This is a genomic window from Altericroceibacterium xinjiangense (genome assembly GCF_003958635.1).
In the GTDB taxonomy this organism is placed as follows: domain Bacteria; phylum Pseudomonadota; class Alphaproteobacteria; order Sphingomonadales; family Sphingomonadaceae; genus Altericroceibacterium_A; species Altericroceibacterium_A xinjiangense.
The window spans coordinates 113,443-168,158 of sequence record NZ_RSEK01000003.1; the positions used below are offsets into that span (position 1 = coordinate 113,443).

Consider the following 54,716-nt stretch of genomic DNA (forward strand, 5'->3'; position numbering starts at 1 on the left):
AGCTTGCCCGGAGAGACTGCATTCAAGCTCTACGACACCTACGGCTTTCCCTATGACTTGACTGAGGACGCTTTGCGCGCCCGGGGCATCGGGGTCGACCGCGCCGGATTCGATGCCGCCATGGCCGAGCAGAAAACCGCTGCCCGGGCAGCCTGGAAAGGCTCGGGCGCTGCGGCCGACAGCGAGGTCTGGTTCGATATCGCCGAGCGGGAAGGGGCGACCGAATTCACTGGCTATGCCGCAACCGGCGGGGACGGCCGCGTCGTGGCACTGGTGGCGGACGGCAAGGAAGTTACCGAGGCGCATGCCGGGCAGGACGTGATCCTGCTGGTGAACCAGACGCCGTTCTATGGTGAAAGCGGCGGGCAGGCCGGCGATTCCGGACAAATCACCGGTGACGGTGATCTGGAGATCGCCGTCAACACTACGTCCAAGCCGCTTGGCCGCCTTCATGCACACCACGGGGCGATCGCGAGCGGCACCGTGCGTGTCGGCGACACTGTCCACCTGAAGGTAGACGCGGACCGGCGTGACCGGATCCGGGCGAACCATTCAGCCACCCACCTGCTGCACGCGGCCCTGCGCCATCGCTTGGGCGAGCATGTGACGCAGAAAGGCTCTCTTGTTGCGGAAGACCGCTTGCGGTTCGACTTCTCGCACCCGAAGCCGCTGGAACCGGACGACATCGCCGCAATCGAAGCGGAAGTGAACGCCGAGATCCGTCACAACGCGGAGGTCGCGACCCGATTGATGAGCCCGGACGAAGCGATTGCCGCGGGGGCGATGGCGCTGTTCGGGGAGAAATACGGCGAGGAAGTCCGCGTCCTGTCGATGGGGCGCCTGCACCCCGATCATGGACGCAGCTATTCGGTCGAGCTGTGCGGCGGCACCCACGTCCGCGCGACCGGCGATATCGGCGTGTTCCGTATCGTGTCGGAAAGCGCAGTTTCGTCCGGTGTTCGCCGGATCGAGGCGCTGACCGGCGAAGCGGCCCGCCAGTGGCTCGTAACCCGGGAAGAAACGCTGAAGGCGGTTGCTGGGGCGCTCAAGACCGGCCCCGAGGACGTTGAGGCGCGAGTCGCCGCGATGATCGAGGAACGCCGCAAGCTGGAACGTGAACTCTCCGACGCGAAGAAGCAGCTTGCGTTGAGCGGAGGCGGCGGAGCCGCAAAGGCGGAGGATGAAGCCGTGGCCGGAGTCCGCTTCTCCGGCCAAGTGCTCGAGGGGTTGAACCCCAAGGACCTGCGCGGTCTGCTGGACGAGGCGAAAGCGCGGATGGGATCCGGCGTTGCCGCGATTGTCGCGGTTAATGAAGGCCGCGGCACGTTCGCAGTTGCGGTGACCAACGACCTGACAAGCCGCTTCAATGCGGTCGATCTGGTGCGAGCCGGAGTCGCTGCGCTCGGCGGAAAAGGCGGCGGAGGCCGCCCGGACATGGCGCAAGGCGGCGGCCCCGACGGCGCGAACGCCGCCGAGGCCATTGCTGCGGTACGCAAGACGCTGGCGGGCGAGGCCGTCAGCGCCGCCTGAACTTACGAACGGTTGGTGGCGGCCGAGCGATCGGCCGGTTCGCTGCCGCGCGGGGTATCATCGTGGCGGGGTGAACGATCCGGGACACCCTTTGTCTTGAGAGAGCCGTGGCTCTCGCCCGTCTGGTGCTGCGGATCGCTGGGGGCGCTGTTCGCCTCCGGGTTTGCGGTGGGGTCGGGGTTCTGTTTCGGCTTGCTCATGCGAAAATCTCCTTTCCCATTAGCAACGTACGGGTCGCCGGATCGGTCCGAAAGGATCAGCCGTCCAGCGTGCTGGTACGCAGTTTCGGCCTGTATTCCAGTTCCGCCCGGTGTTTGATCTGATCGCGGTACTCGTCGCGCTTCTCATGGATTGAGGCGATCACCGGGCCCATCGGCATGCCAAGCCCGACCAGCACGGCTTCGGATAGCTGCAAGGAGCTTTCCAGCGTCTCCGGCACTGCATGGGTGGCGCCGCTCCGGTACAGCTCGGCCGCGTGCATCGCGTCGCGTGCTCGGGCGATGATCGGCAGGTTGGGGTGGTGGTCGCGAAGCTTCCGGGTGATCCGCTCGGCCAGCACGGGTTCGTCCATCGTCAGCACGACTGCCAGCGCGTCTCCCAAACCCAGGCGATCAAGCGCGTCTCCGCGCATCGCGTTGCCGAACAGCACGGTGTAGCTGTCTCGCCGTGCCGCCGAGATCAGGTCTGCATCGGCGTCGATTGCGACATAGGGCTGATTGTGGACCGTCAGCATGTCCGCGACCAACCGTCCCACGCGGCCCAAGCCGACGATCACCACGCGCGGTTCGCTGCTGTTGATCAGCTCCTCCTGATCGGGCAGCGGCTCAACGCGCCGGCCCATCATCCGCCCCAGTCCCGCAAGCAGCGGCGTGATCGTGAGGCCGATGGCGGTGACGATCTGCCAGAATTGGGCGGTCTCCTCCTGGATCAGCAGCGCCTCGGTTGCCGCAGCCAGGACGATCAGGGTGGTTTCCGAAGGGCTGGCCATCAGGATACCGGTTTCCGTCGCCGTGCTGCGCCGTGCGCCCATTGCCCTCAGCAACAAGCCGGTGACGACGGCCTTCAAGGTCAGGACCAGCACGACAGCAGTTATCACGGGCCGGAAATTGGCCCAGACGTTCGTCAGGTCGATCTGCATGCCGACCGTGAGCAGGAATATGCCAAGCGCCAATCCTTCGAACGGCTTGATGATCGTCTCGATCTCGGCGTGGTAGTCGGTCTCTGCGATCAGCAACCCGGCGACGAGCGCACCAACAATGGGCGACAGGCCGACAAGCCCCGTGGCAAGGCTCGCGCCGATTACCACCAGCAGCGTGATGGCGAGGAACAACTCCGGGCTTTTGGTCCGGGCCGCCTGGGCGAACAAGGTGGGAAGGGCGTACCGCCCAATCACCATCATCGCCCCGACAATGAGCGCGCCCAGCCACAGCGTGCGCGTCAGGCCCTCCATTCCTTCTTCCGCTGCGTAGGGCGCCAGCGCGCCGAGCAGGAAGATGATGGGGACGATCGCGATATCCTCGAACAGCAGCATCGACAGCGCGGCACGGCCCACGGGCGTGTGGTGGCCGGCAATCGGCAACACCAGTGCGGTGGAAGACAGCGCAAGCGCCAGGCCCAGCGCCAGCGCGCCGGTCCAGTACTGGCCCAGCATCCACAGGATACCGCCGACCAGCGTGCCGATGACGATCAGTTCCAGCGCACCGAGGCCGAAGACCATCCGGCGGAGCTGCCACAAGCGCTTGAACGAAAGCTCCAGCCCGATGGTGAACAGCAGCAGGATGATGCCGAATTCGGCGAACGGCTGCAGCCCCTCTGCATCGCTGATCGTGACCCACGTCAGCCACGGGTGATCATCGACCATGCGGCCGAGCCCGTACGGGCCGACCAGCAGTCCCACGAGGATGAACCCGATAATCGGCGTGATGCGAAATCGCGCGAACACAGGGATGACGATGCCCGCCGCGCCGAGAATCACCAGCGCATCGGACATCGTTGAAGAGATTGCGTGGCCGTGCATGGTTCCCGTCAGTTTCCTGCCGCGGGTATGACAGAAGCGGGACGGCGGCCGCAACTCGGGAAACGCGGAAAAATGTGGCCCCGGAGCCTTTGCGCCGGGGCCGAAAGGCTTACGCCCAGTTCGCCATTTCCTTTTCGAGGTTCTCGACGATCGCCTCGAAGAACTGCTCGGTGGTCATCCAGCTCTGGTCCGGACCGATCAGCAAGGCGAGGTCCTTGGTCATCTTGCCGCTTTCGACGGTCTGGATGCAGACCCTTTCCAGCGTTTCGGCAAAGCGGACCACGTCCGGCGTCTCGTCGAACCGGCCGCGGTAGATCAGCCCGCGAGTCCAGGCGAAGATCGACGCGATCGGGTTGGTGCTGGTCGCCTTGCCTTGCTCATGCTGGCGATAGTGACGGGTGACGGTGCCGTGCGCGGCTTCAGCCTCGATGGTCTTGCCATCGGGCGTCATCAGCACGCTGGTCATGAGACCCAGGCTGCCGAAGCCCTGCGCCACTTGGTCGGACTGCACGTCGCCGTCATAGTTCTTGCAGGCCCAGACGAACTTGCCGCTCCACTTCAGGGCGCTTGCGACCATGTCATCGATCAGGCGGTGCTGGTACTCGATCCCGGCCTTGTCGAACTTTTCCTTGAAGCTTTCGGTCTCGAACACTTCCTGGAACAAGTCCTTGAAGCGACCATCGTAGGCCTTGATGATCGTGTTCTTCGTCGAAAGGTACAGCGGCCACTTGCGGTCGAGCGCGTAGTTCATGCTCGCACGGGCGAAGTCGCGGATGGAGTCGTCGAGGTTGTACATCGACATCGCAACGCCGGGAGCCTTGAAGTCGTAGACTTCGCGGTCGATGGTCTCACCGTTTTCGCCTTCGAACACCAGGCGCAGCTTGCCGGGGCCGGGGACCTTGAAGTCGGTCGCGCGGTACTGGTCGCCAAAGGCGTGGCGGCCGACGACGATCGGATCGGTCCAGCCCGGGATCAGCCGGGGGACGTTCTGGATCACGATCGGCTCACGGAAGATCGTGCCGCCCAGGATGTTGCGGATCGTGCCGTTGGGCGAACGGTACATCGCCTTGAGATTGAATTCTTCCACCCGCGCTTCGTCCGGGGTGATCGTGGCGCACTTTACGCCGACGCCGTACTGCTTGATCGCATTGGCCGCGTCGACGGTGATCTGGTCGTCCGTCTCGTCGCGCTTCTCGATCCCAAGGTCATAGTACTTCAGCTCAAGATCGAGATAAGGCAGGATCAGCCGCTCCCGGATCCATTGCCAGATGATCCGCGTCATCTCGTCGCCGTCGATCTCGACTATCGGGTTGGTGACCTTGATCTTCGCCATAAGGGCTCCTGTCGCGTTGATGAACGTTGCCGGTGTCCTTAAGGAGCAGGAAAGGCCAGCGCAAGCGGCCCCTCAGACGATGCGGGTTCGCTGCATGACGGTCCGCAGCAGACCCGGGGCAAGGCGTGTCGCAGCAACCGCGATGCGCGACCGGGAAGGGCATTCCGCGAGGCTCCACGCCGCCGCGGCCGCCATCAGCGGGCGCCGGGCGCGGGCGGCGAAGGTTCGCTGGAATGACGGCGCGGCCGCGCTCCCGCTGCGCAGCCAGAATCCCGCGGCCAACGTCCCGCTGGCGAGTGCGATATCGATCCCTTCCCCGGCAAGCGACGGGATCACTGCGGCCTGATCGCCCAGTCGGAACACACCCGGTTCGGTGCCGCGCGCGATCCAGCCGTAAGGAACCGCGCCGATGGTGTCGATCCGCGCATCCTGCCAGTCTTCGCCCAGGCGATCGGCGAAATGGGGATGACGGCGGGCGAGGTCGGCCAGCAAGGCGGACGGATCGCGCCCGGCGTCGCTCAGCCGCGACTTGCGCAAGGCGAGGCAGACGTTCGCGCTGCCGTCTTCCTGCAGCATGATTCCGGCATAGCCGCCGCGGAACAAGTGCAGCTCGATTGTTCCGCCGACGAGACGCGACAGGCGGGAGGAGGCAGGCAGCCGGACTCGCAAGCCCAGTGCAGGGTCGCTCGACTGGCGATCCCGGCCGGCACCGCGCACGTTGTGCTTGCCCGTGGCGAGAAACAGTCCGTCGCTTTCCCACTCCCGTTCCTGCCCGATCGCGCGGGTGCTTTCCACGGTCCGCACGGTGTCGAAGGCGAACCGCACGCCGGCTTCCTGCGCCCGCTGCCGCAAGGCGCGGTCAAGCGCGTTGCGGGACAAGCCGAAGGCCGGAGCGGGAAGGACGATTTCGGCGCGAGCATACCCCGCGAACAAGACGAGCCGATCGACCTTTTCCGCACCGAGGGCCGCGCAATCCACCCCTAGCCGGGCTAGCCGATCCGCCGTTCGCCAGCTGAGAAATCCGCCGCACAAGGGGTCGCCTACGTGCCGGTCGCGATCGATCAGCAGCGGCCGCGCGCCTGCATGAGCCAGCGTGATCGCCGCGGCGCAGCCCGCCGGTCCGGCTCCCAAGACAAGAGGGGTCACGGGCCGATCTTCTCGACGCACAAGCGAAACGGAAAGTAGCGCCGCACCCGCGCACCGCGCACGTCCGCCTGCCGGAGCAGGGCGGACCACTCAGGGGCACGGAAGCTGCGGGCGATGGAGGTCGTGCCGTCCAGCCGGACAATGGGATGCCAGCCCATCGCGCGGGCGAGCAGGGGATAGCCGAAATGGGATAGCCGGTGGCGGTGAAGGTCGTTGACGAACCACCCCGCCTGCGCCTCCGCGTCCATGAACGCGAGGAAGCGCACCAGTTGGTCTTCCGTCATGTGATGAGCGACGAGGCTGGAGACGATGAAGTCGAACCGCTCCCCCGCCAGATCGGCATAATCACCGGCGAGGTACCGGATCGGTGCGCCGGGGGAGGGATGGCGCTCGGCTGCCGCAATGCTGCGAGCGTTCAGGTCGATCCCCGTCAGCTCCGCTTCCGTCCCGCGGCGCTGCGCCCAAAGCGCGATCCGGCGCAGCATGTCCCCGTCCCCGAACCCGACATCCAGCAGGCGAAAGCGAGTGCGTCCGCCGAGCGCGCGACGGAGGAAATCCAGGGTGGGCCGGTAGGCAAGGGTAATGCGGTTGACCTTGGCGAGATCCGCCAGCACCGCGTGGTAAGTCCCGGCGTCGAGGGCCGGGTCGTCCATCAGCTCATCGGCCTGCAGCCGCTCAGCCAGCATCGGTCCAGCCAAAGCGGAAACCTTCGACCGCCAGCCCCGGCCCGAAGGCAAGCGCAACGCCGCGTTCCGGCTGACGGCGGATCAGCTTTTCCAGCACGAACAGGAGCGTGCCGGAAGAAACGTTGCCGTTGGCGCTCAGCACTTCACGCGAAGGATTGAGGCATTCGGGTCCAAGCCCGAGCCCGCGCTCGACGGCGTCCAGGATCGACCGCCCCCCCGCGTGGACCGCCCACGCGTCCACGTCCTTCACCGCGGCACCCCCGGTGATCGTCTCTACCAGTTCCTCATCAGCTAGAGCCCCGGCAATGCGCGCCGGGACTTCGCCCGAAAGCTCCATGACGAAACCGGTGTCGGCGATGCGCCAGGTGATCAGATCCGCACTTTCCTCCAGGGCGACCGACAAGCCTTGGCCAAGCTCCAGCCCCGGTCCTTCGCTGGTCACCAGTGCAGCGGCTGCTCCGTCACCGAATTGCGCCATTGCGAGCAGCGGCTCGATCTCCGCATCCTGCTGCATGTGCAGGGTGCACAATTCCACGGTCACCACCAGCACGCGGGCCTCCGGCTCGGACCGTACGATGTGCCGCGCCGTGCGCAGTGCGATCGATCCGGCATAGCACCCCATGAAGCCGATCAGCACGCGCTCGACATCCGCACTCAGGCCAAGGCGGCGGGCAATCAGCTGATCGATGCCGGGAGCGACAAAGCCGGTGCAGCTGGCGACGACAAGATGCGTGATCGGCGGCAGCTCGCCCAGTCCGCGGATCGCCTGCAAGGCCAGCGCAGGTGCCGCCTCGGCATAGATCGCCATTCGCTCGGCGGTGCTTGGCGGGGCTTCGCGAGCGTAGAAGGATCCAGGTTCCAGCCGCGCATCCGCTCCGTCAAGCACGGACCAGCGATGGGCGATCCCGCCGCGCTCCTGCATCCGGCCAAACAAGCGCGCCTCGCGCGGGGGCAACTGACCGGCTGCCCAGTCTCGGTACTGGCTTTCGATGTCCTGTCCCGGAACGGCGGAGGAGATCGCGGTGATACGGGCCGTCGGCCGGGGTGTTGTCATTCCGGCAAGATAGGAATGCGCGGGGAAAAGAAAAACCCGCCAAAAGGCGGGTTTGTTCTTCTTGCCGGAATGGTGGGCGTAGCAAGGATTGAACTTGCGACCCCCGCGATGTCAACACGGTGCTCTACCACTGAGCTATACGCCCGCACCATTCGGCCCGCCGGTCTCCCGGCAGGCGCGCCAGATAGCGTCCCCGCATGCACTGTGCAAGAGGTATCGCAGAGCATCACACACGATGGCTATGGGCGGGCCCCTTTTTCACTGGCGGGCCGTTGTGCCTGACGGGATGACCGGTTTTGACATGAGCAGACTTTGACACGAACAGATGACACCGCCAGCCTGACTGGGATGGAGCGACCGCACGATTCGCAAGGCTGGAGCGCGGAGGCTCTCCACAAGGACGGGGCGCCGATTCCCGGAGGGGACAGCCGGGCCTGGTCGCTCGCTTTGCCCGATCCTTCGCCGATCCCGGTCCTGATCGCCGTGCCCCATGCCGGGCGCGATTATCCCGCCAGTCTGGTCGATCGGCTGCGGCATCCCGCGCGTTCCGCTCTGAAGCTGGAAGACCGCTACGTGGATCGGGTGGGCGAGACTATCGCGCGCGAAACGGGTGCCGCCCTGCTGGTCGCCCATGCCCCGCGCGCCATGATCGATCTGAACCGCGCCGTGGACGAAATGGATTGGGACATGGTCTGCGGCGTCCGTCCGGCCTCGGCCCCGCCGGTGCAGGGGCGCCGCGCGCGCAGCGGCCTCGGTCTGGTGCCGCGGCGCCTGTCGGGCATCGGGGAATTGTGGAAGCGCCGGCTGGAGCCGGCCGAACTCGAAGCGCGAATCGCTTGCGTGCATGAGCCGTATCACCAGGCCTTGTCGGACGCTCTTGGGGCGATCCGCAAGCGCTGGGGCGCAGCGCTGCTGATCGATCTGCATTCGATGCCCCCGCTCGGCAGTCGGCGCGGACCGCAAGCCGCACCCGAATTCGTGTTCGGGGATCGTTTCGGAGCGTCGTGCGACGGATTGCTCTGCGCTACCGCATTCGATCATCTCGGGGCGCATGGGCGGCGCGTGGCGCACAACCGGCCCTACGCCGGCGGGTACGTGCTGGAACGCCACGCCGCTCCCGGCCGCAACATCCACGCCTTCCAGATGGAAGTGTGCCGCGCAGCCTATCTGGACGATGCCCTGAGCGAGCCTGGACCCGGCTTTGCGTCGGTCGTGCGCGTGCTGGGCGGGCTGGTCCGGCGGCTGGCGGGGGAAGTGGCGGCGCTGGGGCGGGGAACCGCCCAGGCAGCCGAGTAGGTCGCACGCAGCGGGCAAGAAAAAACCACCTCGTGCTGAGCACGAGGTGGCCAAGGTTCAGGGAGGAGGTGCAAGGGGATGCACCTATCCAGCCGGGCCATGAGGGGAGCGCCGACCGGACACTTCCTAGATAATTGGCCCGCCGGAATGTTCAAGGCCATCCCGGCGGTAAAAAACTATTCGCTGGCGGGAACTTCGGTGGCGACTTCGCCCTGCGTCGCCGTTGCCGAGGGGCCCTTGCCCTGCTGGTTCTGCTTGCCGAAGATCGTGCTCATCAATTCCAGAGAGTAGAGATGCGCGAACAGCAGCGGCAGCAGGCCGTTCTGGTTCCAGCTGCGCAGCTGGTCTCCGCGCAGTTCGCGCAGCTTTTCCTGATTGACGATCTGGAACCCGCGATAGACGAACGGCTGGCCCGGGTTGGAGTTGCGCTGGATCGACACCTCGCCTTCCATGAACAGCCCGTGCTTCTTCAGTTCGTCAACGAACTGCTGGGTGCGCGCGCCGGCTTCTTCGAAGCGCTGGCAGAATTCGAGCAGCTCCTTGGTATTCTGCGTCGGCTCGGTGCCCTCGAACAGCGGGGTGCCGTCCTCGAATTCCCCGACCAGACCGCTCTTGGGATCGAAGCACAGCGACATGTCGTCGGAATCGGTCCGCAGCTTCGCCAGCAGGAAGGGATAGCGGCGGATGTAGGCCGGGACATAGAAGTCCTCCAGCGCCTTGCCTTCATCGTCGAAGAACACGTTCACGCCGTCGTTGAGGCCGAACAGCGCCAGCGGAACCGGGTTTTCGCCCGAGGAAAAGACGATCGGGAAATTGCGCTGCGCCGGGATGAACTCGTCGACGGTCAGCGGGATTGCATTCTGCTTCGCTGCCCAGGGAGCGCGATCGGTCGCGCGGGCGCGCCACGCGGCATGGTCCCGGCTGTTGAGCGGCAGCAGGTCTTGGTAGAACAGGGGCAGGCTGGCTTGCGGCGCGCTGGCCATCGGGAACTCTCCGCTTGTCTGGCGCGGATCGCCCCGCGCGGTGGAAGCGGGGGCTTTAGGTTGTCCCCGGTTCAGGCGCAAGCGGCACCAGTTTGCCCGGATTGAGCAGCCCCTGGGGATCGAGCGCGTGCTTGATGCCACGCATCATCGACAGCGCCACCGGATCGCCCAGCCGGGCCAGTTCGTCCCGCTTCATCTGCCCGATCCCGTGCTCCGCGCTGATCGATCCGCCCCACTTCGTCACCAGATCGTGCACGAAAGCGCTGATTCGCTTCCCGTCGTTCTCCTCCCATCCGCTCCGCTCCGCACCGGTGGGGGCGAGCACGTGGAAATGTACGTTCCCGTCGCCCAGGTGACCGAAGGCGACCGCCGTGGTCCCGGGGAAGGCCCGCTCCACCTCGGCCGAGGCAGCGTCGACAAAATCCGCCATCTTCGCCACCGGCACGGCAATGTCGTGCTGCATTGCCGGCCCGATCGCCCGTTCTGCCGGAGAGATCTCCTCCCGCAAGGCCCAGAACTGTTCGGCCTGCGTCTCATTCGCGGCGATCGTCGCGTCCTCCACCAGGCCGGCCTCGAAGCCGTCCTCCAGCAACTCTTGCGCAAGATCGGGCAGGGTGTCGGCCTGTGACTGGTCGGCCCCAAGCTCGATCAGCGCGTGCCAAGCATGTTTTCCCTGCAGCGGAGAGCGCGAGCCGGGCGTGTGTGCGAGCACGGCGTCGAGGCTGTGCGCGGGCAGGACCTCAAACCCCTCCAGCGCCTCGCCCGCCAATGCCTCGGCTCGTACAAGCAGCTTGCGGGCATCGGTGATCGATCCAAGCCCGGCCCACAGCACCTCGCGCCGGGCCAGCGCAGGCATTAGCCGCAACGTTGCCCCGGTCACGATCCCCAGCGTTCCTTCCGAGCCGAGGAGCACCTGCTTCAGGTCGAATCCGCGGTTGTCCTTCTTGAGCGGAGTAAGGGTGTCAAAGACGCTGCCGTCGGCAAGGACAGCCTCGATCCCCAGCACCTGCTCCCGCATCGATCCATGACGCAGCACCTGCGTGCCCCCGGCGTTGGTCGAAATCAGGCCGCCGATCGTGGCCGATCCTTTTCCGCCCAGCGTCAGCGGGAAACGAAGCCCCTGTTTTTCAGCCGCCTCGTGCAGGGTCTGGAGGATCACTCCGGCCTCGCAGGTTGCCTGCCGCGCTTCCGGATCGATCCGGCGGATTGCATTCATCCGGCGCAGCGAAAGAAGCAGGGCGGTGCCGCTTGCGTCCGGCGTCGCTCCCCCGGACATGCCGCTGTTGCCGCCCTGCGGTACGATCGGCACGCCGGCGCGGGCGCAGAGCTTGACCAGCGCGGAGACTTCCTCGGTCGACGCGGGGGAGGCGAGCGCGAGGGCCCGCCCGGTATAGCGTCCGCGCCAGTCGGTCAGCCACGGGTCCATCAGTTCGGGGTCGGTCGTCAGCCCGCGATCGCCAAGGATCGCAGCGGCGGCTTCAAGGAAGTGTTGCGTTTCCGTCATGATCGGCAGGTTTCGCACGATCCGCAGCCAAGTGCCAGCCGGCGGGAGTTGCTTCGGTAGAAGAAGGAGTTAAGCCGGTATTCAAGCGCTCAGGACAAGGAGGGTCGTCGATAGAGCCGCACCCGCGCGGCCTGGCGGACAAAAACGATCCAGATGAACACGCTTGCCACTCTGATCCTTCCGCTTGCCCTGCTGGCGCCGCAGATCGCGGGCAGCCTGCCTGTGTTCGGCGGGCTGGAGACTGGTGCCGAGGCGGGCCGCGCCGCGCCCCAGCCCAAGCCGCCCGCGCCTCTCGGCTTGCAGTCGTTCGGCCCGTCCTCTTTCCTGCAGGATGCGCATCGCACGCCCGCCCAGAATCAGGTCCGCATCGAACGCAGGGTAACCATCCGGATTTCCCCCGCGCGCCCCACCACGCAGGAGCAGATGATGGCTCAGGCCGCGCAGGCTCAAGCCCAGGCTCAGGCTCCCGTCCAGATCGTCGAGCGTGAGCTGGACGGCTGCATCCCGGTTCAGGCGATTGCAGGCGTGCAGCCGGGGCAGCAGAATCGTCTCCTGCTTTTCATGCACGATACCCGCGTTCTCAGCGCTGCGCTTGAACGGGCCTGCACACCGCGGGACTTCTATCAGGGTTTCTACATCGACCGGACCGCTGACGGCATGCTTTGCCCCCGGCGCGACCGGCTGCAATCCCGGGCGGGAGCCAGTTGCGAGGTCACCAGGTTGAGCCGGTTGACCGTGTCGCGCGATTGATCGCCGGACTCATCCGGGGCGAGATTTCTTGACTTTTGGCGTATCTGGTGCATAGGCGCCGAAGTGCGGCGGGGCGCTGCTCGCCAACGCGACAGGCGCTGCCCTTCGCTTGGTTCGCGTATGGGATATAGCCACGCCTATGAATTTCGCCGATCTCGGCCTTTCTGACGAGTTGCTGCAGGCAGTCAAAGCTGCCGGGTACGATGAGCCCACGCCGATTCAGGCGCAGGCGATCCCGCAAGTGCAAATGATGAAGGACGTGATCGCGGTCGCGCAGACCGGCACGGGCAAGACGGCCAGCTTCGTGCTGCCGATGATCGACATCCTGCATCAAGGGCGCCGCCGCGCGCGGATGCCGCGCTCCCTGATCCTTGAGCCTACGCGCGAACTGGCAATGCAGGTTGCCGAAAACTTCGAAAAGTACGGCAAGAACCACGATCTCAATCTCGCGCTGCTGATCGGCGGCGTTCAGATGGGCGATCAGCTCAAGGCTCTGGACGAAGGGGCCGACGTTCTCATCGCCACGCCGGGACGGCTGATGGACTTGTTCGAACGCGGCAAGATCCTGCTGACCGGCTGCGACCTGCTGGTGATCGACGAGGCCGACCGGATGCTCGACATGGGATTCATTCCCGACATCGAGTTCATCTGCACCAAGCTTCCGGCAAACCGGCAGACGCTGCTGTTCTCGGCAACGATGCCTGCGCCGATCAAGAAGCTTGCCGACAAGTTCCTGACCAATCCCAAATACATCGAGGTCGCCCGTCCGGCGACCGCGAACATCAACATCGCGCAGCACAAGGTCACCGTCAGCCCCCGCAAGAAGCGGGAACTGCTGGAATATCTTCTGCGGGCCGAAGATGTGCAGACGGCGATGATCTTCGCCAACCGCAAGACGACCGTCCGCGATCTGGCGAAAAGCCTGAGCCGCGACGGTTTCTCGGTAGGCGAGATTCATGGCGACATGGACCAGTCCAACCGGATGGCCGAGCTGGACCGCTTCCGTAAGGGCGAAATCAACATCCTGGTCGCTTCCGACGTCGCGGCCCGCGGGCTGGACGTCAAGGGCGTGTCCCACGTGTTCAACTACGACACGCCATGGCACCCGGACGATTACGTTCACCGGATCGGCCGCACCGGCCGCGCCGGAGCGAAGGGTCGCGCCTTTACCTTCGTCACGCCTGAAGACGAAGAGCCGATCGCCAACATCGAAAAGCTGACCGGACTTAAGATTCCGGTCTACGAAGTTGATCCAAAGCGCGAAGAAACCGCTTCCCCGGAACGCAAGCGGAGCCGGGATAAAGATCGGGATCGGGAGCCACAGGACGAAACACCTGGGCGCGCTCGCGAACCCGAGCCGCAGGACGAAACGCCCGCGCGCGCTCGTAAACCGGAGCCGCAGGACGAGAAGCGCGAGGAAAAGCGCGAATCGAAAAAAAGCCCCAGGTCCGAACCGCGCCGCAGGCGCGATCCGGAACCGGAGCCGGAAACCGGAGGAGCCTGGAATGGCCCCGTCCCGGAATTCCTCATGGTGTCAGCGCTTTAAGCTAAACTCTTAAAGGTCTTTCGCGTTGCTGCCGCCCTTGCGGCCGGTCCTGTCACGCGCATCGCTGTGGTTCGGATCGCGCGATTCTTCCTTCTGCAGCTCCATGTTGGGACTGCTGCTGCCGCGGTTTTCCTTGCGGGCCTGAGCGTTGCCGGTTTCACTGGACATATGTTCTCTCCTTTGCAGAAAGAACGGACGGGGCAGGGGAGGTTTCCGGGAAAGCCTCTCCGTCTGCCCCTGAAATCAGTCTCTTAGTCGCCGGGCGTGACGAAACTGTCGATCACGCGTTTGCGTCCTGCTTGTTCGAACTCGATTTCCAGCCGGTTGCCTTCCTGGCCCATCACGACCCCATAGCCGAACTTCTGATGGAACACGCGCGCGCCAATTGCGATGTCGGTGCGCGGCTTGGCGGCGAAGCTTGCTGCGCTGCGTCCTGATTCCGCTATCCGCTTGGGCGCCGCATCGTATCCGGTCGTCAGCGCTCGCTGCCAGCCGGGACCGCGGGTGGTCGTGCGGGAAGGCTGATTGCGGGCGACATGGGCGAACGGGTCCTCATTCTCCGACCAATTGGCGCGCCACAAAGAAGCGCCGCCCGTCATCGTGGTCTCGGCCGCGACATGGTCTTCCGGCAGTTCCCCGATGAAGCGGGAGGGCAGCGAGCTGTTCCACTGTCCATAAATCCGCCGGTTGGCTGCGTGAAGGATGGTGCAGCGCCGCCGTGCGCGAGTAATCGCCACATAGGCCAGCCGCCGCTCCTCCTCCAAGGAAGCGAGGCCGCCTTCATCCAGCGCGCGCTGGGAAGGAAACACGCCTTCCTCCCACCCCGGCAGGAAGACATGGTCGAATTCCAGCCCCTTGGCCGCGTGGATGGTCATGATCGTGACCTTCTGCTCATCATCGGCCGCGTCGTTGTCCATCACCAGACTGACGTGTTCCAGGAAGTTCCCGAGGGATTCGTATTCCTCCATCGCACGGCCGAGTTCCGACAAGTTCTCCAGCCGCCCGGCCGCTTCGGCGGACCGCTCCGCCTGCAGCATGGCGGTGTAGCCGGTTTCCTCCAGCACGGTGCGCAGCAGTTCCGACGGGGTGACGGTCGGCTCCATCTCACGCCAGCGCACGAAGCTCTCCATCAGGCGAGCGATCGTCCCGCGAGCGCGGGGCGGCAGCTCGTCCGTGTCGGCCAGCTGGAGTGCGGATGCGGCCAGCGGAATGTTCTGCTGCCGCGCATGCGAATGCATCCGCTCCAGCGCCTTCGCGCCAAGCCCGCGCTTGGGCTGGTTGTGTATCCGCTCGAACGCCAGGTCGTCGCTCGGCTGCATGATGACGCGCAAATAGGCCAGCGCGTCGCGGATCTCGGCCCGTTCATAGAAACGAAAACCGCCGATTATCTTGTAGTTGAGGCCGATTTGTATGAAGCGGTCTTCGAATTCCCGGGTCTGGTACTGCGCCCGCACGAGGATCGCCACCTGATCCAGCGCGGCGCCCTCCCGCTCCAGTCGCTCGATTTCCTCCCCCATCCGGCGCGCTTCCTCCGGGCCGTCCCAGACGCCGATCACGCGCACGCGTTCGCCGGCGTTCAGCTCGGTCCACAAGGTCTTTCCCAGCCGTTCGCTGTTGGCGGCGATGAGGCCGGACGCCGCGCCCAGGATCTGCGGAGTTGAGCGATAGTTCTGCTCAAGCCGGATTACCTTGGCGCCGGGAAAATCCTTCTCGAACCGGAGGATGTTGGCCACTTCCGCGCCGCGCCAGGAATAGATCGACTGGTCGTCATCCCCCACAACGCAGATGTTCTTGCGCTGCTGGGCCAGTAGCCGCAGCCAGAGGTACTGGACCGCGTTGGTGTCCTGATACTCGTCCACCATCACGTACTTGAAGCGCTGCTGGTACGTTTCGAGAATTTCACGGTGCTGGCGGAAAATGTTGAGCATGTGCAGCAGCAGGTCGCCGAAGTCGCAGGCATTCAGCGCCTTCAGCCGGTCCTGGTATAACCGGTACATCTGCTGGCCGCGCCCATTGGCGTAAGCCTCGTTTTCCAGCGCATCGAGATCGTCCGGGTTGATCCCGCGATTCTTCCACCGGTCGATCAGCCCGGCCAGCTGGCGTGCGGGCCAGCGCTTCTCATCCAGCCCGTTGTTGACGATCAGCTGCTTCAGCACGCGCAGCTGGTCGTCGGTGTCGATGATCGTGTAGTTCGATTGCAGGCCCACCAGTTCGGCGTGGCGGCGGAGCATCCTGGCGCAAATCGAATGGAAGGTGCCCAGCCACGGCATCCCTTCCACGGCGTCGCCGATCAAGTGGCCAACGCGCTCCCGCATCTCGCGCGCGGCCTTGTTGGTGAAGGTGACGCACAGGATCTCGCTCGGCCAGGCGCGGCGGGACCGGATCAGATAGGCAAGGCGAGCGGTCAAAGCCGCGGTCTTCCCCGTTCCCGCGCCCGCCAGCATTAGCACCGGGCCTTCCGCGGTCAGCACTGCTTCACGCTGCGGCGGGTTCAGTCGCTGCAGCCAGTCGGGGGCTGCCTGGTCGTGCGGGAGAAGGGCAGAAGGTTCGCTCACGTTCGGTGAGCTAGGGTACGGAAAGGGAACACGCAAGGCTCCCGTCCGCATCTGCGCGCGCAGGAAAACCGGAACTACCCTGTTGACTCGCCGTTGACGTGATGAGGCTCAACCAAGCGAAAGGAAGAAGCCATGAAACTCGTTTATGGAATTGTCGCCGCTGCTGGACTGGCTGCCTTGGGTATGCCGGCCGCTGCACAAGTCAACGAACCGGCTCCGCAGTACAAGGTGCAGCCGCAAGTCGAAGTTGTTAACAAGAACAACCGCGGGCGGGCAACCGCAGTTCGGATCAACGGAACCGTGTATCAGGTTTGCATGACGGACAATCAGGACAGCTGCATCCAGCCGCGCGCTGCAGGCCTTGGGTTTGGTGAGCGTCCGCTCGGCTACTACCCGAAGGCTCGCACGTAAAACGTAGCCGGTGAGGTCTGACAACTGGCCCGGCGGCCCCCGCTTCTAGGCGGGGCTCGCCGGCCAGCGCAACAGCGTGATCTTGGCTTTGCCGACGCGGCGCTCGGATTCGATTTCGAGCGCCTTTACGCGTACGTCCTCGTCCGCTGCCGTCTCCAGGGCGACCCACGTCGCCTCGCCGATCCAGCCGAGCCGTGCCAGCCGGTCGAGCGCGACCGCGCCCGCGCCCGAACCATAAGGCGGATCGAGCAGCAGAAGATCATGCGGCACCTTGGCGGGTCCTGCCGCCATGACCGACGCAGCATGCACGGTGCAGCGCCGCTGCGCCCCGAGCATCGCGATATTGGCCCGCAGGGCCTGGATCGCGCGCGGATCCTGCTCCACGAACACACAGCTGCCGGCTCCCCGGGAAAGAGCTTCGAGGCCCAGAGCGCCCGATCCGGCGAACAAGTCGGCCACGCTCAGACCGTCCAGGTCGCCGATGCGGCTCACCAGCATCGAGAACAGCGTTTCCCGCGTGCGGTCACTGGTCGGTCGGGTCTGCTCCCCCTCAGGCGTGCGGATTTGCCGCCGCTTCCATTCCCCTGCGATGATCCGCAGCATTCAGCGTCCCTTTCCAAGTTGTTTGCGGAACCGCTCCACGTCGCCTTGCGGCACTTCCTGTGCGGCCCCGCGCGGCAAGTCTGCCAGCGGGAACGGGCCATAGGCCGTGCGCAGCAGGCGCGAGACCTTGAGGCCGAGATGCTCCAGCACGCGGCGGACCTCGCGGTTCTTGCCTTCGGTCAGCGTCAGTTCGATCCACTGGTTGCGCCCGGTGCGCCGCTCCAGGTTGGCGTCGATCCGCCCGTAGTGCACCCCTTCGATCGTCACCCCCTCGATCAGGTCCTCCAGCTGCGTCTGGCTGATATCTCCGAAGGTGCGCGCCCGGTAGGTCCGCGGAATGCCGCTGGATGGCAGTTCCATCGCCCGCTTCATTTCCCCGTCGTTGGTCAGCAGCAGCAGGCCTTCCGTATTGAGGTCCAGCCTTCCGACCGGCATCAGGCGGGGCGTGCCGTGGGGCAAGGCGTTGCGCAGCGCCGTGTAGATGGTGGGGCGGTCCTTGGGATCCCGCTCGGCGGTGATCAGGCCGGACGGCTTGTGGAACCGGAACAGGCGCGGCGCTTCGGGCCGGGCGACTGGCTTTCCGTCCACGGTTACACCGGCAAGGTCGCGCAGGATCGTTGCCGGGGTGTCGATCGCCTGGCCGTTCAACGCGACACGCCTGTCGGCGATCATCCGTTCCACTTCCCGCCGGCTCGCCACCCCGGCGCGTGAGAGCAGCTTGGCGATGCGTTCGCCTTCGGGTCGGTCAGGTCGGTTCATGCCGGCGGCATAGCCGCGAACGTCCGCGGGCGAAAGCCCGGCGGCATGGCCAGTGCGCGCGCACGACGGCGGTGTGCGTCAGGCGATTTCTTTCCGGTGAGGATGCGGGGCCCGTCTTGGATCGTCGTCCCGCTCGGGCACGTACTCGCGCCAGCCGGCTGGATCGCGCACCATCGCGACTCGGCAACGATCACATGAGGTCCGGAAATCGACTTGATCGTTCCACACGCGGTGGCGATTTACCCGATGTCCCAAATAGCGACAAATCAACGACTTGAACATAGCGGCAGGCCCCCCCTACGCTGATGTATCCCGATACCATGCAAAGGTTGCGGCAGCAGCGGCCTTCCCATGGTCGCCCGCTTCGCTAAGGTCCTTATATGCAGCAAGAGAACCCGGAACAATGACGCAAGCGACAGCACCGCAGAAACCCGGCTGGCGCGGGCTGCTTCGCGCGTTGGGCCAGCGCAAGACCGGCTTCATGCTGATCTTCGGGTTCGCTTCCGGCCTGCCGTATTCGCTGCTGCTGGGGACGCTCTATGCCTGGCTGACCGAAGCGGAAGTCGATCTGGAAACGATGGGCGTGTTCTCGCTGATCGGGCTCGCCTACGCGTTCAAGTTCCTGTGGTCGCCCGCCCTTGACCGGGTGGACCTGCCCTTCCTGCGGCGGCTCGGGAAACGCAAGCAGTGGATCGTCCCGGCGCAGGTCCTGCTCGGCGCGATCCTGCTGCTGCTGTCGCTCCTGAACCCGGCGACATCGCTGGGCCTGTTCTCGCTGCTTGCCGGAATTGGCGCGTTCGCCAGCGCCACGCAGGACGTGGTGATCGACGCCTGGCGCGTCGACGTCGCGGATGAGAAAGCAACGATCGACATCCTGTCGACGGTTTACCAGATGGGTTTCCGCATTGCCGCGCTAGCCGGCGGGGCGCTCGCGCTGATCATGGCCGCGCGAATCGGCTGGCCGCAAGTCTTCATGCTGATGGGCGCGCTTCTGCTGGCTGTGGGATTTGCCGGGATGTTCGCCCCCGACGCGAAAACGGCGGCGCCTACCGCCGAACAGAAGGATGAGCTGCTGGAACTGCGCCGCCCCGGCCAAATCAGCCCTCAAATTCGTAAGTGGGCGCTGATCGCGGTCGGAGTGCTGTGGGGCTGGTCCCTTGCGGTGGTGGGCGTGTTCATGGTCCGCTCCCTCTCCAACGATCCGGGCATGCGGCCCGATTCCACGACCTTCATTGCAACGTACGGGCCGCTGATCGTGCTGGCGACGGTGATCCTTCCCGCGTTCATCGCCGCCTGGCTGGTCCAGCTGAAGCGCAAGGGCCAGCATGTCCTGACCGAACATGCCCCGGCAGAGGGGCTGGGCGCCCATGCGATGGATCACCTCTACCGCGCGCTGATCCTGCCGCTGACCGAGTTCGTCGGCCGCATCGGCTGGGCGCTGGTGCTCGTGTTCGCGCTCGTGCTGACGTACCGCATCACGGACTCGATCTGGGGCACGTTCGCCTATCCGTTCTACCTCGGGGAACTGAACTACACCAACGACGAGGTGGCGGTTGCCTCCAAGTTCTTCGGCGTCGGCGCGATCGTACTCGGGCTGGCTCTGGGCGGATACCTGCTCACCACCATCGGCCGGATGGCAACCCTGACGCTGGGCGCGGTGCTCGCTGCGGCGACCAACCTGCTGTACGCGGATCTCGCACTCGGCGGGGAGAACATGGCGATGGTGAGCGACCTCATCGGGTTCACCTGGCTGATCGAGCAATTCGGCGGAGACCAGCGCCTGGCCAAGCTGATGGTCACGATCGCCGCGGAGAACCTGTCCACCGGCATCGCGGGCGCGGCCTACATCGCGTGGCTGTCGTCCATCGTCAGCAAGGGATACAGCGCGGTGCAGTACGCGCTGCTGTCCTCGCTCACGCTGCTGGTCGGCACGCTCGGCCGTGGTGCGCTGGGCGAGATGATCGAGCAGCAGGGCTACTTCTACGTCTTCCTGCTGACGACGGCGATGGGCGCGGTCGCGGTGGTGCTGTGCCTGGCCGAATGGTACCGCGTCAGCCGGGTCGCGCCGGCAACCGACCTGAGGCAAAGCTCCGCGGTGGGTTAGCCCGGCGGGCTAATCCGGTACTTCCCCGTTCGCGATCAGCACGTTCCCGGCAAGGTACAGCGATCCGGCAATCAGGATCCTGCGCCCGTCCGAGGGCACCATCCGCAGCGCTTCGGCCACGCTGGCCGCGCTCGCTGCATCGGGCCCAAAGGCGCTGGGCAGGTGATGCTCGCTGCCTTCGACGGGCACGGCGGTAACGCTGGCGAGACGATCTTTCAGCGGACCGATGAGCGCCGCAGGGTCCTTGTTCGCCAGCATCCCGATGATCAGGTGCACCGCCTCGTCCTGGAAATGCCGAGCGATAGCCTGCCCCGCATCCGGGTTGTGTCCCCCATCCAGCCACACTTCGCGCCCTGGCGCCAGGCTCGTCAGCGGACCATCGCCAAGCTGTTGCAGCCGCGCGGGCCAGCGGGCGCTGCGGATGCCTTCCGCCATCGACGCGGCCGAAACGGTGACGAAGTCCTGGTGCCGCAGCATCGCGATGGCCAGCGCCGCGTTGTCGCCCTGGTGCGCGCCGGGAAGCGCGGGGAGGGGCAGGGTCAGCCGCCCGTGACGGTCACGGTACTCGATCGTCGACCCGACCTCGGCCCACCAGTCCTGATCGCGCATGTGCAGCGGAGCGCCGGCGAGCCCGGCCATCCGCTCGATCTCCAGCACGGCTTCCTGCGGATACGTCTGCGTGATCAGCGGGCGTCCGGGCCGGACAATCCCTGCCTTCTCGAACGCGATCCGCGCCAGCGGGCGTTCCGGTGTGCCTTCCTCCGGCCGCAGCAGGAAAGCCTCATGGTCGATGCCAAGGGTAGCGATCCCGCAAGCGGCGGGCTGCTCCAGCACATTGGTGGCATCGAAGCGCCCGCCAAGCCCGACCTCGATCACGCAGACATCCGCCGGGACCCGCGCAAAAGCCAGGAACATGGCGGCCGACGTGACTTCGAAGAAACTCGGCCCCAGATCCTCGCTGACGTCGAGAACCTCCTTCAGCAAGTCCCCGAGCATCTGATCCGAGATCAGGCGTCCGGCCAGCCGGATTCGTTCGTTGTAGCGGACAAGGTGCGGCTTGGTCGCGGTGTGAACGCGCAAGCCCTCGACTTCAAGGATTGCGCGCAGGTACGCGCAGGTCGATCCCTTGCCGTTGGTCCCAGCGACGTGGAACACGGGCGGAATGGCCCGCTGCGGGTTGCCGAGCCGGTCCAGTATGGCGCGGATCGTCTCCAGCCCCAGCCGCCCTTGCGGCAGCGACAGCGCAGCCAGCCGGTCCAGCTGCGCCTGGACCGCCGGATCATCGGAACTGGCGAAGTCTTTCACCGGGCCCGGCTTGCCTAGGCGGCCTTCGCCGGCTGCATGTAGCCGAGCAGGGTGGAAAGGGTCGTGCGCAAGTCCCGGCGCGGGACGACCATGTCGACCATTCCGTGCGCGTGCAGGTACTCGGCGCGCTGGAAACCATCAGGCAATTGCTCGCGAATCGTTTCCTGGATGACGCGCTGCCCGGCAAACCCGATCAGCGCCCCCGGCTCCGCGATGTGGACATCGCCCAGCATGGCGTAGCTCGCGGTCACGCCGCCAGTGGTCGGATCGGTCAGCACGACGATGTAGGGCAAGCCCGCCTCGCGCAGCCGCCGGGTCATCACCGTCGCCCTGGGCATCTGCATCAGGCTGAGAATGCCTTCCTGCATCCGGGCACCGCCAGCCGCGGTCACCACGATGAAGCCGCACTTCTCCTCAAGCGCGCGCTCCGCCCCGGCGACGAATGCCGCGCCGACCGCCATGCCCATCGATCCGCCCATGAACATGAAGTCCTGCACGCCAACGACGGCCTTCTGGCCCACGATGGTGCCGACCGCAGCAGTGAACGCATCGGGATGCGGGTTCTTGGCCCGCGCCTGCTTCAGCCGCTCGGTATAGCGCTTGGAGTCCCGGAACTTGAGCGGGTCTTCCTGCACTTCCGGCGCGGGAAGCAGTTCATACCCTTCGTCCATCAGCTGGTTCAGGCGCGCATCGGCGCCGATCCGCCCGTGGTAGTTGCAGCGCGGACAAACCGAGAGATTGTCCTCATACTCCTTGGTGAAGAGCATTTCGTTGCAGCTGGGGCACTTGACCCAGAGATTGTCCGGGGTTTCGCGCCGGGGTGCGAAGGGAAGGGAGTTGCGGACCCGGGTGAGCCAGCTCATGCGGCGACCTTTCGTGAAGTGTGAACGGCTTCGGCCAGTTGGCGCGTCAGATCCTGCAAGTGGCGCGGCGCGGCGTCTCCGTGCTGCCCGACCAGTTCAACCAGCGCGGAGCCGACGACGACGCCATCGGCCACCCGCGCGATCGTGGCGGCTTGTTCCGGAGTGCGCACGCCGAACCCGACCGCGACGGGCAAGTCGGTGGCCGCCTTCAGCCGATCGACGGCTTGCTGGATCGAACCAAGCGCCGCCTGCTGCTTGCCGGTGATCCCGGCGACGGACACGTAATAAAGGAACCCTCCGGATCCTTCCAGAACTGCCGGCAGACGCGCCGCATCGCTGGTCGGGGTGGCCAGCCGAATCAGCGCCACGCCGTTGTCGCGCAGCGCCGGGCCCAGCTCCGGATCTTCCTCGGGCGGAATGTCGACGCAGATTACCCCGTCCACCCCCGCTCCGGCGGCTTCGGCTGCAAACCATTCCGGCCCGCGCCGCACCATTGGGTTGGCATAGCCCATCAGCACCAGCGGCACCTCGGGATGGCGCGCGCGAAATTCGCGGGCGATCAGCAGCACGTCGCGGGTGGTGGTGCCTTTCCCAAGGCTGCGCAGGTTTGCCGCCTGGATCGCGGGACCGTCCGCCATCGGATCGGTGAACGGCATCCCCAGTTCGATCACGTCCGCGCCGCCGGCAACCAGCGCGTCGAGGTTGGACGCGGTGTCCCCGTCGCCGGCGGTCAGGAAACACACGAGGGCGGGGCGGTCTGTCGAGAAGGCCGTGTCGAAGCGGCTCACAGCTGCACTCCCAGCGCTTCCGCCACGGTGAAGATGTCCTTGTCCCCCCGGCCGCACAGATTGGCGAGGATGATGGAATCGCGCGGCATTTCGCGCGCGCGCTCGACGATGGCGGCGATGGCGTGGCTCGGCTCCAGCGCGGGGATGATCCCTTCCGTCTGGCACAGCAGCTGGAACGCTTTCAGCGCGTCTTCATCGGTGGCGGAGGTGTATTCCACCCGGCCGATTTCCTTCAGCCAGGCATGCTCCGGCCCGATGCCGGGATAGTCCAGGCCCGCGCTGATCGAATGCGCTTCGGCGATCTGGCCGTCCTCGTCCTGCAAAAGGTAGGTCTTGTTGCCGTGGAGAATGCCGGGCGATCCGCCCGCAAGGCTCGCCGCGTGCTGCTTGTCCAGCCCGTGCCCGGCCGCTTCGACCCCCAGCATCTTCACGTCGGGATCGTCGAGGAACGGATGGAACAGGCCGATGGCGTTGGACCCGCCGCCGATCGCCGCAACCAGCAGGTCCGGCAGGCGGTCGATCCGGTCGAGCATCTGGGCCCGCGCTTCCTTGCCGATCACGCTCTGGAAATCGCGAACCAGCTCGGGATAGGGATGGGGCCCGGCGGCCGTGCCGATGATGTAGAACGTGTCGTGGACGTTGGCGACCCAGTCGCGCAGCCCTTCGTTCATCGCGTCCTTGAGGGTCGCGGCGCCGCTGGTGACGGGGATCACTTCCGCGCCGAGCAGCTTCATGCGGAACACGTTCGGCTGCTGACGGGCGACGTCGGTCGCGCCCATGTAGATCACGCAGGGCAGGCCGAAACGGGCGCAGACGGTGGCGGTGGCCACGCCGTGCTGGCCGGCGCCGGTTTCCGCGATGATCCGCGTCTTGCCCATGCGCATCGCCAGCAGGATCTGCCCGACGCAGTTGTTGATCTTGTGCGCGCCGGTGTGGTTCAGTTCATCGCGCTTGAACCAGATCTGCGCGCCCATCCCGTCGTCCGCGTTCTCGCGCAGCGCGTCGGTCAGCCGCTCTGCGTAATAGAGCGGGCTGGGGCGGCCGACGTAATGTTCCAGCAAGTCGTCGAACTGCGCCTGGAACGCCGGGTCGTTCTTGGCGCGGCGGTATTCGCGCTCAAGCTCAAGGATCAGCGGCATCAGTGTTTCAGCGACGTAGCGTCCGCCAAACTGGCCAAAATGGCCCCGCTCGTCCGGGCCGGTGCGATAGGAATTGGGCTGCTGGTTCATGACCGCGCCGCTTGGCAGAAGGCGGCAATCTTGTCGATATCCTTGCGCCCCGGCTCGCTTTCCACGCCCGAGGAACAATCGACCAGCAGGGCGCGCGTCCGCCGCACGGCCTCGGCAACGTTCTCCGGGTTGAGCCCCCCCGCAAGACCCCACGGCAGCGCGCCGCGATACGCGGAGAGCAGGGTCCAATCGAACACCAGCCCCATGCCGCCCGGCAGCGTGCCCTTGGGCGTCTTGGCGTCGAACAGGACCATGTCCGCCGCGCCGCGGTACATCTCTGCCCGCTCGACGTCGGCAGCCGTCGCAACCGACAGCGCTTTCCACACCGGAAGGCCGAACTGCGCCTTCACGTGCGCAGCGCGCTGCGGAGTTTCGGTCCCGTGCAGCTGGATCGCGTCGAGCTGCCCCGCCGCCACGCCATCGGCAATCGCGGCATCGTCCGCATCGACGAACAGGCCCACCTTGCCGATCCGTCCCGCTGCTCGCTGCGCCAGCCGGGCTGCATCCTGGATGGAGACGTTGCGGGGCGACCGTTCGAAAAACACGAAGCCGACGTGCTCGGCGCGTGCGGCAATCGCTGCGTCGAGCGCGTCGGGGGCGGCGATGCCGCAGATCTTGATGGCAGTGGAAGACATGGGGGCGCCTTACCGCGATTCGCCGCCCTGTCGAGCAGGCGTTACGGCGCCAGCTCGTACAGCACGGTCACGCTTGCCCGCATGTCGAGCTCACCCGCCTGTACCGGAGCAGGCGGCGGGGGCGGCGCGGCCATTTCGGCCATGCGGAAAGCGGGCTGCGGACTGGAATAGCCGCCGCCTTCGCCGATGGACAGCGTGCGCACGATGTTCAGCCCCGCGGCCCGGGCATACAACTCCGCCTGACGGCGCGCGTTGCGCATCGCGTCGATCCGCGCTTCGTCCAGCGCGGTCTGCTCGTTGTCCAGCTGGAACACCGGCCCGTTCACCTGATTGGCCCCGGCGGAAACCAGCGTGTCGATGATCCTGCCGTAATCCTCAAGCTGGCGCTGGCGCACGGAAACCGTGTTGGTCGCCTGATAGCCGATGATCCGGGGCACTTGCTGTTCCGTCGGAATGGGCATGGACGTGCGATCGCCGGAACGCGCCGCAATCATCGCATCGCGGTTCGGGTCGGAATAGACCGGGTTCAGCGACAGGTTGCTGGTCTGGATGTCCCGGTCGGCAATGCCGGCGCGCTTCAGGGCAGCGATCACCTGGGCCATAGACCGGGAGTTCTCAGCCAGCGCGGCAGCGGCGGTCTGGCCCTGCGTCGTCACTCCCGCCGTGAACAGCGCAAGGTCGGGCCGGCGCATGCTGCTGCCTTCCGCGTTGACGGACAGCACCGTGTTGCCCGGCTGGACCGTCAGTTCCGGCTGCACGACTTGGGCCGAGGCGGGTGTCAGCGGCAGCAGGGCGGCAACAGCGGCGGCGGCGATAAGGCGCGACGTTTTCATCTTCATGCAAGTCTCCCTCGTGAACCGGACGCAGGGGACCCCAGTCCGGCTTTCCACGCGATGAACTGACGAAGAAAGATTACAGCGTCGCTTCGATCCCGCGAGCCGCAGCGACAGGATCTTCCGCCCGGCTGATCGGACGCCCGATCACCAGAACGCTGGCCCCGTCATCGCGCGCCTGGCGCGGGGTGACGACACGCTTCTGGTCGCCCACCTGGTTTCCGGCGGGCCGCAGCCCGGGCACGACGAAGAACCCGTCCTTCCACTGGGCATGGACCGCTGCAACCTCGTGGCCAGAACACACCACGCCGTCCAGTCCGGCCGTATGCGCCAGATCCGCCAGCCGCAGCACCTGGTCGTGCGGAGAGCCATTTACCCCGGTGCGCATCAGGTCCCGCTCATCAAGGCTGGTCAGCAGGGTCACGGCGACGACCCTGGTCCCGCTTCCGGCCGCCGCCTTGGCGTCTTCCATCATCGCCCGGCCGCCGCTCGCGTGAACCGTGACGATCGCCGGCTCCAGCATGTGGATAGCCTGCATCGCGCCCGCGACCGTGTTGGGAATGTCGTGCAGCTTGAGGTCGAGGAAAATCGGCAGCCCGATCCGGGCGATCTCGTGCACCCCGTGATGCCCGTGCGCGCAGAAGAATTCGAGCCCCAGCTTGATCCCCCCGATGTGCGGAGCGACTCGCCGCGCCAGTTCCTTCGCCGCATCGAGCTGCGGCACATCGAGCGCAAGGTAGACAGGGTTGCTCATGGGTTCAGGGGCTCTCGTAACTCGGCAGGATCAGACGCGGGTTCGGGTTCGGCAACCGGAACGGGAGGTAGCGGCTCAACCGGCACGGCAGCGGTGCGGGCAGCGTTTTCCAGCGCCGCGATCCGCCGCTTCATCCGCCATTTCGCGGCAAGATGCGCCAGCCACATCGGCACCAGCCCGGCCAGGAACGGAATGATCACCAGCACCGGGATCTTCGTTTCCCAGACCAGCCCTTCCCAGATGCGGACTTCGACCGGCAACCAGTTGTAGTAGGAGAACACCGCCAACGCGACGAGCAGCAGCACCAGAAGGATCGTGCGGACGATTTTCACGCGGGCTTTTCTCTGTCGGTTCGGCCCGGGCGTTCTTCACCCGGGTGTCTTTTGCGGCGAATGCTAGGACGATTGGGCCGTGAAGGGAAGGGGAGGCAACGTCCCCCTCCCGCACGGCGGGCGGGGCGGCCTCAGCCGAACACCCGCTGGAAGATCGTGTCCACTTGCCGGTAATGGTAAGCGAGGTCGAACTTCTCCTCCAGCTCCTGATCGGAAAGCGCCGCGCTCACTTCCGGGTCGGCCTTCAGCAGGTCGAGCAGCGACAGCGCCCCGTCACTTTCCCACACCTTCATCGCGTTGCGCTGGACCAGGCGATAGGAATCGTCCCGCGTAAGCCCGGCCTGCGTCAGCGCCAGCAGCACGCGCTGCGAATGGACGAGCCCGCCCATTCGGTCGAGATTCTTCTGCATCCGCTCCGGATAGACCAGCAGCTTGTCCACCACCCCGGTGAGCCGCGCCAGCGCGAAGTCGAGCGTGATGCACGCATCCGGCCCGATGAACCGCTCGACGGAGGAATGGGAGATGTCCCGCTCATGCCACAGCGCAACGTTCTCCATCGCGGGCAGGGCGAAGGACCGGACCATCCGCGCCAGCCCGGTCAGGTTCTCGGTCAGCACGGGATTGCGCTTGTGCGGCATCGCGCTCGATCCCTTCTGGCCGGGGGAGAAATACTCCTCCGCTTCCAGAACTTCGGTCCGCTGCAAGTGCCGCACCTCAATCGCCAGCCGCTCGATGGAGCTGGCGATGACGCCCAGCGTGGCGAAGAACATCGCGTGCCGGTCGCGCGGGATCACCTGGGTGCTGACCGGCTCCGGCTGAAGGCCCAACGCTTCGGCCACATGCTCCTCAACCTCAGGGGAGATGTTGGCGAAGGTGCCGACCGCGCCGGAAATCGCGCAGGTGGCGATTTCTTCCCGGGCGGCGACCAGCCGTTTGCGGCAGCGGGCGAACTCGGCATAAGCCTGCGCCAGCTTCAGCCCGAAGGTCACCGGCTCGGCATGGATGCCGTGGCTGCGGCCGATGGTCGGGGTGTACTTGTGTTCCTCGGCCCGGCGCTTCAGCGCGGCGAGCAGCGCGTCGATATCCTCCAGCAGCAAGTCGGCCGAACGGGCAAGCTGGACCGCCAGCGTGGTGTCGAGCACGTCGGAACTGGTCATCCCCTGGTGCATGAAGCGCGCCTCGGGCCCGACCTGCTGCGCAACCCAGTCGAGGAATGCGATGACGTCGTGCTTGGTCACGGCCTCGATCGCGTCGATTGCGGCCACATCGATCTTCGGATCGGTCTTCCACCAGTCCCACAGCGCCTTGGCGGCGGATTCCGGCACAACGCCCAGCTCACCAAGCTTCTCGGTCGCGTGGGCCTCGATCACGAACCAGATGCGGTACCGGGCTTCGGCCTCCCAGATCGCGGTCATGGCGGGGCGGGAATAGCGGGGGACCATACGAACTCCGATCTTTGAACGTGGCCGGGCGGCTAGGCCGCGCATCGGGAATTGGCAAGCCCGGGCGGGGCTGGCCGGCAGTGGGTCACTCGGTCCGAAGCTGCCTTGCGAGCACGACGTCGTCATACTCCCGCTCTCCGACCCGGAATTTTCGGTCGGCGATCTGGATAAAATCCTGCCTGGCGTAGAAAGCCCGCGCACGAGCGTTGCCAGCATACACGCCCAGGAGAATCCTTCGATATCCCCGCTGCTCGGCATGTAGGATCGCTTGCTTCATGAGCTCTGCTCCCATCCCCGTCCCGTGGAACCGCGAAAGCGTGTAGATGCGCTTCAGCTCGATATCGCTCCCGTCGGGCGTGCATCCCGGAAGGTGTGTCTCTCCGACGAGTGAAAAGCCGACAGGTGCGCTCCCATGACATGTCTCGGCCAGCCACGCTTGCCCACCTGCGCCCAGATAGGCTTCGTATGCGGCGTGGCTGTGCTCCCTCCGGCAGTGATCGACTATGGCGCGCCCATCAAGAACTCCGGCGAATGTCTCGAGAAAGGTTGCGCCGCCGACGAGCGCAAGGCGTTCGGCGTCCACCGCGCTTGCTGGTCTTACGGTCCAGTCCATCCTGCGCTCCTGCCCTGCTGCGCGCCGCTCGCGCTAGATCAAACCCTTGGCCCGCATCGACACGTGGCCTTCGCGCCCGACGATCACATGGTCGTGTACGGTCAGGCCAAGCAGCCGCCCGGCTTCGGCGATCCGGTTGGTGATCTGGATGTCGGCCCGGCTCGGCTCGGGATTGCCGCTCGGGTGGTTGTGGACCAGGATCAGGGCGGCGGCACCGATGTCCAGTCCGCGGCGGATTACCTCGCGCGGATGGATCGTCGCCTCGTCGATCGAACCGTCGCCGACATGGTGATCCTGGATCAGCCGGTTACGGCTGTCGAGGTAAAGCACGCGCACCCGCTCCACGGTCAGGTGCGCCATGTCGATGGACAGGTAGTCGATCAGCGTCTGCCAGCTGCCCAGCACCGGTTTGGAATGCACTTCGCTGCGGGCCATGCGGCGCGCGGCGACCGCCACGATCTTCAGGTTGGCCGCGCTGACTTCACCCATGCCTTCAACTTGCGCCAGCGATCCCGCATCGGCGTTGAGCACGCCGGAAAGCGTCCCGAACCGGGCAAGCAGCGCCTTCGCGATCGGCTTGGTGTCGCCCCGCGGGCGGCTGGCGAACAGCAGGTATTCCAGCACTTCGTAATCGGCCAGGGCATCGATCCCGCCTTCCAGCAGGCGTTTTCTCAGCCGGGCGCGATGCCCTGCGGTGTCCGATCCGCCGCGCGGTCCCGTGTAATCTTCTGTCTTCACTCGCCAATCCCCTTGGCGCAGGGATGCCCCGGCGCGCGGGTGGGCGCAAGTGCCGCATGTGGTTGACTTGCCGATACCCCCCGCCTAAGGGGGCGGCGCCCTCGGCGGGCACCTCGTATGCCCATGTAGTTGCCCAGCAAGGGAGTGTTGCATGAGCGATGAGAAGTCCGCACGGGAACCCATCGGTGAGGACGCGCGGATCGACGCGCTTGACGAGCGGCTGAAGGCTGCGCGCGAGCGGGAAGAAGAGCGCAACCGTCCGCGGGGCCAAGCTGCCGATGCAAATTATCGCATGGGCAACAAGGTACTTGCGGAGCTGCTCGGTGGGCTTCTTGGCGGCGCGGTGCTTGGTCTGGTAATTGATTACTTTGCCGGCACATCGCCCTGGGGTCTGTTGGTGATGCTGTTCCTCGGAATAGGTGTCGCCTTCAGGAACATTATCCGGATTTCGAACCGGCGTCAGGACTGACCTTTTTTCAGGGCGGCTGGCGCCGCTCATTTACGCGTTGGGGACGCAGACAGTGGCAGCCGAAGCAGGCAAAGTCGATCCGATGCACCAGTTCACGATTGAGCCGTTGTTCGGCTCAAACAACTGGGAAATCGCCGGATTCAACATCGCATTCACGAACAGTGCGCTGTGGATGGCCATCGCCGCCGCGGCGTTGTGGCTGTTCATGATCGGCGGCATGAAGCGCCAGCTGGTGCCCAACCGCTGGCAGATGGCGGTGGAAACCTTCACCGGCTTCATCGACGACACGCTGCAGGCGAACATTGGCAAGGAAGGGCGCAAGTACGTGCCCTACATCTTCTCGCTGTTCATGTTCATCCTGTTCGCGAACCTGATGGGCCTGCTGCCGCTGCCGCTGGCAATTGTCGGCGTCCACCCGTTCACCTTCACCAGCCACTTCACGGTTACCGGCATCCTCGCGCTGCTGACGTTCCTGATCGTACTGGTGGTCGGCTTCTGGAAGCACGGTCTCCATTTCTTCTCGCTGTTCGTGCCGCACGGCACGCCGATGCTGATGATTCCGCTGATCTTCGTGGTGGAGCTGTTCTCGTTCCTCGTGCGTCCGTTCAGTCTCGCCCTGCGGCTCTTCGTCGCCATGATGGCGGGGCACGTGCTGCTTGAGATCCTCGCCAGCTTCATCGTCGACAGCGCCAACGCTGGCGCCGGCTGGGGCCTGGTGATCGGCATCCCGATCATGGTCCTGATGCTGGCGATTTCCGCGCTGGAAATCCTCGTCGCAGGCATCCAGGCCTACGTTTTTGCGCTGCTCAGCACGTTGTATATCAACGACGCAGAGAATCTTCACTAATCCAACCACTTATTCAGGTTTATCAAAGGAGTTTTTGAAATGGACATGGAAGCTGCCAAGCTGCTCGGTGCCGGTCTTGCTGCGATCGGTGCGGGCCTCGCGTCGCTCGGCGTGGGCAACGTCTTCAGTTCCTTCCTCGAAGGCGCGCTGCGCAATCCGGGTGCGGCCGACGGTCAGCAGGGCCGCCTGTTCATCGGCTTCGCCGCCGCAGAACTTCTCGGCCTGCTCGCGTTCCTCGTGGCCGTGATCCTGATCTTCGTCGCCTGAAGCCTGTAGGATTTGTTGGATTGGCGGGCCCGTCCTCCGGGCCCGCCAGCATGCACTTCCTCAACTTACCGGACCGGACCAATGCCCCAGCTATCCCAGCTAGCCGAAACCTACGCCAGTCAGATCTTCTGGCTGCTGGCAATCTTCGGACTGGTCTTCTTCGTCATTGGCCGCGGCATGGTGCCCAAGGTCATGGACACCGTCACCACGCGTGATCAGCAGATCCAGCAGGACCTCACCGCCGCCGAAGCTGCTCGCACAAAAGCAGACGAAGAGGAGGAGGCCTGGCGCAAGCGCGAAAACGACAACCGGGCACAGTCCCAGGCGCTGATCAATCAAGCCCGGGTCGCAGCGGCCGAACAGGTCGCAGCAAGGCTCGAGGTTGCCCAAGCCGGCTTCGACGAGAAAATTGCCGATGCCGAAGCTCAAATCGCTGCAGCGCGCTTGGCTGCGACTGCGGAAATCGAAGCCGTGGCGAGCGATGCGGCGCAAGATATCGTCGAGCGTGTCGCCGGAATGCACATCGCTCCGCAAACCGCTTCTGCTGCCGTCAAGGAGGTGATGATCCATGGCTAATTCTTCCCATGTGGTCACCACGACGAACGACCCTGCGGTTCCGGCAGATGTTGCCGCAATCGACCCGGCGGGCCCTGCACATGTAGTGCTGACCGACGCTCCGGCGCATGCGGTACTGGTAGAAGAAGCAGAGCACCACGGTGCCACTTTCCTGGGCATGGGTCCGGAAGGCTGGGTTGGCGTGGCAATGCTGCTCTTCCTCCTCATTTTGATCTGGAAGGGTGTGTTTCGGTCCATAACCAGCCTTCTCGATGCGAAGATTGCGGCCATCCGTAGCCAGTTGGAAGAGGCGCGAAATCTGCGCGCCGAAGCGGAGACGCTGCGGGAAGAATACAGCGCGAAGATTGCCAACGCCGAAAAGGATGCGGCGGCCATGTTGGCGCAGGCCCGCACTGAGGCGGACACGATCGTTGCGAACGCCGAGGTCGAAAGCGCGGCGATTATCGCTCGTCGTCAGAAAATGGCCGAGGAAAAGATTGCCGCTGCCGAGCGGTCTGCCGTGGAGGAAATCAGAGCCAAGGCGGCCACGACTGCTGCCGCTGCTGCTCGCCGCCTGATCGTTGAGAAGTTTGAGGTGCAAGCTGATCGGCAACTGGTCGATCAGGCGATCGCCGGGTTGTAAGGTCCCGCCGCTTGTGTCGCGGCGGAACACCCCGTCAGGCTGAGCGCTTATCCTAAGTTAGGAGAAGCGCATGCCCATTACCGCTATTGCGATCAACTGCACTCTCAAGAGCAGTGAAGGTCCGAAAAGCTCAACGTCCCGGATGATCCGTGTTCTTGCGGACCAGTTTGACCAGCGGGGCGTGGCGACGGCAGAAACACTGCGGATGGCGGATTACAACATCCTGCCTGGCGTCACCTCCGATGAAGGTGAGGGCGATGACTGGCCCATGCTGCGCGAGAAGTTGCTGGCTCACGACATTCTAATCTTCGGTGGCCCAATTTGGATGGGGCAGATAAGCTCCGTTGCCAAGCGAGTGCTCGAGCGAATGGATGCCTTCCTTTCCGAAACCGATCAACAGGGCCGGATGCCCAGCTACGGGAAGGTCGCCGTAGCAGCGATTGTCGGGAACGAGGACGGGGCGCACTACAGTTCTGCGCAGCTTTATCAGGCGCTCAACGACGTTGGCTGGACAATCCCAGCCAATGCCGTCTGCTACTGGAATGGCGCGGCGATGGGGTCCACGGATTTCAAGCAGCTCGATACCATCCCGGACAAGGTTACGGAAACAGCAAAGCTGGTGGCTGGCAACGCTGCTCATGTTGCGCGCGTGCTGAAGGAGGATCCGTATCCTGGATCCTGAAGCTACCGGAATGTATCTTTCGCAGCTCTGAGTGCCGCGAACGTTTCTGAAGCCGAGTCTCCGCCCCAGCCTTTTCGCATCTCTGGACTATCCGCTCGCAGAAACGGGTTCGTGTCCAGCTCGCGGCCGAGTGTCGTGGGCACCGTTGGCTTGCCGGTGGAACGCTTCCGGGCGATCTCCTGCACGTAGTCCTTGAGTTGCAGGTTGCCGGGATCGGCGTGCACTGCGAAGCGCCCGTTCGCTTCGGTGTATTCGTGCGCACTGTAGAGCGTGGTCTGCGGTGGCAGGTCCTTCAGGCGCGACAAGCTTGTCCAGAACTGCTGCGGCGTTCCTTCGAACATACGCCCACAGCCGAGCGGGAACAGTGCATCCCCAACGAACGCAATCTCCAATTCCTTCAGGTGGTAGGCAATGTGCCCAAGGGTGTGACCGCCAACATCGAGCACGTGTGCGGGGTGGCGGCCGATGCACGTTGTATCCCCGTGAACGACGGTACGATCCACTGCCTTGATCTTCGGGGCGTCAACTTCTGGAGCGACGACAGTGCAGCCGGTGGCCTGCTTTATCGCCTCGTTTCCACCGGCGTGGTCAGGGTGCCAGTGCGTGTTCCAGATTTGCGTGATGCGCCAGCCCTTCGCTTTCGCTTCCCGCAGGTACACGTCGGCGTCGGGGGTATCGATGCAAGCCGTCTCGCCGCTTTCCGTGTCGTGTAGCAGGAACCCGTAGTTGTCGGACAGACATGGGAACTGGTGGACTTGCAGCATCAGTTGTCCCTTCCTTTCAGGTGGCGAGGGATGGGTTCGTGCGAGTGAGGCCAGGCATCGCAGGTTCGTTCAGGGGTAACGACGGATCCGCACAGGCCTCTCGCTTCAGGCCGGCCAGTCTAGCAGCGCTGTTCTTATAGGAAAGGCCCGCCTGCTCGGGTGAGCGGACGGGCCTTTCGCGGTGACCTGTTGGAAGGCCTCGGTTACGCGAGGCCTTCCATGCTTGAGCGGATTACTCTTCGTTCTTCTTCAGCGCTTCGCCGAGGATGTCGCCGAGCGAGGCACCCGAGTCGGACGAACCGTACTGGGCAACCGCCTGCTTTTCTTCGGCGATCTGGCGTGCCTTGACGGAGAAGTTCGGCTTCTTGGACCGGTCGAACCCGGTGACCATCGCGTCGAGCTTCTGACCGGTCTGGAAGCGGTCCGGACGCTGTTCGTCACGGTCACGACCAAGGTCGGAGCGCTTGATGAAGCCGGTCGCGCCATCGTCGCCCGCCTGAACTTCCAGTCCGCCATCGCGAACTTCGAGCACGGTCACGGTGGTGACGTCGCCGCGCTTGAGGCTGCCCGTCGCGCCGCCGGCGGCCGGGGCACCCTTTTCGAGCTGCTTCATGCCGAGGCTGATGCGTTCCTTTTCGACGTCGACATCGAGTACGACCGCGTCGACTTCTTCACCCTTGCGGTGCAGCGCCAGCGCGTCTTCGCCCGAGATGCCCCAAGCGATGTCCGACATGTGAACCATGCCGTCCACGTCGCCCGGAAGGCCGATGAACAAGCCGAATTCGGTCGCGTTCTTGACTTCGCCGGCGACGGTCGAGCCGACCGGGTGCTGTTCGGCGAACTCTTCCCACGGGTTGCGCTGGGCCTGCTTGAGGCCGAGGCTGATGCGGCGCTTATCGGAATCGACTTCCAGCACGACCACTTCGACTTCCTGCGAGGTCGAGACGATCTTGCCCGGGTGGACGTTCTTCTTGGTCCAGCTCATCTCGGAGACGTGGACCAGACCTTCGATGCCGGCTTCCAGTTCCACGAACGCGCCGTATTCGGTGATGTTGGTGACGGTTCCGTTCACCTTCATGCCCATCGGGTACTTGGCGGCGACGCCTTCCCACGGATCGCTTTCCAGCTGCTTCATGCCGAGGCTGATGCGCTGGGTTTCCGGGTTGATCCGGATGATCTGCACGGTGACGGTGTCGCCGATGTTGATCACTTCGCTCGGGTGGTTGATCCGCTTGTAGCTCATGTCCGTGACGTGGAGCAGGCCGTCAATACCGCCGAGATCAACGAACGCACCGTAATCGGTGATGTTCTTGACCACACCGTCGATTACCTGGCCTTCGGACAGCTTGTCGATCAGTTCGCTGCGCTGTTCGGCGCGGGTTTCTTCGAGAACCGCGCGGCGCGAGACGACGATGTTGCCGCGGCGGCGATCCATCTTCAGGATCTGGAACGGCTGCGGCATGTCCATCAGCGGAGCGACATCGCGCACGGGGCGGATATCGACCTGGCTGCCGGGCAGGAAGGCCACGGCGCCATCGAGATCGACGGTGAAGCCGCCCTTCACGCGGCCGAAGATGCGGCCTTCGACGCGCTTGCCTTCGCCAAATTCGTTTTCAAGCTTGTCCCAGGCGGCTTCGCGGCGGGCGCGGTCGCGGCTGAGCATCGCTTCGCCGTCGGCGTTTTCAACGCGGTCGACATAGACTTCGACTTCATCGCCGACCGACAGGCCGTGATCGTCTTCGTTACGGGCGAATTCACGCAGGGAGATGCGGCCTTCGCTCTTCAGGCCAACGTCGATGACGGCCATGCCGTTTTCGATCGCGGTGACGGTGCCCTTGACGACGCGGCCTTCAAAGCCGCCATCGTCGGCATTGCCGAGCTGTTCATCGAGGAGTTTCGCGAAATCGTCGCGAGAGGGAAGTGCCGCAGTGGCCATAGTGTTTCCTGACTGACATTTTTCCGGCCACCGGGTTGGTTCCCGGGGTCTTGTGGCCGAAGTGTCCGCGCGGCCGGATGCCGTCGCGGACGTCCGTATGGCAATGATGCCGCCGAACGGGCGGGCCGATAGTGTAAACCCTTGGAAAAAGCAAGCGAAACCCGGTCGGCGGCGACTGGCCGGGACGCGTCCCGTTCGATCCGCGCGGCCCGGATCGAGGTTGACACAAGTGACATGTCCTACACTTCGTGTCGCGCAGCGAAGGCCGCGGAAATCCGCCGTTCTTTGGCCCTTTGGCGACACATTGGCGCCTGCAGGAAAATAAAATTTTCTTTTCGCGACGAGACACAATGTTGCGCAGGAAGCAGGCGAGTAAAGGGCGAGCACAACCATGGTTCAGGTCTGCGGGGACGCAGACTGAGTAGGAAACCGGTTTTCTCCCGCCGCGCCCGCGAACGAAGATCGCTGGAGGCGGCAAGCACGCGGTGCGAATGTCCGCTTTCGACCCATTGCGGACATTCAAGGGCTACTGCATTCTACCGAAATGCAGATCCACGTTACAGCATTGATGAGGTTGTCCCTCTGGTTCCTCTTGGGGGCAGCGTCGCTTGTTGCGATCTTCTGGCTGGCGCTTGTAGTGGTGTCTGGCTTTGAAATCTGGCTGACTGAATCAAACACAGCAGGGTTAATCCTTCAGAGTGCGCTCATTCTTTTCCCTGTCAGCGTTTTCTTCGGAATCAAGCAATCCAAGGGCAATTTCAGCCGAACCAGCGCAGTCTTTGCTCTCGCGTGGACTATCGCTGCTGTCGCAATGGTTTTCTTTCAAGTTTGGTAACGAACGTCCTCTCTCCACCCGTTGCAGACATTCAGGACTACTCCTCGTAGTAGTCTATCTGGGCTCGTGATTTGGCCGCGTCGGCTACAAGGAGCACCTGTCCGCCGTGAGGAAACGCTGGCGGGTTGAGGATTGAGAACTGAGTGGCGACTGGAAACTCCGGGCCGACTTTCAGCCCGGTGCTAAAGTGGTAGCTGCCGCCCTCAGCGGCAGTCCGGGTGAATGACCAGCCAGTCAACAGCGCCGGGAAGTCGGCAGGGTCAATCTCGAACGCGCATGTAGTGAGAACGTCAGTGAATCCCCAAGACTCGCATTCGGCATTTCGCAGCGAAGCCGGAACACTTTCAAGGCGTAGCAGGGAGCCGATGATCTGCCTTGGACGCGTCTGATAAAGAACGTTCGCGCAACAGGCCGCAGCAAGAATGAGGATCAGAGCAAGGAAGCCCCGGACAACATTTTTGCGGCTGATTGGCATCCGAGAGTTGTGACACCGCCAGCGTCCGCTTTCCACCCAATTGCAGACATTTTCACGCCAGTGGCAGTAGCGAGGATGACTGCTCTGATGGTGGTCTTGTTATGCCGGAGGGGCCGTTCGGGATCGCCATCGTGAACGCGGCGAGCCGTCCGTTTGGTCGCGCATCCAATTCCCGGCCCCGGTTCGGCAGGTGCGCCTCAATGGCGGGCGACAAGTAGGTCATTCCGTTACGCGCACCTGCTGGTTGACGAGCTCTGCCGAGCCGAAGATCGTCATGAAGGAAATATCGGTCGCGTCGCGGCCGACGGCGATGCGGACGAGCCCTTCCACAGGGGCCAGGCCGCTCGCGTCCACCAAGCGCCATTGTCCGTCGAGCCAGACCTCCACGACCGCGTGGAAGTCCGGCGGATCGAGCTTCCATGCGTAGGCGGAAACCAGCCGGGCCGGAATGCCTGCGGCCCGGCTGAATGCTGCCATCACGTGAGCATAGTCGCGGCACACCCCCGCCCGGGCGACGAAGGTGTCGACCGCGCCGGTCTTCTCGTTGCTTGCGCCGGACTGATAGGCGATGTTCTTTCTGATCCAGCGCGCCATCGCCTCTACGCACGCTCCTCCCTCCAGATGCCCGAATTCGCGCGTCACGAACGAGGCGAACCTGTCGGACTCGCAGAACCGGCTTGGCCACAAGTAGGGTATGACCTCGGCGGGAAGGGCGCGGCGGGGCGTGACAGGCAGCTCAACCAGCGGCTCGCACATTCTCTCCACGATGAAGGTGCCGTGATATTCGGCGTAAAACTGCCCTTCGGCGTGAACCCATGTGCGGCGCCCAATTCCATCATCTCCGGGCACCGTGCGCAGCGGCTCGCCGCCGCTCACCGTCAGCTTGTCGACCACCAGCCGCTGCTCCTGCGTCGGAGCTGCCTCGATTGCCAGCAAGATGTCGGCGGGCGAAGGCAGGGAGTAATGCAGCAGTGCTTCTATCTTGAGACGCATCCGGAAATCCTGAAGAGGTTTTTGCAACGTGCAGGGCGGCACCTACGGCAACCGCAATGCGGGAAACCGGCCTGTCGGGCTTGCTCGGGATCGAACGGCCCAGCGACAGAACGGCGGATACTTGGGGCACAGAGTGCCGGTGCGGGAAACGAGCCTTTGATCGCAGCCTGTCAGTTCGAGAACGGCGTGCCCGATTCGCCTTCCTCGCACGAGCCTGATGAACGCAGCAGAAGGACCTCCAGCCACCCGTCGCGTGCGGCGGCGCTTTGCTAACTCTGGAGCTTCTTTTCCGCCGCGGCAACGGCGGCGGCGATGGCCGCATCCTTGCCCAGATCCGAGGTGTCCAGCATCACCGCATCGTCCGCCGGGCGTAGCGGGGATTCCGCCCGCGTGCGGTCACGCTCATCCCGGCGGCGCAGGTCGTCCTCGATTTCGGCGAGCGTGCGCGTGTCGCCTCGCTCCTGCATTTCTTTCCACCGGCGCCGGGCGCGTGCCTCTACGCTGGCGATGACGAACAGCTTCACCTCCGCCTCCGGCGCGATCACTGTGCCGATATCGCGCCCGTCCAGCACCGCGCCGCCGGGTTGCAGAGCGAAGCCGCGCTGGCGTTCGAACAGCGCCTCGCGAACCGCGTGATGGACCGAGACGCGGCTGGCGAGCCCGCCGGTTCCCTCGCTGCGCAGTATGGGATCGAGCAGCAGGCTGTCCGGGAATGCCGTGCAGGACAGGGCATCGTTCGGATCGTCCGGATTCTTGCCGTCGAGCGACACCTGCCAGCCCACGGCCCGGTACAGCAGCCCGGTATCGAGGTGCGGCAGGCCGAAGTGGCGGGCCAGCGCGAGAGATATCGTGCCTTTGCCGCTGGCGGTCGGTCCATCGACGGCGATGATCATGACGCGCTCCTTCGCTTCTGCCGCCCGGCCTTGGCCAGTCCCCACGCGGCGACGCTGGCCCAGACGGCCTCCAGCACGAGCGACGGCAGGTTGGTGTTCACCATCAGCGACACGGCGAGCAAGCTGGCGCCTGCGAGATTGGTGCCGTGGAGCAGGAAGGGATTCGGCTCCTTGCTGGCGGTGACGTAAATGTACGCCGCGACGACCAGTCCCATGCCGATGAAGCCGACGACGTTGGCGGTCTCCGGGCTCATTGGGCGGAAAGCCCATCAAGCAACGGCTGGAAATTGGGAAAGCTGGTGGCGATCGGGCGCGTGTCGTCCACTTCGACGCCGGATCGGCTGGCAAGCCCTGCCACGGCCATGCTCATCGCGATGCGGTGGTCGAGGTGGGTGGCGATCGGGCCGCCGCCGGGGAGCAAGTTCCCTCCGGTGCCGTCGATCGTGAGCCCGTCTTCGGTTTCGGAGACGTGCGCACCGGCCGTGCGCAGCGCCTGCGCCATCACCGCGAGACGATCCGACTCCTTCACCCGGAGCTCTTCGAGCCCGCGCGTGACCGTGCGTCCTTCGGCCATTGCGGCGGCGACGAACAGTACCGGGAATTCATCGATCATACTGGGGGCAAGGGCGGGGTCGACCTCTATTCCCTTGAGCGGCGAGTGGGCGATCCGCAGATCGGCCACCGGCTCCCCGCCGACTTCGCGGAGATTTCCCTCAACGATGGTGCCGCCCATCTGGCGCAGGACGGTGAACAGTCCGGCGCGAGTCGGGTTCAGGCCGACGTTCTCGATCACGATCTCGCTGCCCGGCACGATCAGGGCGGCGACGGCGAAGAACGCGGCGGATGAGGGATCGCCGGGTACTTCGATGGTCTGTGGGCGCAACTCCGCTTCTCCGCGGAGGCGGATCACGCGCTCCCCATTTTCTTCCTCAACCCACAAGTCGGCGCCGAAGCCTTTCAGCATGCGTTCGGTGTGGTCGCGCGTCGGCACCGGCTCAATGACGCTGGTGATGCCGGCGGTGTTCAGGCCGGCGAGCAGGACTGCGCTTTTGACCTGCGCGGAGGCGACCGGCAGCCGGTAGGCGATTGGGACGGCGGGGCTGAGGCCGCGCAGCGTGGCGGGGAGCGTGTCGCCGGGGCTAGCGGTGAAGCTTGCGCCCATTTGCGACAACGGCTCCATCACCCGCTTCATCGGACGTTTCGACAAGCTGCCGTCGCCGACGAAGGTTGCGGTGATCGGGTGGCTCGCCACCAGGCCCATCAGGAGGCGGGTGGAGGTGCCGCTGTTGCCCATGTCGAGCGCGGTTTCGGGCTGAAGCAGGGCGCCAACTCCGACGCCGCGGACCGTCCATTCGCCTTGTCCCTGCCGATCTATCGTCGCGCCCATTGCGCGCAGGGCGGCGGCGGTGGCGAGCACGTCCTCCCCTTCAAGCAGGCCGGTGATGCGGGTTTCGCCCACGGCCAGCGCGCCGAACATCAGGGCGCGGTGGCTGATCGACTTGTCGCCGGGTACGCGCATCCGGCCGCGCAAGGGGCCGGATGCCGCGAAACGGCGGGGCTGTATCTGCGTGGGATCGCTGGGAGAAGACATAAGGATGGACTGGCGGCCTCGGTCGAGCTGCGGGCGGGATACGCGCGGGCTTTTGACAGCGGGAGTACCCTATGGCAAGGCGCGCGGCGCGCTTGATTCCGGCGGCAGCAGCCCCCATCAAGCTGAACAGTTCTGATCCGCCAGATTGGCGGCACGCAAGGAAATACGAATGGTCAAGCCTGAATGGGGCACCAAGCGCAGCTGCCCGAAATGCGGCACGCGCTTCTACGATCTGGGATCTGACGATCCGGTCACCTGCATCGAGTGCGGGAACGAGTGGATGCCCGAGCCGGTGCTGAAGTCCAAGCAGCCGATTCCCTTCGAGGAAGAGAAGAAGAAGGAAGAAGAGCCGGATAGCGATCTGGCTGACGACGATCTCGAGGATATCGACGAGGACGAGGATTCGCCCGACAACGACGTCGACCTTGGCGGTGACGACGATCTCGGCGTGGCCGGTTCTTCCGACGAGGACGAAGACGAAAGTTGATTTCCTGCTTGCCAAGGCCGGAGCGTCGCAATAAAGGCGGCGTCCCGGCCAGATGGCGGGGCAGCGGGTTCCCAGACCCGCGACGAATGGATCGGGGCCGTAGCTCAGCTGGGAGAGCGCTACAATGGCATTGTAGAGGTCAGGGGTTCGATCCCCCTCGGCTCCACCATTCGAACATATGATGGTCATTTGACCACGCTGGCCGACGAGTTTTCGTCCGCCGGCGTTTTTGGCGTTTAGGGCGGTTTCCGGCTGGATGGCATTATCCGGCAATGCGGAGGTCGCGGCAAAACAGGAACCGGGGCGGTCGATCGAACGATCGGCATGAAAACGTCGCGGCGCCGGACAGGAGTAACGGATCGCCATGTTCGAGAGTCTTTCCGATCGTCTGGCCGGTGTGTTCGACGGCCTGCGCGGCCGCGGTGCGCTGAACGAAGCCGATGTGCGCACGGCTATGCGCGAAGTGCGCGTCGCGCTGCTCGAAGCCGACGTCGCGCTGCCGGTTGCGCGCCGGTTCATCGATGCGGTGACCGAAAAGGCCATCGGCCAGCAGGTGCTGAAGTCGGTCACGCCGGGTCAGCAAGTCGTCAAGATCGTCCATGACGAACTGGTCGCGATGCTGGGCGGGGAGCAGGTTTCCGGACTCGATCTCGAAGCCAAGCCGCCGGTCGTGATCATGATGGTCGGCCTCCAGGGATCGGGCAAGACCACCACGACCGCCAAGCTGGGCAAGGTCATCCGCGAGAAGTACGGGAAGAAGGCCGTCATGGCCTCGCTCGACGTCAATCGCCCGGCGGCACAGGAACAGCTCAAGGTCCTGGGTGAGCAAGTCGACGTCGCCACCCTGCCGATCATTCCCGGCCAACGCCCGACGGAGATCGCCACGCGCGCGATGCAGGCGGCGCGGCTCCAGGCAGCCGATGTGCTGCTGCTCGATACCGCGGGCCGGCTCCACGTCGATCAGGCGCTGATGGACGAGATGAAGGCCATCGCCTCCATCGCCAATCCGCACGAAGTCCTGCTGGTGGTCGATTCGCTGACCGGCCAAGACGCGGTCAACGTCGCGCAGAGCTTTTCGGGCGAAGTCGATCTGACCGGCGTGATCCTGACCCGGATGGACGGCGATGCGCGCGGCGGCGCGGCGCTTTCCATGCGTGCGGTGACGGGCAAGCCGATCAAGTATGCCGGCACGGGCGAAAAGCTCGACGCACTGGAGGCGTTCCGGCCTGGCAGCGTGGCCGACCGGATCCTGGGCATGGGCGATATCGTCAGCCTGGTGGAACGGGCATCGCAAGTCGTCCAGAAGGAAGACGCCGATCGGATGGCCGAGCGAATGCTCAAGGGCCAGTTCGATCTCAACGATCTTCGCGCTCAGCTGCGCCAGATGCAGAACATGGGCGGGCTCGGCATGCTGGCAGGGATGCTGCCGGGCATGAAGAAGGCCAAGCAGGCGATGCAGCAGTCCGGGATGGATGACCGGGTCCTGCTGCGGATGGACGCGATTATCGGATCGATGACCCCAAAAGAGCGGGAGCGGCCCGAACTGCTCAACGCCAAGCGCAAGAAGCGGATTGCCGCCGGGTCCGGAACCGAGGTGCAGGACGTCAACAAGCTGTTGAAGATGCACCAGGAAATGGGCCGGGCGATGAAGCAGATCAAGAAGATGGGCGGCATCAAGGGCCTGGGCGCCCTGTTCGGCAAGGGCGGGCTGGGCGCGGCCATGCCGGGGCTGGGTGGTCCCGGGGGCGGCGACATGCCGGACCTCGGCAAGCTGGGCAAGGCCGCAGGCCTTCCGCCGGAGCTTCAGGATCTTCTCAAGAAGAAATAACTCAAAGCATTATATCAGATAGTTAGATTGGAAAGGTAACACGCTATGGCAATTTCACTTCGGCTTTCTCGGGGTGGCGCGAAGAAGCGCCCGTACTACCGCATCGTGGTCGCGGATTCGCGTTCGCCGCGCGACGGCAAGTATCTGGAGCAGATCGGCACCTACAATCCGCTGCTCGCCAAGGACAACCCGGACCGGGTGAAGCTGGACGAAGACCGGGCTCGTTACTGGGTCGGCGTGGGCGGTCAGCCGACCGATCGCGTCGCTCGCTTCCTCGACGCCGCCGGGATCAAGGAGCGCCCTGCGCGCAACAACCCGAACAAGGCCGAACCGGGCGAGAAGGCCAAGGAACGCGCTGAGGAGCGCGCCACCAAGGCTGCCGAGGCCGAGGAAGCCGCTCGCGCCGCCACGGAAGCGCCGGCCGAAGCAGGTAGCGCGGACGTGAACGTTGCGACCCCGGAAGGCCGTGCGGGCGACGAAGCCCCGATCCCGGGCGCCAGCACGCAGGAACCTGCGGAAGGCAGCGAGGAAACGGCTGAGGGCTAAGCGCCTTGGTCCAGGATAAGCCCGTTACGCTGGCCGCCGTGATCGGCGCGCACGGAGTGACGGGCGAAGTCCGCCTGAAGCTTTTCGGCGAAAGCGTGGCCGCGTTGAAGCGTTACAAGACGTTCAACGATGGCGCGCTGACGCTGAAAGCCTTGCGGGACGACAACAAGGGCGGGGCGATCGTTCGCTTTGCCGAAGTGCCCGACCGCACCGCGGCCGAGCGCTTGCGCGGGACCTTGCTGACCGTGCCCCGTGCCGCCATGCCTCCGCTGGAGGATGGCGAGTACTACTATGCCGACCTGATCGGCCTTCCAGCGATTTCCGACGCGGGGGAAGCGGCCGGGACTGTCGTGAACGTCGAGAATTACGGCGCGGGCGATGTCTTGGAAATCGAGCGCCCCGACGGCAAGCGCTTCATGGTGCCGATGCGCGCCGATGCCGTGCCCGAATGGGACGAACGGCGCCTGGTGGTGAGCGCCGACTACGTCGAGGCCTGATCAGCGCCGCAGGTCAGCGCCACAGCGGCTTCTTGGTAGCGAGGTAATTGCGGATCGTGGTCGCGGCCACGCCGGCCTCTCCCATGGCGTGGCTGATCTGGTCCAGCCCCTTCGCCACGTCTCCGGCCGCGAACAAGCCTTCCACGCTGGTCCGCTGGTGATCGTCGACCTCCAACGCTCCGTCCTCGCCCACGCGCGCCCCGGCAGCCGTGGCCAGACCGGACCGGACGTCCGAACCCATCGCGGAATAGATGCTGTCGAAGATCAGCGGACCGACGCCGGTTTCCACCGCGATCCGCTTGTTCGACAAGGTGTAGGACGTACAGGGGCCTTCAACGATTTCGATCCCGGCATCGTCCAGCCTTTGCCGCCATTTGGCGTCAAGCTCGTGCTCGCCGTCCGGGGCGATCAAGGTGAGGTCGGCGGTGAACGCCCGCAGGAACATGGTTTCGGCGGCGCCGTGGCGGCCGGTGCCGATCACGCCGACACGCTTGTCGGTCACCTCGAACCCGTCGCAGATCGGACAGTAGCGCAACAATCCGCGCATGAGTGCGGCGTCGTGCAGTTCGTCCTCCATCCGTGGCGGATGCAGGTTGAACACGCCGGTTGCGATCAGGACAGTGCGCGCGGTGAACTGGCCGTCCTCGGTGAAGACTTCGAATCCTTCGTCTTGCCGGACGATGCGGGTGACTTTCGCTTCTTCCCGCTCCACGCCGTATTCGGCGCCTTGTTCCAGCATCCGCTCCAGCAGGTCTGTACCCGAGATACCGCCGGGGAAACCGGGCAGGTTGTGCGTCCGGGGGATCAGTTCCGCCCGGCTGGTGCCGCAGTCGAACAAGCGGATGGAAAGGTGATAGCGGGTGAGGTAGAGGGCGGCTGTCAGCCCTGCGGGTCCTGCGCCCACGATGATGCAGTCATCCATTGGCTTGTGTTTATCCCTTGTCCTGCCGCATGGGGCGTTTTGTGACTTTCGCTGCGACAATCCTAACGCTGTACCCCCAGATGTTTCCCGGGCCGCTTGGCATTTCGCTGGCCGGGCGGGCCTTGCAGGAGGGTATCTGGACGCTCGAGACCGTGCAGATCCGGGATTTTGCAACCGACAAGCACCGGACGGTGGACGATACGCCCGCAGGCGGCGGGGCGGGCATGGTTCTGAAGCCCGACATCCTTGCCTCTGCCATCGACCATGCGCGCGAACGGCACCCCGACTGCCCGGTGCTGGCGATGACCCCGCGCGGGCGCCCGATCACGCAGGCCCGTATCCGGGAGCTGTCCGGCGGCCCCGGCGTGACGATCCTGTGCGGCCGGTTCGAAGGGTTTGACGAGCGGGTTCTGGAAGCCCGCAACGTCGAGCAGGTGAGCTTGGCCGACATCGTGCTTTCGGGCGGGGAACCGGCGGCGCTGGCGATACTGGACGCTTGCATTCGCCTGCTTCCCGGCGTAATGGGCGCGCCTCAAAGCGGGGCAGAGGAATCCTTCGAGGAAGGCTTGCTCGAACACCCGCATTACACCCGACCTGTTATGTGGGAAGGGCGCACGATCCCTGAAGTGCTGCGATCGGGGGATCATGCGAAGATCGCCGCATGGCGTAAAGCCCGTGCGGACGAGGACACACGGTCACGCAGGCCGGACCTTTGGGAGCGCCACCGGGGCGTTCGGGCCCAGTCTGCCTCTGGCGTGCAGCACGATGATAGGGACCAAGGTCAATGAACCTTATCCAGACGCTCGAAGCCGAGGCGATCGAGCAACTTTCCGGGAACAAGGACATTCCCGAATTCCGTGCCGGTGATACGGTGCGGGTGGGTGTGCGCGTCGTCGAAGGCGAGCGGACCCGCGTGCAGAATTACGAAGGCGTGGTGATTGCCCGCTCCAATCGGGGCATGGGCAGCAACTTCACCGTCCGCAAGATGAGCTTCGGCGAAGGCGTCGAGCGCGTCTTCCCGCTCTATTCGCCCAGCATCGACAGCATCACCGTGGTCCGCCGCGGCATCGTGCGTCGGGCCAAGCTGTACTACCTGCGCGGCCGCACCGGCAAACGCGCACGTATCGCAGAGCGGCGCGAGACCCCGGGCGCCGGCAAGGAGGGCTAAGGCTCACCCGACGGAAAAAGTCTTCCAAGGGGGCGTCCTGGCCAGACCGGCCGGGGCGCCCCCTTCGATTCGGCCCCGATGATCTTACGAAGCCCGATGGTCTTACGGAGAACGAGTTTCCGATGAAGCGGTCCCGACATCTGGCGCTGGCAACCGCCCTGGCGCTCGTCCCCCTTGCCACCCCCGTTTCCGCCCAAAGCTCTGGCCAGTCCCAGATGGAGAGTGCCGTGAACCAGCAGACCGTGGACCTGAGCCTTGAGCGGGTATTCGCCAGCCCCGGGCTCGACGGGCCGAGTCCGCGCGCGCTCAAGCTGTCGCCGGACGGGCGATGGGTGACGTTGCTGCGCAACCGCACGGATGAGCGGGAGCGCTACGACTTGTGGGGTTATGACCGGACGAGCGGCGAATGGCGCATGCTGGTCGATAGCACAGCGCTGGGGCAGGGCCGCGAGCTGAGCGAAGCCGAGAAGATGCAGCGCGAGCGGCTGCGGATCGGGGACCTTAAGGGGGTCGTTGCCTATGACTGGTCGGCGGACGGGCAGTCCATCCTCGTCCCGCTGGAGGGCGATCTCTACCTTGCCCGGCTCAATGGGGCGGTGCAGCGGCTGACCGATACCGAGGAAGCCGAGCTCAACCCCAAGCTCAGCCAGACCGGTGGGTTCATCTCCTTTGTACAGGACGGGCGCTTGTGGACCGGGCTACTCGGCGAAGATGCGCGTCCGATCACGCCAGAAGAGACGGCCGACACGGTCCACTGGGGCGAGGCCGAGTTCGTGGCGCAGGAGGAACTGGACCGGCAGACAGGCTTCTGGGGGTCCCCGCAGGATCACCGGATCGCCGTCGAGCGGTTCGACGAAGCGCCGGTCGGCATCGTCACCCGGGCCGCCATCGGGGCGGAAGGGACCAGCACGTATCAGCAGCGCTATCCGGCGGCGGGCACGCCGAATGCGGACGTGCGCTTGTTCGTCATGGACCCGGACGGGGGCAATCGGGTCGAAGTCGATCTGGGGGCAGAGCGCGACATCTATCTTGGCCGGGTGGACTGGGCACCGGACGGAAGCCGCCTCTACGTTCAGCGGCTGAACCGCGCGCAGACAGTGCTCGACATGCTGTCGGTCGATCCGGCAACGGGCAAGGCCACGGTCCTGTTTTCGGAAGAAGCTGCACCGGGGCACTGGATCAACCTGACGAGCAACTACAAGTTTCTCGAGGACGGCAGCCTGATCTGGTGGTCGGAAAGGGACGGCTATGGCCATCTCTACCGGTTTGCGGATGGGCAGTGGCGGCAGCTTACCAGCGGGCCGTGGGTCGTCACCGGGCTTGCCGGAGTGGACGAGGACGCAGGCCGGGTGTTCTTCACCGGAACGAAGGACGATCCGCTGGCGGTGCAGGTCTATGCACTCGACCTCTCGAGCCCCGAAGCGGCCGTGCGCTTGAGCGATCCCGCGTTTGCCAACTCGGCCAGGATGGATGAAGCCGGCAAGACGCTGGTCGTCAGCCGGTCCTCCGATGCGCAGCCGGGGCAAGTCTATCTCGCCGACGGGCAGGGGCAGCGGCTCGCCTGGATCGAGGAGAACCGGGTCGACGCGGATCACGCTTACGTCCCGTACCTCGCGAGCCATCAGGTCGCGCAGTATGGGACGATTGCGGGCGCCGACGGGATGCCGCTCCACACCATGATGATCACACCGCCGCTGGAGCCGGGGAAGCGCTATCCCGTGTTCTTCCAGCACTATGGCGGTCCGCACGCGCAGACGGTGACCAAGGGCTGGCACGGAGCACTGGCGCAGGCCATCGTGGACAAGGGCTATATCTTCTTCGCGCTCGACAACCGGGGCAGCGCGAACCGGGGCGTCGCGTTCGAAAAGCCGATCAACCGGGCGATGGGCTCGGTCGAGGTCGAGGATCAGAAGCGGGGGGCGGAGTTCCTCAAGACGCTCGACTTCGTCGATCCCGACAAGATCGCGACGTATGGCTGGTCCTACGGCGGATACATGACCTTGAAGATGCTCCAGGCCGATCCGGGGCTTTATGCCGCCGGGGTCGCAGGGGCGCCGGTCACCAAGTGGGAACTGTACGACACGGCTTATACGGAACGCTACATGGGCACGCCGCAGGCCGATGCGGAGGCCTACGCGCGGTCGGATGCGCTGGCGGAGGCGGGGCAAATCCGGGATTCGCTGCTGCTGATCCACGGCATGGCCGACGATAACGTCGTGTTCGAGAATTCATCGGCGCTGATCGCCCGCCTGCAGGCGGAGGCCGTGCCGTTCGACATGATGCTGTATCCGGGGCAGACGCACCGCGTGTCCGGGCCGAAGATCAGCGTGCACTTGTGGGAGACGATCTTCCGCTTTCTGGAACAGAACGGCGTTGCGCCGACTGAGTAGGCTACATCGCAGGAGTTTTGAGAAAATGGGTTACCGGGTGGTTGTTGTCGGAGCGACGGGGAATGTCGGGCGCGAAATGCTCGCCATTCTGGCGGAGCGCGAATTTCCCTGTGACGAGGTGGCGGCGGTCGCCAGCTCCCGCTCCACTGGAATGGAGGTCGAGTTCGGCGACACGGGCAAGATGCTGAAGTGCCGCAATATCGAGCATTTCGATTTCACCGGCTGGGACATTGCCCTGTTCGCCGCCGGATCCGGCCCGGCGAAGGAATACGCGCCCAAAGCTGCGGCCGCGGGCTGTGTGGTGATCGACAATTCGTCGCTCTATCGCATGGACCCGGACGTGCCGCTGATCGTGCCGGAAGTGAACCCGGACGCGATCGACGATTACAAGAAGCGCAACATCATCGCCAATCCCAACTGCTCGACCGCGCAGATGGTCGTGGCGCTGAAGCCGCTGCATGACGCGGCAAAGATCAAGCGGGTGGTGGTGTCCACCTACCAGTCCGTGTCCGGCGCCGGAAAAGTCGGGATGGACGAGTTGTTCGGGCAGTCCCGCGCAATCTTCGTCGGCGATCAGGTCGAAGTGACGAAGTTCACCAAGCAGATTGCCTTCAACGTGATTCCGCACATCGACGTGTTCCTTGAGGACGGATCGACCAAGGAAGAGTGGAAGATGGTGGTCGAGACCAAGAAGATCCTCGACCCGAAGATCAAGGTCACCGCTACCTGCGTGCGCGTGCCTGTGTTCGTCGGCCATTCCGAGGCAATCAACCTCGAGTTCGAGAACGAGATCACCGCTGAGCAGGCGCAGGACATCCTGCGCGAAGCGCCCGGCGTGATGCTGGTGGATAAGCGGGAAGACGGCGGTTACGTCACCCCCGTCGAATGCGTGGGCGACGGCGCGACGTACATCAGCCGCGTGCGCGAGGATTCGACGGTCGACAACGGGCTGACGCTGTGGTGCGTGTCCGACAACCTGCGCAAGGGTGCCGCGCTCAACGCGGTGCAGATCGCCGAGTTGCTCGGCCGCCGGCACCTGAAGAAGGGCTGAGCGCAAGAAGCCGCCGCTTCGCCGAGGCGGGGCGGCGGCTGCTGCCGGCCATGACCGTCAGCCGTTGGCGGCGCGGACGGTTTCCCGATGTGCGGTGAGATTGCTGCCGATCGTGTTCAGCAGCCGGGCAAACTCCGCCCGTTCCTCTGCCGACAATCCGGCGAGCATATCCTCCAGCAGGGAGTCGATTCGATCCTGGAGCTGCTCCAGGATCGTGTGGGCCTTGGCGGTCAGGTGGAGTTGCCAGGCGCGGCGGTCGGCCGGATCGCGGCGGCGTTCAATCAGTCCTGCTTCCTCCAGCCGGTCTGCCATGCGGCACAAGGTGATCGGTTCGACTTCGAGCTGTTCGGCGTAGAAGCCCTGATTTTCACCCGGCGCGCGGTTGAGCGTCAGCAGCATCCGTGCTTGCGGTCCGGTAACGCCGATCTCCCGCACGCGCTGATCGAAGGCCCAGCGGGCCAGGCGCGAATTGTCTGCAAGAAGGAAACCGACATGGGTCATGAAAGCGACCTATATGGCCCGGGCTTAATGGCGCAAGAACCGTGTCGTGTGGCGCGCAGCCTCGATCACGTCGACACGAGCCGCAAAAAGGGAAGAGCATGACGAACGAAGTGCGGGACGAAACGGTAATCGGGTTCAACGGTGCCGAGCTGGCGGTGCACCGGATGGGGTCGGGAAAACCGGTGCTGCTGCTCCATGGCTTGTTCTCCAGCGCGCAGATGAACTGGATCCGTTTCGGCCATGCGCAGAAGCTTGCGGACGCCGGGTTCGAAGCGATCATGCCGGACCTGCGCGCTCATGGAAACAGCGCCAAGCCGCACGACCCCATGGGTTATGCACCGGATGTGCTGGTGAAGGACGCACAGGCCGTGGCGGAGCAACTGGGGCTCGAGGACTATGACCTTGTCGGCTTCTCGCTCGGTGCCCGGACGGCGGTGCGCTGCGTGCTCGCGGGCATGGCGCCCCGCCGCGTGGTGCTCGCCGGAATGGGATTGGAAGGGCTGACCGGCTGGGATCGGCGGGCTGCCTTTTTCATCGACGCGATCGACCGGTTCGATGAGGTGCGCCACGGCGACCCGGCGTTCATGGCGGTCCAGTTCATGAAGACGATGAAGGTGGATCGTCTGGCCGCACGGCAGTTGCTGCAAAGCGTGGAGGACACGGCGCCGGACAAGCTGGGCGAGGTTACCATGCCGGTGCTGCTGGTCTGCGGCAATCAGGACACGGACAACGGCTCTCCCGAGGCACTGGTGGCCGCGTTGCCGGATGCCGCGCTGGAGCCGGTGCCGGGCACGCACATGAGCTCCGTGACGGAACCGGCGCTGGGGGACGCCATCGTTCGTTTCCTTGCTGCTTGATTTGGACGGGGAAGAGCGCCAGATTGGTTACAACTACAACCACTTGAAAGCCCCTTGATGAAAGCTCTTGCTTCGGTCGCGCTGTCCGCGATCGCCTTGTCGCTTGGTGCATCCCTCGCTGCGCCAGCCGCGGCGCAGCAGGCCGCCCCCGTCGCGCCCGCAGCCGCCGTGACGTATCCGATGACGCCCGCGGGCGCTGCCCAGTTCGTGGCGGCGGCCGAGAAGGACTTGTTCGATTATTCGGTCGATGCGAGCCGGGTAAACTGGGTCAACTCCACCTACATTACGCCGGATACCGACGCCCTGGCCGCGCAGATCAACGCGGTCGGGACCGAAAAGTCGGTGGCCTATGCGTTGCAGGCGGCGAAGTTCGCGCAGGTTCAGGGACTCGATGCCGATGTGCGGCGCAAGCTCGATATCCTGCGCAATGGGATCGTGCTGCCCGCGCCGACCACGCCCGGGGCCGCGACCGAGCTGAACGAGATCGCGACCCGGCTCAATTCGATGTACGGCAAGGGCAAGGGCACGCTCAACGGCCAGCCGATTTCCGGATCCGACATCGAGGCGGAAATGGGCAACCTTGAGCGGACGCCCGCCGAACTGGCGGAGATGTGGGCAAGCTGGCATGACAACGTCGGTGCCCCGATGGGGGGCGATTACGCGCAGATGGTCGGCATTGCCAACCAGGGCGCGAACGAGCTTGGCTTCAGCGACGTCGGCGCGATGTGGCGGTCTGGTTACGACATGACGCCGGACCAGTTCGCTGCGGAAACCGAGCGGCTGTGGCAGGAAGTGAAGCCGCTTTACGATTCCCTCCACACCTACGTCCGGACGAAGCTGAACGCCAGGTACGGCGATGCGGTCCAGCCGCAGACCGGGGCGATCCGCGCCGATTTGCTGGGCAATATGTGGGCGCAGGAGTGGGGCAACATCTACCCGCTGGTCGCGCCCGAGGGTTCCGGGGATCTTGGTTACGACATCGGCGAACTGCTGATTGCGCAGGGCAAGACCCCGCTCGACATGGTGCGCCATGGAGAGAACTTCTATTCCTCGCTGGGCCTGGAGCCGCTGCCGGAGACGTTCTGGGAACGCAGCATGTTCACCAAGCCGGAGGACCGGGAGGTCGTCTGCCACGCCAGCGCCTGGGACATCGACAACAAGGACGATATCCGCATCAAGATGTGCACCAAGGTGAATTCGGATGACTTCGTCACCATTCACCACGAACTGGGACACAATTACTACCAGCGCGCCTACAAGGAGCAGCCGTACCTCTATCTGAACGGCGCGAACGACGGGTTCCACGAGGCCATCGGGGATTTCGTCGCGCTGTCGATTACCCCGCAGTACCTGGTCGACATCGGTCTGCTCGATCCCAAGAACGTGCCGAGCGCGGACAAGGACATCGGCCTGCTGCTGCGCCAGGCAATGGACAAGGTGGCGTTCCTGCCGTTCGGCCTGCTGGTGGACCGCTGGCGCTGGGGCGTGTTCGACGGATCGATCAGCAAGGCGGAATACAATACTGCGTGGACGGACTTGCGCCGCGAGTACCAAGGCATCACTCCCCCGGTGGAGCGGCCGGCGAACGCGTTCGATCCCGGCGCGAAGTACCACATTCCGGGCAACACCCCGTACACCCGGTACTTCCTGGCGCGAATCCTGCAGTTCCAGTTCTACAAGGCTGCGTGCGAGCAGGCCGGGTGGACCGGGCCGCTGCACCGCTGCAGCTTCTACGGCAACAAGGAAGTCGGCGAGAAGCTGAACGCGATGCTGGAAATGGGAGCGAGCGAACCCTGGCCGGAAGCGCTGGAAGTGTTCACCGGCAGCCGCGAAATGAGCGCCAAGCCGATGCTCGAATACTTCGCTCCGCTGAAGGAGTGGCTGGACGAGCAGAACAAGGGCCAGTCGACCGGCTGGTAATCGGTTCCCGTCGGCCGCCGGATTATCCGGCGGCCGTTCGGCGGGACAACAGGACAAGAAGAAGGGCGCGGAACCATCGGTCCCGCGCCCTTTCTTTATTCCCGTTGAGGGGAAGCTCAGGCTTCTTCGTCGCCCTGGAGCAGGTCCTCGGGGATTTCGCCGGCTTCGAGAGTCGGATCGCGCTTCTCGGTGAAGCCTTCGGACTCGTTCCGATCTTCCTCGAACATCTGGGCCATGACGTCGACGCCCTGGCTCTGCAGTTCGGCTTCGTCTTCGGACCGGGCCACGTTGACCTTGACGCCAACGCGCACTTCCGGGTGCATCGCCACGTAGACGTCGAACAGGCCGAGCGTCTTGATCGGGCGTTCGAGCACGATCTGCGACTTGTTCACCTCGTGCCCCTTTGCGTTCAGACCTTCAGCGATGTCACGCACGCTGACCGAGCCGTAGAGCTGGCCGGAGTTGGACGAAGCGCGGATCAGGGTCACCTCGGCGCCTTCGATCTTTTCGCCCGCCTTTTCGGCGTCCGAACGACGTTCAGCGTTTTCCTGTTCCAACCGGTCCCGGTTGGCTTCGAAAACCTTGCGGTTGGCTTCGTTGGCGCGCAGCGCCTTCTTGTTCGGCAGCAGGAAGTTGCGGGCGTAACCGTCTTTGACGGACACGACATCGCCAATGCTGCCGAGCTTCTCGATACGTTCGAGCAGGATGATATCCATGGGGCTCGTTCCTTACTTCACGACGTAGGGCAGCAGGCCCAGATGACGCGCGCGCTTGATCGCCCGGGCGAGTTCACGCTGCTTCTTGCCGGAAACCGCGGTGATCCGCGACGGCACGATCTTGCCGCGTTCGGACATGAAGCCCTGCAGCAGGCGGACGTCCTTGTAATCGATCTTCGGCGCATCCTTGGCCGAGAACGGGCAGGACTTGCGGCGACGGAAAAACGGACGAGCCATCAGCCTTCTCCTCCGCGACGCTTACGTTCGCGTTCGTTCTTGCGCATCATCGCGGAAGGACCACCTTCGTGTTCCTCGACGCTGATGGTGATCCAGCGGATGATGTCTTCGTTGATCCGGTTCTGCCGTTCAAGTTCGGCAACGACGCTTCCGGGCCCTTCGATGTTCAGCAGAACGAAGTGCGCCTTGCGGTTGCGGTCGATCTTGTAGGCGAGGTTCTTGAGGCCCCAGGTTTCGGTCTTAGTGACCTTGCCTTCGTTGCCCTCGACGATTTCGGTCGCCTGGGTGGCGAGCGCATCGACCTGAGCCTGGCTCAGATCCTGGCGCGCCAGGAAGACATGCTCATAAAGCGGCATGTTCGCTATCCTTTCACTTCATAGGCCGATCGCTGGCTTGTCCGCGCGGATCGCGGGGCCCCTCCGGCTTTCTTCGACGGAATTTCCGCTGCCCTGAGGCCATGCGGAAGCCGCGCACATACAGGCCTGACGCTAAATTGCAACGCTTCAGTCGAGCCGGGCGAGGATGCCCTTGGCGAATTGCGTCAGCGTATCGTCCCGCGCGCCCATCACCACGATCCGGTCTCCCGACCGGGCCAGCGCCACGATCCGGTTGCCGCACTCCTCGCGCGAGGGAACGTGTTCGGCCTTGCCCCCGCTTTGCTCGATCAGCCGCACGATCCGCTCGCTTCCTTCGGACCGGTCCACCGTGCCGCCGAAATAGACCGGATCGCACAGGATCGTGATGTCTTCGGGGCCGAGCAGGTCGGCGAACACTTCGGCCAGTTCATGCCCCATCTGGCGCAAAGGGCCGTAGCCGTGGGGCTGGAAGAACGCGATC

At 64.9% G+C, this 54,716-nt stretch carries 59 protein-coding genes and 2 tRNA genes (2 of these 61 only partly in view); 24 read left to right on the forward strand and 37 right to left on the reverse strand.

All coding sequences use genetic code 11. The features are described from left to right. On the forward strand, nt 1–1,530 hold the 3' portion of the coding sequence (gene alaS / locus ELY13_RS04475) for an alanine--tRNA ligase (RefSeq protein WP_126172697.1). Its footprint begins 1,143 nt before the window's first position; 1,530 of the gene's 2,673 nt are visible here — the last part of the coding sequence; its start codon lies off the left edge, out of view; it ends in the stop codon at nt 1,528–1,530. Nucleotides 1,531–1,532: 2 nt separating this feature from the next. On the opposite strand, the gene ELY13_RS04480 is transcribed toward alaS, so the two are convergent. The 7 genes from ELY13_RS04480 to ELY13_RS04510 all read right to left on the reverse strand — a co-directional run bounded on the left by ELY13_RS04480 (nt 1,533) and on the right by ELY13_RS04510 (nt 7,911). Continuing rightward, nucleotides 1,533–1,730 carry a hypothetical protein gene (locus ELY13_RS04480; RefSeq protein WP_126172698.1) on the reverse strand — a complete coding sequence of 66 codons (198 nt, stop codon included), beginning with the start codon at nt 1,728–1,730 and terminating at the stop codon, nt 1,533–1,535. Between the two features lie 56 nt (nt 1,731–1,786). After that, nucleotides 1,787–3,547 carry a cation:proton antiporter domain-containing protein gene (locus ELY13_RS04485; RefSeq protein ID WP_126172699.1) on the reverse strand — a complete coding sequence of 587 codons (1,761 nt, stop codon included), beginning with the start codon at nt 3,545–3,547 and terminating at the stop codon, nt 1,787–1,789. Nucleotides 3,548–3,656: 109 nt separating this feature from the next. Then, a complete protein-coding gene (locus ELY13_RS04490; RefSeq protein ID WP_126172700.1) occupies nt 3,657–4,880 on the reverse strand; it encodes an NADP-dependent isocitrate dehydrogenase in 1,224 nt (407 codons plus the stop codon). Nucleotides 4,881–4,952: 72 nt separating this feature from the next. After that, complete coding sequence (locus ELY13_RS04495) at nt 4,953–6,026, reverse strand: NAD(P)/FAD-dependent oxidoreductase (protein ID WP_126172701.1); 1,074 nt, start codon at nt 6,024–6,026, stop codon at nt 4,953–4,955. Continuing rightward, a complete protein-coding gene (locus tag ELY13_RS04500; protein ID WP_126172888.1) occupies nt 6,023–6,712 on the reverse strand; it encodes a methyltransferase domain-containing protein in 690 nt (229 codons plus the stop codon). The genes ELY13_RS04495 and ELY13_RS04500 overlap by 4 nt, the downstream gene beginning before the upstream one ends. Further along, nucleotides 6,702–7,766 (reverse strand): type III polyketide synthase, encoded by a 1,065-nt coding sequence (locus ELY13_RS04505; RefSeq protein WP_126172702.1) that lies wholly within the window; start codon nt 7,764–7,766, stop codon nt 6,702–6,704. Before ELY13_RS04505 ends, ELY13_RS04500 begins: the two co-directional genes overlap by 11 nt. A 70-nt stretch (nt 7,767–7,836) precedes the next feature. Next, nucleotides 7,837–7,911 (reverse strand) — tRNA-Val (locus tag ELY13_RS04510). Nucleotides 7,912–8,114: 203 nt separating this feature from the next. On the opposite strand from ELY13_RS04510, the gene ELY13_RS04515 reads away from it, so the two are divergent. Next, nucleotides 8,115–9,062 carry an N-formylglutamate amidohydrolase gene (locus ELY13_RS04515; protein ID WP_126172703.1) on the forward strand — a complete coding sequence of 316 codons (948 nt, stop codon included), beginning with the start codon at nt 8,115–8,117 and terminating at the stop codon, nt 9,060–9,062. Nucleotides 9,063–9,238: 176 nt separating this feature from the next. Here ELY13_RS04515 and ELY13_RS04520 read toward each other — a convergent pair whose 3' ends face one another. Together ELY13_RS04520 and ELY13_RS04525 are read right to left on the reverse strand one after the other, a co-directional pair. Continuing rightward, complete coding sequence (locus ELY13_RS04520) at nt 9,239–10,045, reverse strand: SapC family protein (RefSeq protein ID WP_126172704.1); 807 nt, start codon at nt 10,043–10,045, stop codon at nt 9,239–9,241. 55 nt (nt 10,046–10,100) lie between these two features. After that, on the reverse strand, nt 10,101–11,549 hold the full coding sequence (locus ELY13_RS04525; protein ID WP_126172705.1) for an FAD-binding oxidoreductase: 1,449 nt from the start codon (nt 11,547–11,549) through the stop codon (nt 10,101–10,103). Nucleotides 11,550–11,702: 153 nt separating this feature from the next. Between ELY13_RS04525 and ELY13_RS04530 the strand changes: the two genes are divergently transcribed. After that, a complete protein-coding gene (locus ELY13_RS04530) occupies nt 11,703–12,299 on the forward strand; it encodes a hypothetical protein (RefSeq protein WP_126172706.1) in 597 nt (198 codons plus the stop codon). 139 nt (nt 12,300–12,438) lie between these two features. Next, on the forward strand, nt 12,439–13,845 hold the full coding sequence (locus ELY13_RS04535) for a DEAD/DEAH box helicase (RefSeq protein ID WP_126172707.1): 1,407 nt from the start codon (nt 12,439–12,441) through the stop codon (nt 13,843–13,845). Nucleotides 13,846–13,854: 9 nt separating this feature from the next. Here ELY13_RS04535 and ELY13_RS14945 read toward each other — a convergent pair whose 3' ends face one another. Together ELY13_RS14945 and ELY13_RS04540 are read right to left on the reverse strand one after the other, a co-directional pair. Further along, on the reverse strand, nt 13,855–14,013 hold the full coding sequence (locus ELY13_RS14945; RefSeq protein ID WP_164549696.1) for a hypothetical protein: 159 nt from the start codon (nt 14,011–14,013) through the stop codon (nt 13,855–13,857). Nucleotides 14,014–14,096: 83 nt separating this feature from the next. Continuing rightward, on the reverse strand, nt 14,097–16,451 hold the full coding sequence (locus ELY13_RS04540; RefSeq protein WP_126172708.1) for an ATP-dependent helicase: 2,355 nt from the start codon (nt 16,449–16,451) through the stop codon (nt 14,097–14,099). An 81-nt stretch (nt 16,452–16,532) separates the two neighbouring features. Between ELY13_RS04540 and ELY13_RS04545 the strand changes: the two genes are divergently transcribed. Then, complete coding sequence (locus tag ELY13_RS04545; protein WP_126172709.1) at nt 16,533–16,811, forward strand: hypothetical protein; 279 nt, start codon at nt 16,533–16,535, stop codon at nt 16,809–16,811. Between the two features lie 45 nt (nt 16,812–16,856). On the opposite strand, the gene rsmD is transcribed toward ELY13_RS04545, so the two are convergent. Both rsmD and ELY13_RS04555 read right to left on the reverse strand, forming a co-directional pair. Next, a complete protein-coding gene (gene rsmD, locus ELY13_RS04550) occupies nt 16,857–17,411 on the reverse strand; it encodes a 16S rRNA (guanine(966)-N(2))-methyltransferase RsmD (RefSeq protein WP_126172889.1) in 555 nt (184 codons plus the stop codon). A gap of 3 nt (nt 17,412–17,414) precedes the next feature. Continuing rightward, a complete protein-coding gene (locus ELY13_RS04555; protein ID WP_126172710.1) occupies nt 17,415–18,173 on the reverse strand; it encodes a pseudouridine synthase in 759 nt (252 codons plus the stop codon). A 403-nt stretch (nt 18,174–18,576) separates the two neighbouring features. On the opposite strand from ELY13_RS04555, the gene ELY13_RS04560 reads away from it, so the two are divergent. After that, the gene (locus ELY13_RS04560; RefSeq protein WP_126172711.1) at nt 18,577–20,277 is read left to right on the forward strand and encodes an AmpG family muropeptide MFS transporter; all 1,701 of its coding nucleotides are present in this window, start codon (nt 18,577–18,579) and stop codon (nt 20,275–20,277) included. A gap of 9 nt (nt 20,278–20,286) precedes the next feature. Here the strand turns inward: ELY13_RS04560 and ELY13_RS04565 are convergent, their stop codons facing one another. The 11 genes from ELY13_RS04565 to radC all read right to left on the reverse strand — a co-directional run bounded on the left by ELY13_RS04565 (nt 20,287) and on the right by radC (nt 29,809). Next, complete coding sequence (locus ELY13_RS04565; RefSeq protein WP_126172712.1) at nt 20,287–21,582, reverse strand: bifunctional folylpolyglutamate synthase/dihydrofolate synthase; 1,296 nt, start codon at nt 21,580–21,582, stop codon at nt 20,287–20,289. A gap of 14 nt (nt 21,583–21,596) precedes the next feature. Continuing rightward, the gene (gene accD / locus ELY13_RS04570; protein WP_126172713.1) at nt 21,597–22,445 is read right to left on the reverse strand and encodes an acetyl-CoA carboxylase, carboxyltransferase subunit beta; all 849 of its coding nucleotides are present in this window, start codon (nt 22,443–22,445) and stop codon (nt 21,597–21,599) included. Beyond that, nucleotides 22,442–23,233 carry a tryptophan synthase subunit alpha gene (gene trpA / locus ELY13_RS04575; protein ID WP_126172714.1) on the reverse strand — a complete coding sequence of 264 codons (792 nt, stop codon included), beginning with the start codon at nt 23,231–23,233 and terminating at the stop codon, nt 22,442–22,444. The genes accD and trpA overlap by 4 nt, the downstream gene beginning before the upstream one ends. Next, nucleotides 23,230–24,462, reverse strand: a complete 1,233-nt coding sequence (gene trpB / locus ELY13_RS04580) for a tryptophan synthase subunit beta (RefSeq protein ID WP_126172715.1) — start codon at nt 24,460–24,462, stop codon at nt 23,230–23,232. Before trpB ends, trpA begins: the two co-directional genes overlap by 4 nt. Beyond that, complete coding sequence (locus ELY13_RS04585; RefSeq protein WP_126172716.1) at nt 24,459–25,097, reverse strand: phosphoribosylanthranilate isomerase; 639 nt, start codon at nt 25,095–25,097, stop codon at nt 24,459–24,461. Before ELY13_RS04585 ends, trpB begins: the two co-directional genes overlap by 4 nt. Before the next feature lie 41 nt (nt 25,098–25,138). Further along, the gene (locus ELY13_RS04590; RefSeq protein ID WP_241233542.1) at nt 25,139–25,936 is read right to left on the reverse strand and encodes an SIMPL domain-containing protein; all 798 of its coding nucleotides are present in this window, start codon (nt 25,934–25,936) and stop codon (nt 25,139–25,141) included. 73 nt (nt 25,937–26,009) lie between these two features. Beyond that, nucleotides 26,010–26,684: an orotidine-5'-phosphate decarboxylase gene (gene pyrF / locus ELY13_RS04595; RefSeq protein ID WP_126172717.1), complete on the reverse strand. Its 675-nt coding sequence runs from the start codon at nt 26,682–26,684 to the stop codon at nt 26,010–26,012. Next, nucleotides 26,681–27,016, reverse strand: a complete 336-nt coding sequence (locus ELY13_RS04600) for a LapA family protein (protein WP_126172718.1) — start codon at nt 27,014–27,016, stop codon at nt 26,681–26,683. The genes pyrF and ELY13_RS04600 overlap by 4 nt, the downstream gene beginning before the upstream one ends. A 131-nt stretch (nt 27,017–27,147) precedes the next feature. Continuing rightward, complete coding sequence (purB, locus tag ELY13_RS04605; protein WP_126172719.1) at nt 27,148–28,458, reverse strand: adenylosuccinate lyase; 1,311 nt, start codon at nt 28,456–28,458, stop codon at nt 27,148–27,150. An 85-nt stretch (nt 28,459–28,543) separates the two neighbouring features. Beyond that, nucleotides 28,544–29,071 (reverse strand): GNAT family N-acetyltransferase, encoded by a 528-nt coding sequence (locus tag ELY13_RS04610; protein ID WP_126172720.1) that lies wholly within the window; start codon nt 29,069–29,071, stop codon nt 28,544–28,546. A 33-nt stretch (nt 29,072–29,104) separates the two neighbouring features. After that, entirely contained in the window at nt 29,105–29,809 is a 705-nt protein-coding gene (gene radC / locus ELY13_RS04615) for a RadC family protein (protein ID WP_126172721.1), read from the reverse strand. Nucleotides 29,810–29,960: 151 nt separating this feature from the next. On the opposite strand from radC, the gene ELY13_RS04620 reads away from it, so the two are divergent. The 6 genes from ELY13_RS04620 to ELY13_RS04645 all read left to right on the forward strand — a co-directional run bounded on the left by ELY13_RS04620 (nt 29,961) and on the right by ELY13_RS04645 (nt 33,272). Continuing rightward, the gene (locus ELY13_RS04620; RefSeq protein WP_126172722.1) at nt 29,961–30,278 is read left to right on the forward strand and encodes an AtpZ/AtpI family protein; all 318 of its coding nucleotides are present in this window, start codon (nt 29,961–29,963) and stop codon (nt 30,276–30,278) included. 82 nt (nt 30,279–30,360) lie between these two features. Next, nucleotides 30,361–31,125, forward strand: coding sequence for a F0F1 ATP synthase subunit A (locus ELY13_RS04625; protein ID WP_126172891.1), 765 nt, complete (start codon nt 30,361–30,363; stop codon nt 31,123–31,125). Nucleotides 31,126–31,164: 39 nt separating this feature from the next. Further along, complete coding sequence (locus ELY13_RS04630) at nt 31,165–31,392, forward strand: F0F1 ATP synthase subunit C (protein WP_126172723.1); 228 nt, start codon at nt 31,165–31,167, stop codon at nt 31,390–31,392. A gap of 81 nt (nt 31,393–31,473) precedes the next feature. Next, nucleotides 31,474–31,968, forward strand: a complete 495-nt coding sequence (locus ELY13_RS04635; protein WP_126172892.1) for a F0F1 ATP synthase subunit B family protein — start codon at nt 31,474–31,476, stop codon at nt 31,966–31,968. 10 nt (nt 31,969–31,978) lie between these two features. Further along, the gene (locus ELY13_RS04640) at nt 31,979–32,590 is read left to right on the forward strand and encodes a F0F1 ATP synthase subunit B family protein (RefSeq protein WP_241233543.1); all 612 of its coding nucleotides are present in this window, start codon (nt 31,979–31,981) and stop codon (nt 32,588–32,590) included. A 70-nt stretch (nt 32,591–32,660) separates the two neighbouring features. Continuing rightward, entirely contained in the window at nt 32,661–33,272 is a 612-nt protein-coding gene (locus tag ELY13_RS04645; RefSeq protein WP_126172725.1) for a flavodoxin family protein, read from the forward strand. Nucleotides 33,273–33,274: 2 nt separating this feature from the next. On the opposite strand, the gene gloB is transcribed toward ELY13_RS04645, so the two are convergent. Both gloB and rpsA read right to left on the reverse strand, forming a co-directional pair. Further along, a complete protein-coding gene (gloB, locus tag ELY13_RS04650; protein WP_126172726.1) occupies nt 33,275–34,036 on the reverse strand; it encodes a hydroxyacylglutathione hydrolase in 762 nt (253 codons plus the stop codon). Between the two features lie 232 nt (nt 34,037–34,268). Continuing rightward, the gene (gene rpsA / locus ELY13_RS04655; RefSeq protein WP_126172727.1) at nt 34,269–35,972 is read right to left on the reverse strand and encodes a 30S ribosomal protein S1; all 1,704 of its coding nucleotides are present in this window, start codon (nt 35,970–35,972) and stop codon (nt 34,269–34,271) included. A 544-nt stretch (nt 35,973–36,516) separates the two neighbouring features. Here rpsA and ELY13_RS04660 point away from each other — a divergent pair. Further along, nucleotides 36,517–36,807, forward strand: coding sequence for a hypothetical protein (locus tag ELY13_RS04660; RefSeq protein ID WP_126172728.1), 291 nt, complete (start codon nt 36,517–36,519; stop codon nt 36,805–36,807). Between the two features lie 37 nt (nt 36,808–36,844). On the opposite strand, the gene ELY13_RS04665 is transcribed toward ELY13_RS04660, so the two are convergent. The 5 genes from ELY13_RS04665 to aroA all read right to left on the reverse strand — a co-directional run bounded on the left by ELY13_RS04665 (nt 36,845) and on the right by aroA (nt 40,759). Further along, a complete protein-coding gene (locus ELY13_RS04665; protein WP_126172729.1) occupies nt 36,845–37,282 on the reverse strand; it encodes a hypothetical protein in 438 nt (145 codons plus the stop codon). Between the two features lie 219 nt (nt 37,283–37,501). Beyond that, nucleotides 37,502–38,275, reverse strand: a complete 774-nt coding sequence (locus tag ELY13_RS04670; protein WP_126172730.1) for a transglutaminase-like domain-containing protein — start codon at nt 38,273–38,275, stop codon at nt 37,502–37,504. Between the two features lie 269 nt (nt 38,276–38,544). Then, nucleotides 38,545–39,168 carry a (d)CMP kinase gene (locus ELY13_RS04675; RefSeq protein WP_126172731.1) on the reverse strand — a complete coding sequence of 208 codons (624 nt, stop codon included), beginning with the start codon at nt 39,166–39,168 and terminating at the stop codon, nt 38,545–38,547. Further along, a complete protein-coding gene (locus tag ELY13_RS04680; protein WP_126172732.1) occupies nt 39,165–39,422 on the reverse strand; it encodes a CBU_0592 family membrane protein in 258 nt (85 codons plus the stop codon). The genes ELY13_RS04675 and ELY13_RS04680 overlap by 4 nt, the downstream gene beginning before the upstream one ends. After that, nucleotides 39,419–40,759 carry a 3-phosphoshikimate 1-carboxyvinyltransferase gene (gene aroA / locus ELY13_RS04685; RefSeq protein ID WP_126172733.1) on the reverse strand — a complete coding sequence of 447 codons (1,341 nt, stop codon included), beginning with the start codon at nt 40,757–40,759 and terminating at the stop codon, nt 39,419–39,421. The genes ELY13_RS04680 and aroA overlap by 4 nt, the downstream gene beginning before the upstream one ends. Before the next feature lie 169 nt (nt 40,760–40,928). Between aroA and ELY13_RS04690 the strand changes: the two genes are divergently transcribed. The 5 genes from ELY13_RS04690 to rimM all read left to right on the forward strand — a co-directional run bounded on the left by ELY13_RS04690 (nt 40,929) and on the right by rimM (nt 44,117). Next, nucleotides 40,929–41,246, forward strand: coding sequence for a TIGR02300 family protein (locus tag ELY13_RS04690; RefSeq protein ID WP_126172734.1), 318 nt, complete (start codon nt 40,929–40,931; stop codon nt 41,244–41,246). A gap of 93 nt (nt 41,247–41,339) precedes the next feature. Further along, nucleotides 41,340–41,415: transfer RNA gene (locus tag ELY13_RS04695), tRNA-Ala, on the forward strand. 195 nt (nt 41,416–41,610) lie between these two features. Further along, complete coding sequence (gene ffh, locus ELY13_RS04700) at nt 41,611–43,074, forward strand: signal recognition particle protein (protein ID WP_126172735.1); 1,464 nt, start codon at nt 41,611–41,613, stop codon at nt 43,072–43,074. 45 nt (nt 43,075–43,119) lie between these two features. Next, nucleotides 43,120–43,620 carry a 30S ribosomal protein S16 gene (gene rpsP / locus ELY13_RS04705; RefSeq protein ID WP_126172736.1) on the forward strand — a complete coding sequence of 167 codons (501 nt, stop codon included), beginning with the start codon at nt 43,120–43,122 and terminating at the stop codon, nt 43,618–43,620. A 5-nt stretch (nt 43,621–43,625) separates the two neighbouring features. Then, nucleotides 43,626–44,117, forward strand: a complete 492-nt coding sequence (rimM, locus tag ELY13_RS04710) for a ribosome maturation factor RimM (protein ID WP_126172737.1) — start codon at nt 43,626–43,628, stop codon at nt 44,115–44,117. Nucleotides 44,118–44,130: 13 nt separating this feature from the next. Here rimM and ELY13_RS04715 read toward each other — a convergent pair whose 3' ends face one another. Then, complete coding sequence (locus tag ELY13_RS04715) at nt 44,131–45,039, reverse strand: NAD(P)/FAD-dependent oxidoreductase (protein WP_126172738.1); 909 nt, start codon at nt 45,037–45,039, stop codon at nt 44,131–44,133. Between the two features lie 41 nt (nt 45,040–45,080). Between ELY13_RS04715 and trmD the strand changes: the two genes are divergently transcribed. From trmD to ELY13_RS04735, 4 genes are all read left to right on the forward strand, one after another. Beyond that, nucleotides 45,081–45,827, forward strand: a complete 747-nt coding sequence (trmD, locus tag ELY13_RS04720; RefSeq protein ID WP_126172739.1) for a tRNA (guanosine(37)-N1)-methyltransferase TrmD — start codon at nt 45,081–45,083, stop codon at nt 45,825–45,827. Then, nucleotides 45,824–46,207: a 50S ribosomal protein L19 gene (rplS, locus tag ELY13_RS04725; protein ID WP_126172740.1), complete on the forward strand. Its 384-nt coding sequence runs from the start codon at nt 45,824–45,826 to the stop codon at nt 46,205–46,207. The genes trmD and rplS overlap by 4 nt, the downstream gene beginning before the upstream one ends. 122 nt (nt 46,208–46,329) lie before the next feature. Then, nucleotides 46,330–48,597, forward strand: coding sequence for a S9 family peptidase (locus ELY13_RS04730; protein WP_126172741.1), 2,268 nt, complete (start codon nt 46,330–46,332; stop codon nt 48,595–48,597). Between the two features lie 25 nt (nt 48,598–48,622). Further along, nucleotides 48,623–49,648, forward strand: coding sequence for an aspartate-semialdehyde dehydrogenase (locus ELY13_RS04735; RefSeq protein ID WP_126172742.1), 1,026 nt, complete (start codon nt 48,623–48,625; stop codon nt 49,646–49,648). A gap of 57 nt (nt 49,649–49,705) precedes the next feature. On the opposite strand, the gene ELY13_RS04740 is transcribed toward ELY13_RS04735, so the two are convergent. Next, nucleotides 49,706–50,149, reverse strand: coding sequence for a MarR family winged helix-turn-helix transcriptional regulator (locus tag ELY13_RS04740; RefSeq protein ID WP_126172743.1), 444 nt, complete (start codon nt 50,147–50,149; stop codon nt 49,706–49,708). 98 nt (nt 50,150–50,247) lie between these two features. Between ELY13_RS04740 and ELY13_RS04745 the strand changes: the two genes are divergently transcribed. Continuing rightward, the gene (locus ELY13_RS04745; protein WP_126172744.1) at nt 50,248–51,006 is read left to right on the forward strand and encodes an alpha/beta fold hydrolase; all 759 of its coding nucleotides are present in this window, start codon (nt 50,248–50,250) and stop codon (nt 51,004–51,006) included. 57 nt (nt 51,007–51,063) lie between these two features. Further along, nucleotides 51,064–52,926 (forward strand): M2 family metallopeptidase, encoded by a 1,863-nt coding sequence (locus ELY13_RS04750; RefSeq protein ID WP_126172745.1) that lies wholly within the window; start codon nt 51,064–51,066, stop codon nt 52,924–52,926. A gap of 116 nt (nt 52,927–53,042) precedes the next feature. Here ELY13_RS04750 and rplI read toward each other — a convergent pair whose 3' ends face one another. The 4 genes from rplI to ELY13_RS04770 form a co-directional block, all read right to left on the reverse strand. Continuing rightward, entirely contained in the window at nt 53,043–53,642 is a 600-nt protein-coding gene (rplI, locus tag ELY13_RS04755) for a 50S ribosomal protein L9 (protein WP_126172746.1), read from the reverse strand. 12 nt (nt 53,643–53,654) lie between these two features. Then, the gene (rpsR, locus tag ELY13_RS04760; protein WP_126172747.1) at nt 53,655–53,879 is read right to left on the reverse strand and encodes a 30S ribosomal protein S18; all 225 of its coding nucleotides are present in this window, start codon (nt 53,877–53,879) and stop codon (nt 53,655–53,657) included. Next, nucleotides 53,879–54,235: a 30S ribosomal protein S6 gene (rpsF, locus tag ELY13_RS04765; RefSeq protein ID WP_126172748.1), complete on the reverse strand. Its 357-nt coding sequence runs from the start codon at nt 54,233–54,235 to the stop codon at nt 53,879–53,881. The genes rpsR and rpsF overlap by 1 nt, the downstream gene beginning before the upstream one ends. A gap of 147 nt (nt 54,236–54,382) precedes the next feature. Continuing rightward, nucleotides 54,383–54,716 carry the 3' portion of a glutamate ligase domain-containing protein gene (locus ELY13_RS04770; protein ID WP_126172893.1) on the reverse strand. Its footprint extends 1,094 nt past the window's final position, so the window shows 334 of its 1,428 coding nt (coding positions 1,095–1,428); the start codon falls outside the window, past its right edge; the stop codon is at nt 54,383–54,385.

Coding starts and splice junctions, on each gene's coding strand:
- rplI (WP_126172746.1), bottom strand. CDS start 53,642: ATGGATATCATCCTGCTCGAACGTATCGAGAAGCTCGGCAGCATTGGC.
- aroA (WP_126172733.1), bottom strand. CDS start 40,759: ATGTCTTCTCCCAGCGATCCCACGCAGATACAGCCCCGCCGTTTCGCG.
- rpsA (WP_126172727.1), bottom strand. CDS start 35,972: ATGGCCACTGCGGCACTTCCCTCTCGCGACGATTTCGCGAAACTCCTC.
- ELY13_RS04750 (WP_126172745.1), top strand. CDS start 51,064: ATGAAAGCTCTTGCTTCGGTCGCGCTGTCCGCGATCGCCTTGTCGCTT.
- ELY13_RS04745 (WP_126172744.1), top strand. CDS start 50,248: ATGACGAACGAAGTGCGGGACGAAACGGTAATCGGGTTCAACGGTGCC.
- ELY13_RS04625 (WP_126172891.1), top strand. CDS start 30,361: ATGCACCAGTTCACGATTGAGCCGTTGTTCGGCTCAAACAACTGGGAA.
- purB (WP_126172719.1), bottom strand. CDS start 28,458: ATGGTCCCCCGCTATTCCCGCCCCGCCATGACCGCGATCTGGGAGGCC.
- ffh (WP_126172735.1), top strand. CDS start 41,611: ATGTTCGAGAGTCTTTCCGATCGTCTGGCCGGTGTGTTCGACGGCCTG.
- ELY13_RS04690 (WP_126172734.1), top strand. CDS start 40,929: ATGGTCAAGCCTGAATGGGGCACCAAGCGCAGCTGCCCGAAATGCGGC.
- ELY13_RS04610 (WP_126172720.1), bottom strand. CDS start 29,071: ATGGACTGGACCGTAAGACCAGCAAGCGCGGTGGACGCCGAACGCCTT.
- ELY13_RS04585 (WP_126172716.1), bottom strand. CDS start 25,097: ATGTCTTCCACTGCCATCAAGATCTGCGGCATCGCCGCCCCCGACGCG.
- ELY13_RS04480 (WP_126172698.1), bottom strand. CDS start 1,730: ATGAGCAAGCCGAAACAGAACCCCGACCCCACCGCAAACCCGGAGGCG.
- ELY13_RS04735 (WP_126172742.1), top strand. CDS start 48,623: ATGGGTTACCGGGTGGTTGTTGTCGGAGCGACGGGGAATGTCGGGCGC.
- ELY13_RS04560 (WP_126172711.1), top strand. CDS start 18,577: ATGACGCAAGCGACAGCACCGCAGAAACCCGGCTGGCGCGGGCTGCTT.
- ELY13_RS04530 (WP_126172706.1), top strand. CDS start 11,703: ATGAACACGCTTGCCACTCTGATCCTTCCGCTTGCCCTGCTGGCGCCG.
- rpsR (WP_126172747.1), bottom strand. CDS start 53,879: ATGGCTCGTCCGTTTTTCCGTCGCCGCAAGTCCTGCCCGTTCTCGGCC.
- ELY13_RS04555 (WP_126172710.1), bottom strand. CDS start 18,173: ATGAACCGACCTGACCGACCCGAAGGCGAACGCATCGCCAAGCTGCTC.
- rpsP (WP_126172736.1), top strand. CDS start 43,120: ATGGCAATTTCACTTCGGCTTTCTCGGGGTGGCGCGAAGAAGCGCCCG.
- rplS (WP_126172740.1), top strand. CDS start 45,824: ATGAACCTTATCCAGACGCTCGAAGCCGAGGCGATCGAGCAACTTTCC.
- ELY13_RS04540 (WP_126172708.1), bottom strand. CDS start 16,451: ATGCGGACGGGAGCCTTGCGTGTTCCCTTTCCGTACCCTAGCTCACCG.
- ELY13_RS04645 (WP_126172725.1), top strand. CDS start 32,661: ATGCCCATTACCGCTATTGCGATCAACTGCACTCTCAAGAGCAGTGAA.
- ELY13_RS04520 (WP_126172704.1), bottom strand. CDS start 10,045: ATGGCCAGCGCGCCGCAAGCCAGCCTGCCCCTGTTCTACCAAGACCTG.
- trpB (WP_126172715.1), bottom strand. CDS start 24,462: ATGAACCAGCAGCCCAATTCCTATCGCACCGGCCCGGACGAGCGGGGC.
- ELY13_RS04535 (WP_126172707.1), top strand. CDS start 12,439: ATGAATTTCGCCGATCTCGGCCTTTCTGACGAGTTGCTGCAGGCAGTC.
- accD (WP_126172713.1), bottom strand. CDS start 22,445: ATGAGCTGGCTCACCCGGGTCCGCAACTCCCTTCCCTTCGCACCCCGG.
- ELY13_RS04500 (WP_126172888.1), bottom strand. CDS start 6,712: ATGCTGGCTGAGCGGCTGCAGGCCGATGAGCTGATGGACGACCCGGCC.
- gloB (WP_126172726.1), bottom strand. CDS start 34,036: ATGCTGCAAGTCCACCAGTTCCCATGTCTGTCCGACAACTACGGGTTC.
- ELY13_RS04635 (WP_126172892.1), top strand. CDS start 31,474: ATGCCCCAGCTATCCCAGCTAGCCGAAACCTACGCCAGTCAGATCTTC.
- ELY13_RS04740 (WP_126172743.1), bottom strand. CDS start 50,149: ATGACCCATGTCGGTTTCCTTCTTGCAGACAATTCGCGCCTGGCCCGC.
- pyrF (WP_126172717.1), bottom strand. CDS start 26,684: ATGAGCAACCCTGTCTACCTTGCGCTCGATGTGCCGCAGCTCGATGCG.
- ELY13_RS14945 (WP_164549696.1), bottom strand. CDS start 14,013: ATGTCCAGTGAAACCGGCAACGCTCAGGCCCGCAAGGAAAACCGCGGC.
- ELY13_RS04590 (WP_241233542.1), bottom strand. CDS start 25,936: ATGAAGATGAAAACGTCGCGCCTTATCGCCGCCGCCGCTGTTGCCGCC.
- ELY13_RS04660 (WP_126172728.1), top strand. CDS start 36,517: ATGCAGATCCACGTTACAGCATTGATGAGGTTGTCCCTCTGGTTCCTC.
- ELY13_RS04630 (WP_126172723.1), top strand. CDS start 31,165: ATGGACATGGAAGCTGCCAAGCTGCTCGGTGCCGGTCTTGCTGCGATC.
- ELY13_RS04515 (WP_126172703.1), top strand. CDS start 8,115: ATGGAGCGACCGCACGATTCGCAAGGCTGGAGCGCGGAGGCTCTCCAC.
- rpsF (WP_126172748.1), bottom strand. CDS start 54,235: ATGCCGCTTTATGAGCATGTCTTCCTGGCGCGCCAGGATCTGAGCCAG.
- ELY13_RS04665 (WP_126172729.1), bottom strand. CDS start 37,282: ATGCCAATCAGCCGCAAAAATGTTGTCCGGGGCTTCCTTGCTCTGATC.
- ELY13_RS04670 (WP_126172730.1), bottom strand. CDS start 38,275: ATGCGTCTCAAGATAGAAGCACTGCTGCATTACTCCCTGCCTTCGCCC.
- ELY13_RS04715 (WP_126172738.1), bottom strand. CDS start 45,039: ATGGATGACTGCATCATCGTGGGCGCAGGACCCGCAGGGCTGACAGCC.
- ELY13_RS04730 (WP_126172741.1), top strand. CDS start 46,330: ATGAAGCGGTCCCGACATCTGGCGCTGGCAACCGCCCTGGCGCTCGTC.
- ELY13_RS04545 (WP_126172709.1), top strand. CDS start 16,533: ATGAAACTCGTTTATGGAATTGTCGCCGCTGCTGGACTGGCTGCCTTG.
- ELY13_RS04525 (WP_126172705.1), bottom strand. CDS start 11,549: ATGACGGAAACGCAACACTTCCTTGAAGCCGCCGCTGCGATCCTTGGC.
- ELY13_RS04490 (WP_126172700.1), bottom strand. CDS start 4,880: ATGGCGAAGATCAAGGTCACCAACCCGATAGTCGAGATCGACGGCGAC.
- ELY13_RS04680 (WP_126172732.1), bottom strand. CDS start 39,422: ATGAGCCCGGAGACCGCCAACGTCGTCGGCTTCATCGGCATGGGACTG.
- ELY13_RS04675 (WP_126172731.1), bottom strand. CDS start 39,168: ATGATCATCGCCGTCGATGGACCGACCGCCAGCGGCAAAGGCACGATA.
- ELY13_RS04505 (WP_126172702.1), bottom strand. CDS start 7,766: ATGACAACACCCCGGCCGACGGCCCGTATCACCGCGATCTCCTCCGCC.
- ELY13_RS04620 (WP_126172722.1), top strand. CDS start 29,961: ATGAGCGATGAGAAGTCCGCACGGGAACCCATCGGTGAGGACGCGCGG.
- ELY13_RS04485 (WP_126172699.1), bottom strand. CDS start 3,547: ATGCACGGCCACGCAATCTCTTCAACGATGTCCGATGCGCTGGTGATT.